Genomic DNA, 57,671 nt, shown 5'->3' with positions numbered 1-57,671 from the left:
GCTTCGTAAAAATGGCTGAGAACACCTGGTGTTAGAATTTGATCTTTTGGTCCTTGCTCAACCACTTGGCCATGTTTGAGTAAGAGGACATGGGTCATGTCTTTTGTAATTTCCTCGGCATGGTGGGTGACGTAGATCATGGTTGGCGCGTGATCCAGTTGTTTGATGTGATGGATCTGACGGAGGAGCTTTTCTCTGGCAAAGAGATCCAATCCACTTGAAGCTTCGTCAAAGATGATCAGATCTGGCTGGTCCATGAGGCTTCGTGCAATGAGGACCGTCTGCTTTTCTCCCTGGGAGAGCTCCCGGTATTTGCGACCAATCAAAGAGCTAGCCCCAATCGAAGTCAGCATATCCCGTGCCCAGTTTAGTTCTTCCTCCCCGTATGCAGCATATAAAATACTACTCTTGTATTGACCGGTTAGGACAATTTGTTCTGTCAAAAGGTGCTCTGGCAGTCTTTCTGAAATAAAGGAGCTAACGATCCCAATGCGCTTTCGTAATTCAGGAATTCCCCCTTCTCCAAAACGAGTTCCAAGGACGGTTATCTGACCGGAACTAGCCCAGTATTCAGACATCAACAGTTTGAGGAGGGTCGATTTTCCTGCTCCATTGAGGCCTAAAATCGCCCAGCATTCATTTTCTTTTACTTGCCAGTTAACGTCTTTTAAAAGGGCTTTTCCATTGCGGATCAAATTGACGTCTTGTAGTTCAATCAAATTATTCATAACTTCATCCTTTTGATTAAAATCTCCTTTATTCTAACATAAAATATGGTAGAATAGAAAACAGGAGGTAAGGAATGTTTCGAAATAGTAAATTGTTATTCTGGACATGTGAAATTTTATTATTGACGGTGATTTTCTATATTTGGAAATCAATGGGGACTTTAATTTCTCCATTTGTATCTGTTCTGAATACCATCCTCTTACCATTTTTAATTGCAGGTTTTTTATACTATATCACCAACCCGATTGTTGAATTGTTAGAAAAACACTTAAAAATCAAGCGTGTGTTTGGGATTTTGATCACCTTAGTACTGTTGTTTGGGATCATTGGTCTAGGGATCTTTTATCTGCTCCCCATCTTAATCAATCAGTTAACTAGCTTGATTAATTCAACTCAAGGACTATACTGGGAAGTCCAAAGTTTGGTTCGAAAACTTTCGACCAATCCTTTGTTCCAGAATGTAAATATCCAATCGACGATTCAACAGTTGAATCTCTCTTATATGGATATCCTACAAAATCTCTTAAATAGTGTGACCAACAGTTTGGGAAGTGTGGTCAATACCATCGTCAATACGGTCTTTATTTTGATCATGACCCCTGTCTTCTTGGTTTATTTCTTGATTGATGGCAAGAAATTGTTGCCTATGTTAGAGCGGACCGTTTTACGCAATGACAAACTCCACATTTCAAGCCTCTTGGTTAGTTTGAATGAAACAGTCTCTCGCTATATTAGTGGTATTTCGATTGATGCTTTGATCATTGGAACACTAGCCTATATTGGCTATAGTTTTATTGGATTGAAGTATGCTTTGGTCTTTGCCATCTTTTCTGGGCTGGCCAACTTGATTCCCTATGTAGGACCAACCATCGGTTTGATTCCGATGATCATCACTTATGCTTTTACCGATATGGATATGATGATCAAAGCAGTCATTTACATGTTGATTATCCAGCAGATCGATGGCAATATTCTTTATCCACGTATCGTTGGAGGCGTGATGAAGGTTCACCCGATTACCATTATGGTTCTCTTATTGCTCTCAAGTAATATCTACGGAATTATCGGAATGGTCGTCGCGATTCCAGTCTATTCGATTGGGAAAGAAATTGTAAAATTCTTGGCCAATCTATATGATAACCACCGTGCTGCGAAGGAGCAGAAGAAAAAAGAAGAATTTGGAATCATTAATAAATCTTAGACTCTAGCGCCTATATGGGCCTTGGAGTCTTTTTTGTACATTTTTTTGAAAAAATACCGTAAAAAAGTCAACAAGTGCTATGAAATGTGTTAAAATATAAGTGATTTTGAAAGAAAATAGGAAAAGGTAGGGAAAGATGAGACTCCTCTTATCCAAAAAACAGAGACGCCAATTGCAATTGTTGGAAATCTTGATTAAGGAAAAAAGATGGTTCCACTTGAAAGAGTTGGCCAAGCGTTTGGATTGTACAGAACGTTCGTTAAAAGAGGATTTGTCTAATCTTCGTAGTACATTTGATGACTTTTTAATTGAATCCTCTACCAATGGGATCAAAATCAGTTATGAGGATTCGGTTGGGCTTGAGGTGATTTATCATCACTTTTTTAAAGAATCACAAGCCTTCGAATTGATTGAATATCTCTTCTTCAACAAGGATGTTTCTAATGAATATATTTGCAGAAAGTTTGATCTGAGTTACCAATCTTTCTACCGCTTGATTCGGACGATCAATCAGAAACTTCAAACCAAATACAATGTAAAGATTGATTTGAAACCCTTGAATCTTGTCGGGGATGAAGTAGATGTTCGTTTCTTCTATGCCCAGTATTTTGCGGAACGTTATTACTATATGGAGTGGCCTTTCCCAGAATTTAAGGAAGAGGCGGTGACCGATTTGATCACCTTCTTCTTCAAACTCTATGGCTATCCATTGACCTTCTCTTTACTCAGGTCTTATAAAGTTCTCTTGACAGTCTACTTATCACGTATTAAGCAGGGCTATTTTATTGACATGCCAACGAACTATGATGTGTATAAAGACCAGTATCAAGGGGTGACCAATGTCGAGGGGATGTTGCGCTACTTTAGTTTGCAGTTGGGTGTCGAGTTGAATGAAAGAGTGCTGGAGCAATTCTTCATCATCTTCATTCAAGAGAATTTCTATTTCAGCCCAGAAAGCTTGGTCGAAGCTGCAGAAACTGATCCGTATGCCAAAGAATCGACCAGACTCATCAAAGATATGTTCAAGGATCTATGCTATACCTATGATTTAGACATTGAAAATCTTGATGAGATGTTGATGCACGTTCACAATACGGCTCACTTAGGTCGGAAGGAATTATTCTCCGAGTTCCTCTTAATTGATACGAAGACCAATACCAACGAAGATTTCATGAGCATCTTCCCAGCCTTCTATGATGATTTGAAGGAGCATATCATCACTTATATGAAGACCATGAAGCATGATCTGAACGAAGAGATCATCAAGCACATGATCTACACGGTCTATACTCACTGGGAACGTCTCTTACCGCAGTTGTTGCGCCGACGGAAGTCTATTAAGGTCTTGATTATCAGTCGTTTTGACGATCACCATGCCAAATCCATGATTGATTTCCTTGATTTCTACTGTACGGATAACTTTGAATTTACACAGATGATCAAGTACAATCTGACAGTGGATGATATCGAAGCTTCGGATGCAGATGTGGTGGTAGCCAACTTTATGATGCCCGAATTAAAGAAAAAACCTTTTATCTGTACAAGTAGTCTCTCATCGCTTGAGCTGGTTGAAAAACTCAATGCCTTCTTTTATGATTTTACCAGTGCAGAACACTAAAATCAGGACCTGGTCCTGATTTTTTGATGGTAAAAAAAGAAAATTTTATAGAAGAATGCAGGCTCTCCTATTTTGTGGTATAATATACAATATTATATACTGGAGGAAACTATCCATGGAAGACCCTGGCAGTCAGGAAATTTTACTGGAATTTATTTTATTGATTGTTTTGACATTATTGAACGCCTTTTTTTCGGCGACTGAAATGTCAATGGTATCGTTAAATCGCTCTCGTGTAGAGCAAAAGGCTGAAGAAGGAGATAAAAGATACATCCGTCTTCTTAGCGTTTTGGAACAGCCCAACCATTTCTTATCCACTATTCAGGTGGGGATCACCTTGATTACCATCTTATCTGGGGCGAGTCTTGCAGAAAGTCTCGGTCATGTCATTGCTGGATGGATGGGCAATACTAAAACGGCTCTTGCAGCTGGAAGCTTTTTATCTCTAGCATTTTTGACTTATATTTCGATCGTGTTTGGCGAACTCTATCCGAAACGAATCGCTATGAACCTAAAAGATGAGTTGGCTGTTCGAACAGCTCCGATTGTGATTCTATTAGGAAAAATTGTCAGCCCCTTTGTTTGGTTGCTTTCAGCATCGACCAACCTTTTGAGCCGTATCACGCCAATGGAATTCGATGATCCGGATGAAAAGATGACGCGGGATGAAATCGAGTATATGCTGACCAATAGTGAAGCAACACTAGATGCGGACGAGATTGAGATGCTCCAAGGGATCTTTTCATTAGATGAAATGGTAGCGCGTGAAGTCATGGTCCCACGGACAGATGCCTTCATGGTCGATATCAATGATGATACCAAAGAAATTATTGAAAGTATCCTTAAGCAAAACTTTTCACGGATTCCTGTCTATGATGATGACAAGGACAATGTCATCGGTCTCATCCATACCAAACGTCTCTTGAACGAAGGATTTATCAATGGCTTTGATAATATTGTCTTAAGAAAGATTTTGCAAGAACCTTTGTTTGTTCCAGAAACCATTTTTGTGGATGATCTTTTGAAGGAATTGCGCAATACGCAAAATCAAATGGCCATTCTACTCGATGAATATGGTGGGATGTCTGGTTTGGTTACTCTTGAAGACCTCTTGGAAGAAATCGTTGGTGAAATTGACGATGAGACTGACAAAGCGGAAATTGATGTCTTTGAAATTGCGGACAATACCTATGTCGTACAAGGAGCCATGTCTCTAAATGACTTTAACGAATATTTTGATGTTGAGTTGGAAAGCGATGATGTGGATACCATTGCAGGCTATTACCTGACAGAGGTTGGGCGAATTCCGACCTTGAAAGAGCGACTCAGCTGTGAAGTCGATAGTCAAAAGAAACACTTGATTCTGACAAATGACAAGGTGAAAAATGGTCGTGTGACCAAGGTAAAAGTTGAAATTTCTGAAATCGTCGAAGATGATGAAGAAACCAAATCAAAAGAAGATTAGAAAATAGAGGCCTGGACGTGTTCCAGCCTCTATTTTTTTCTTGACAGGGCTAGTTGAATTTTCAAAAAATTTTAAAAATTTCTGAAATAGTCTTGACAGCTAAAAAAAATTAAGGTAAGATATTACCCATAAATAAAGAAAGCAGAAAATAAACATGAAGCAACAAGCCATTTCAACTCAAAAATTTTACTTTAGCTACTTTAGATAGTGTTTGTAGACATGATCTCATGGATGCAAACAACCCAAGCAATTTGTTTGTATCTATGTGGCTAAGATTTTTGATGATGGTCCATAGAGCTAGTATCTAAATGGACCGAGGTTTTGTAACTTGTTGGAGAATTTCAAGCATCCGTTTAGAGAATGATCTAAGCGGATTTTTTGTTTATTTGCAGAAAAGGAGTCAAAAAATGAAAGTAGTGAAGAAATTACTAGCACCTGTCCTGGTTGTAGGACTGCTGTTAACCTCATTGGTGACCTTACACCATCTGAAGGATGCTAAAAAAGACAATGTATTTCGGATTGGGATTTCCCAGTACATCACCCATAAGTCGCTCGACGCGACACGAAAAGGCTTTATCGATGAGTTGAAGAAAGAGGGCTATGTGGATGGGAAAAATATCCAGATTGATTTCCAAAATGCTCAAGGGGAGCAACGAAATCTGAAAAACATTTCCAAACAATTGGCGGAAGAAAGTGATCTAGTCTTTGCGATTGCAACCCCTTCTGCACAAAGTTTGGCTAATACGACGAAAACAACGCCGGTTGTCTTCTCAGCTGTGACCGATCCATTGGCAGCGAAATTGGTGAAAAACTTGAAAGAGCCTGGCGGCAATATCACGGGGACAAGTGACCAGTCAGAAGATGCGATCTCTACACAGGTAGATATGATTAAGCAAGTCCTTCCAACGGCGAAAACAGTTGGGATCCTCTATACGCAAAGTGAGCCTAACTCCGTCGTCCAAAAAGACAATGCGAAGAAGATCCTTGAAGCTAAAGGTTATCAAGTGGTTGAAAAAACCATCCTCGATAGTAACAATGTGAAGGCTGCAGCAGACAGTATCATGTCAGAAGCAGATATCGTCTTTGTTCCGACGGATAACATCATTTCTTCTACAATGGACACTGTGAAACAGGTCTCTATCAGCCATAAGGTGCCAGTTTTTGGTGGATCTGCTGAAATGGTAGCTACTGGTGGCTTGTACAACTTTGGTACTGATTATGAGGAATTGGGAAGACAAGCTGCTCGGATGGCCATTCGCATTATGAAGGGTGAGAAACCTGTCAAAATCGCAGTTGAAACACCTGAAAAATTAGAATTGCATACCAATAAAGAGATGGCGAAAGAGCTTGGAATTGATATTAGCTCGTTGAAGGTAGAAAAATAGGAGGTTTGAGATGAATTTCGTTTTATCAAGTTTATCAGAAGGTTTATTGTGGTCGATCATGGCGATTGGTGTTTACTTAACATTTCGAATTTTAGATATTGCCGATATGACGGCAGAAGGAGCCTTTCCACTTGGGGCAGCAGTTGTAGCCTCCCAAATTCAAGCAGGAAGAAACCCTTGGCTTGCAACCTTGTTAGGCTTCCTGGCGGGGATGATCGCAGGATTGGTTTCTGGAATTCTCCATACAAAAATGAAAATTCCAGCCCTCTTGACAGGGATTGTCACTTTGACGGGTCTCTACTCTATCAATATTAAAATCATGGGGGGAGTTCCCAACCTCTCTATTGGCGATGCCAGTACCATTTTCAAAAGTGTCATGAAATTGGGCTTGTCCAATGAAGAAGCTGTCTTTTTGATTAGTATTTCTTGCTTGATCATCGTCTGTATCTTGTTAACTCTCTTAATGAAGACGCAGCTTGGCTTGGTTTTGCGCTCGACAGGTGATAACATTCCAATGAGTGAGGCCAATGGGGTCAATGTAGATAACATGAAGATGTTGGGCTATATGATTTCCAATGGTTTAATTGCCCTTTGTGGAGCCATGTTTGCACAAAATGATGGTTTCTCAGATGTGACTTCTGGTACAGGGACGATCGTAGTCGGCTTGAGTGCTGTGATTATCGCTGAAGTTTTGATCCACGAATTGACCATTGGTTGGCGCTTGCTTTCCATCGGGGTTGGAGCTATTGTGTACCGTTTGATTATCTTAAATATTTACGAGATCCCAAATCTCGATCAAAATATGGTTCGTCTCTTCAATGCGATCTTGCTCGCGATTGTCTTGTTCGCTCCTGAGGCGCAAAAACGTCTTCGTGTTCGTGGACTGAAGTTAGGAAATAAATAGGAGAAAAGTATGGCAACATTATTATCAATTGAAGGTATTCATAAGACATTTGAAGCAGGAACAGTCAATGAAAACCATGTCTTAAAAGGCTTGGATCTCCAAGTAGAAGAAGGAGACTTCATTTCGGTTATCGGTGGAAATGGAGCTGGGAAATCAACCTTGATGAACATCTTGGCAGGAAACCTAGTCGTGGATGAAGGGGATATCTTGCTAGAAGGTAACTCCATCAAAAATACGAGTGTTCGTAAGCGTGCGAAAGATATTGCGCGTGTCTTCCAAGATCCTAAAATGGGGACAGCTTCCCGTTTGACCATTGAAGAAAATATGGCCATTGCCCAACGACGGGGGAAATCTCGTGGTTTGAGCTGGGGAGTTCGCGAGAAAGATCGCGAATTATTCCGTGAAGCCTTGAAGGAACTGAATATCGGTTTAGAGAACCGTCTCAAAGTCGATACCCAATATTTGTCTGGTGGGCAACGTCAAGCGTTGACCTTGGTCATGGCAGCCTTGGTCAAACCCAAACTCTTGCTTCTGGATGAACATACCGCAGCGCTCGATCCCAAGACTAGTGAAATGGTCATGGAATTGACACAAAAGATCGTGGAAAGCCATGATTTGACAACCTTGATGATTACGCATGATATGAACCATGCGATTGAATACGGCAACCGCTTGATCATGCTCTACCAAGGCAAGATCGTTGTCGACGTCAAAGGAGAAGAAAAGAAAAACCTAACGGTTGAAGATTTGATGCGCCTCTTCCACCAAAACAGTGGTGAAACCCTGGTTAGTGATGAATTGGTATTAGGATAAAATGAGAGTGGGACAGAAATCGGTAATTCGTTAGAATTCGATTTCGTCGTCCCACCTCCGCACAGTTGAGTAGGGCTGTAAAAGCTGATGAAATCAGCGTAGTGAGCCCACTCAACCACTGCGTCTTGCTCGACAATCCAAAAATAATTGAGAGGCTAGGACTTTTGTCCCAGCCTCCTTTATTTCCTCCGCTCTGCATAGTCGACAAAATGAAACTTGTCTAATTTGTGCCGGCTTTCGGTGAACTGGAATTGCCGTCCGTCTGCTAAGTGAACTTGGGAGCGGACCGTTACTACGTGTTTGTCTTTTCCAAGATCCAGTAAGATTTTGTCACGATTATCGATTGGTGAAATCAAGATTTCTTTCTTAGCATAGCCAATCTGCAATTTCAAGTCTTCTTCTATATATTGGTAGATAGAGTGCTGGGCAATTTCCTTAGTAAGGCCTGGGATCAGCTCTCTGTCTAAGTAATCAATATCTAAGACAGAAGCGACACCATCCACCATCCGTTGCCGGGTTACTTTCCAAACCAATCGGTGAAGGGGGAAGCCTGTCTTTTTAGCGCCTTTTTCATCGATACTGATCTTTTCTAAACGAATGACATTGGTTTCTGAAAGCTTTGACGATTTCTTGATAACTGGTTAATTGGGAAACAGGGAAGTCAAAGTGAGCTTGTCTAGAAACTTGCGAACCCATCCCTTGAACAGTCTCGATAAAGCCTTCCTCCTGCAAGAGCTTGAGCGTCTCTATCATACTTGGGGCAAGGAAATGAGTGAACGAGATGGTTGGAGTGCCCTCTTCTGGAATAACCATGACCAACCTCGTGCCTTGAATCGCTTTGTAGATATCAAGAACTTCCGCAATGAAGGAGCGACCATGCTCGCAGCTAGCCTTCACTTGTCACGTGGTACCCCTTATATCTACATGGGAGAAGAAATCGGCATGATAGATCCAGACTATGATTCGATGGCAGATTACGTGGATGTGGAGTCCATCAATGCTTACCAAATGCTCTTGGACCAAGGCAAGTCACCTGAGCAAGCCTTCAAGATTATCCAAGCTAAGTCACGTGATAATTCACGTACGCCCATGCAATGGGATGCTTCTCTAAATGCCGGTTTTTCAACAGGGACGCCATGGTTGAAAGTTGGGAAGTCCTATAAAGACTTCAACGTTGAAAAGGAAATGGATGGCCCAATTTTTACCTTCTATAAAGAATTGATTCGCTTGCGAAAAGAAATGCCCATCATTTCAGAAGGCAGCTACCTGCCAGCACTGGAAGATAGTCAAGAAGTCTACGCTTTTGAACGCCACTTAGACGGTCAAAAACTCTTGGTACTCAATCATTTCTATGGAAGTGAAGTCGAAGTAGCGATTCCAAAAGACTACCAAGCAGGGCGCGTGCTCTTGTCCAACTATGAGAAGGTAGAGCTTTCTGAAAAAGTAATTCTGAAACCATATCAGACACTGGCGATTTTAGTTTAAGTATTTCACACTTCGATCTTTTTGGGTCGAAGTGTTTTTCTTTTTGAAAAATATTTTTGAAAGCGCTTGAAAATGCAAAGTTCTTCCCTTATAATAAAAGAGGAAATCTTTTTAGGGATGGAGAAACGCATGAGAAAAAACGGTAAAAAGATTCGCCTACTGGGAGTAGCCACCTTATTGGCTAGTCAGTTGGGGGTCTTTAGCAGTACCCTCACGGTAGTTGCAGACGAGACCACAGCTTCGACTTCAGAGCCAGCGCTTGTGACGAACACTAGCAGCGAAGAAAACTCGACAAATAGTTCGACTTCTGCTACAACAACAACTACAGAAGCTACGACGAGAGCTTCGAGTGATAGAGGAGAGATATCTAGCAGTTCCTCGGAGGATACCGAAGAGAAGACGGTTAAGATTGGGGAGATTCAAGGGGAAGCGCAACGCTCTCCACTTGAAGGCCAAAAGGTAGCCATCAAAAATGCGGTCGTGACCAAAACAGACCGCTATGGTTTTTATGCTCAAGATATTGAATCGGATGGTAATAGTCGGACTTCAGATGGGATTTATGTAGTTTCTAAATACAAGGTCAAGGTCGGTGACAAGGTAAAAATCACTGGTACTATCAAGGAAGGCTATATGGAAGAGGTTACCTTGGGAGCTGGGAAGACCTTTAAGGAACCGACGAATAGTTTAACGGTGACCATGCTAGTCGATGCTTGGATCACAAAAGATGGGACAGCCCCTCTTCCAGAAGCTGTGAATATCACTGCGGGCATGCCAGCGGAGGTGAAGCCTAATCCGACGGCTTATGCTCCAGAAACCGATGCTCTCGATTATTGGGAAAGCCTGGAAGGAATGCTCACGGTGGTGAAGAAACCGCATGTCCTTGGTCCCCAGTACAAAGGAGATATCTATGTATTGGGAGAAGATTTTACAGGCCTTCCTTTAAACAATATTGGAGGTCTGAATCTACGGCCACATGCGCAAAATACAGCGACGATCCCGATTTATGTTGGGAATCAGTTTGTCGCAAAAGCCAAGGATTACCTTACAGAAGACGTAACAGGAGTGGTAACGTATCGAAATAGCTTTTATAAGTTAGAACCTACTCAACAGTTGACGGTCCAAGACGGTGGCTTGCAGCGTCAAGCAGCTCAAACCCAACCAAGTGAGGACAAGCTGACCATTGCTTCCTACAATATTGAAAATTTCTCGGCCAACAATGCCAAAAATGAAACCCCAGAGGATAAGGTGACGCTGATTGCCAATTCCTTTATCCATGAAATTCACAATCCTGACATCATCACTTTGATCGAAGTGCAGGACAATAATGGTAGTGTGGATGACGGGACGACAAGTGGTGTTGAAAGTGGACGTAAACTAGCCAATCGGATCAAGGAATTGGGTGGCAAGAGCTATGAATATACGGAGGTTGCTCCAGTAGATGGCGCTGACGGAGGAAAGCCTGGTTCCAATATTCGTTTGGGAATCCTCTACAATCCAGAACGCGTAACCTTAGCCAAAAAAGAGGCAGCAACTAGCAAGGAAGCGGCGCAATTTGACAAGGGACACCTGGTTAAAAACCCAGCTCGGATTGCCCCTAATGACCCATCGTTTGATCATACTCGCAAGTCTTTGGCTGTTGAATTTGAATTCAAAGGTCAACCAGTTGTGGTGATTGCCAATCACTTGAAATCAAAAATTGGAGATGATGCTATTTATGGGGCAAGCCAACCAGCAGTGGAACATACATTGCCAACGCGTGAAGCACAAGCCAGTGTCATCCATCAATTCGTTCAAGAAGGCTTGAAGCAAAATCCGAAGACCACCTTTGTTTTGACGGGTGATTTTAATGACTACGATTTCTCAACCACAGCACAGATCCTTGCGGGCAACGAACTAACCAACTTAATGGCCCAACATGATGCAGGGGATCGCTATTCTTATTTCTACCGTGGAAGCAATCAAGTTTTGGATAACATTTTTATCTCAAACAACATGGCAGCAAAAGCAAGGTTTGAACCAGTCCATATCAATGCTTCCTTTATGAAGGAACACGGTCGTGCATCAGACCATGATCCTGTCTTGGTCCAAATCGACTTTAGTGGAGCACAAACTCCAGGAACGCCGACGGATGATCAACAAGGAAATACAGGACAACCAACGGATCAAACCAGCCCTTCTTCATCGAATACAGGATCTCAACTAGTCCCTCATCAGACTCAAGCCAATGAACAAAAGAGTTCAACAGCTGAAAGCAAAGAGAAGGGCAAGAACGAAGATGAGAAGCAAGACGACAAGGAAGAGGCTACAACAGAAACCAAGACACCAGGTAAACGGAAAATCCTTCCATCTACTGGACAAGAAACAAGCTATCTAGCCCTTTTTGGAGTGGCAGTAGCTACGATGAGTCTTGTCTTCTACAAGAAGAAAAAGACTTACTAACGTTTTCAAAAGAAAGATCTAAAAAAGGAGTCGCTGGCTCCTTTTTTTCTCCTAAAATACAGGACAGATAGTTCCATATTGGAAACTGTACTAGGACAATGAAAACTACTGAAAAGAACAGTTTCTTTTCAAAAAGAAGCTTAAACTCTTTAAAATAGATGGAATCGTGTTATAATAAAACCATAAAACGTTTTCAAGAGAAGAGGTTCCTCAATGGAAAATGAAACAGTTGACTATGGAAAAGTAACAGGAATGGTACACTCAACAGAAAGTTTTGGGGCAGTAGACGGGCCTGGGATCCGCTTTATTGTCTTTCTTCAAGGGTGTCAAATGCGGTGCCAATACTGCCACAATCCAGATACTTGGGCAATGGAAACCAACAAGTCCCGTGAACGGACCGTGGATGATGTCCTAGAAGAAGCCCTCCGTTATCGTGGATTTTGGGGCGAAAAAGGGGGAATCACGGTCAGTGGTGGAGAAGCCCTCTTGCAGATTGACTTTTTGATTGCACTTTTTACCAAGGCTCAAGAGTTGGGCATTCATTGTACTTTGGATACCTGTGCTCTTCCTTTCCGGAATACGCCTCGTTATTTGGAAAAATTTGACCGCTTGATGGCAGTGACAGACTTGGTGCTTCTTGATATCAAGGAAATCAATGATGAACGTCACAAAATTGTGACCAGCCATACCAATAAAACGATTCTAGCTTGTGCCAAGTACCTATCTGATATTGGAAAACCAGTCTGGATTCGTCACGTTTTGGTGCCAGGTTTGACAGACCGAGATGATGACTTGATCGAACTTGGAAAATTTGTTAAAACCCTTAAAAATGTCGATAAATTTGAGATCCTTCCTTACCATACTATGGGGGAATTCAAATGGCGTGAATTGGGAATTCCGTACAAATTGGAGGGTGTGAAACCACCGACAAAAGAACGGGTCCAAAATGCAAAAGATTTGATGGAAACAGAAAGTTACCAAGATTACCTGAAACGGGTCAAAGGATAAAAAGTATAGACAGTTGGGCCTTCCAGCTGTCTTTTCTATTGAAATGCACAACTATTCCCTTTCTTTAAATGGCAAAACGTGCTAAAATAGAGTGAATCTATAAATGAAATAAAGAGGTAGAAACATGTCAAAAATTCTCGTTTTTGGTCACCAAAATCCTGACTCAGATGCTATCGGCTCATCTGTAGCTTTTGCTTATCTTGCAAAAGAAGCTTATGGTTTGGATACAGAAGCAGTGGCTCTTGGAACTCCAAATGAAGAAACAGCTTTCGTATTGGACTATTTTGGTGTGGAAGCACCACGCGTCGTCACATCAGCTAAAGCAGAAGGTGCAGAGCAAGTCATCTTGACGGACCACAATGAATTCCAACAATCTGTTTCAGATATCGCTGAAGTAGAAGTTTACGGTGTAGTGGATCACCACCGTGTGGCAAACTTTGAAACTGCTAGCCCACTATACATGCGTCTGGAACCAGTTGGATCAGCATCTTCTATCGTATACCGCATGTTCAAAGAACACGGTGTAGCAGTGCCAAAAGAATTGGCAGGTTTGATGCTTTCAGGTTTGATTTCAGATACCCTTCTTTTGAAATCTCCAACAACACACCCATCTGATAAGGTGATTGCGCCAGAATTGGCTGAATTGGCTGGTGTCAACTTGGAAGAATACGGTCTTGCCATGCTCAAGGCTGGTACCAACTTGGCAAGCAAATCAGCAGAAGAATTGATCGATATCGATGCTAAGACTTTTGAATTGAACGGAAATAACGTTCGTGTGGCTCAAGTGAACACAGTTGATATTGCTGAAGTTTTGGAACGCCAAGCTGAAATCGAAGCAGCCATCCAAGCTGCCAATGCAGCTAACGGGTACTCTGACTTTGTCTTGATGATTACAGACATCGTCAACTCAAACTCAGAAATTCTTGCCCTTGGTGCTAATATGGACAAGGTAGAAGCAGCTTTCAACTTCAAACTTGAAAACAACCACGCTTTCCTTCCAGGCGCTGTTTCACGTAAGAAACAAGTGGTACCTCAATTGACTGAAAGCTTTAATGGCTAATGATAAATGGGGAAACCCATCGTTAAAAAGGAGTTTCGGCTCCTTTTTTGCTAGGAGAAGACCATGTTGGAGACGGGCGATTTGATTTTTGTCAGTGAAAATACAGAAATGGGGCAGGCCATCCAGGCATCAACTGGCAACTATAGCCATGTGGCCATCTTTTTGGACGGATTCATTTATCATGCCACGGTAGAAGGTGGCGTCCTTGCCCAATCCCCTGAAGATTTCTTTGAAGCTGAGAAAGTCTATGACCTTTATCGCTATTCGGGAATCGATCTCAAAGAAGTCAAAAAGCGGGCAGAGAGTCTTTTAGGTGCTCCCTACAATGCTTCCTTTTACCCGGATGGAGATGGTTATTACTGTTCCCAGTTCATTGCCGAACTACTTCCTATTTTTGAGACCATTCCCATGAGGTTTGGGGAAGGAGAACAAGAGATTAGTCCGTTTTGGGAAGATTACTACAGAGAGCTTGGTCTAGCGGTTCCTTTGGATCAGCCCGGGACCAATCCTAGTCAGTTAGCCCAATCACTACAGCTACAGTTTAAAGAAAGGTATTTGGATGATTACAATCATTAATCCCACACGTTTGACACGTCAGCCATTTTTCAAGGACTTGATCAACTTTTTGGATCAGCACGACGATGTGATCCTGCGGCAAATCAAGGCCCAATTTCCAGATCAACCAGTGGATAAGCTGATGGAGGAATATATCAAAGCGGGCTTTATCCTTCGAGAAAATAAACGCTACACCCTCAACCTGCCTTTCTTGGAGTCAGCTGATCTTGTCGATTTGGATCAGGAGGTCTTTGTCCGAGAGGACAGTGCAGTTTATCAAGAATTAAAAGCCAAGGTCTTCCAAACGGAACTCCGCAATACTACCAATGAAGCGATTCTCATAGAGGAGACGGACTTTGCGCGACATGCACAGACCCTTTCCAATTACTTCTACAAGGTTGCTCACCAATATCCATTGACAGAGGAGCAAGAAAAGCTCTATGCTATTTTGGGAGATGTCAATCCTGAGTATGCTCTCAAGTATATGACTAGCTTTTTGCTCAAGTTCCTCAAAAAAGAAGTAGTCCAGCAAAAGCGCAAGGACATCTTTGTCGACAGTTTAGTTTTATTGGGCTACATCATTCAAAATGAAGATGGAAAGTATGAGTTAGCTGTCGAATTTGATAAAGAACGATTCATTTTTATAAAAAAATAAAGGCTAGGAATTTTCCTAGCCTTGTTTTTTTTGATTATAGATAACGTTCAGCGATGGCGGCGTCACCTGGATACTCTTCTTTAACGCCATTTACGATTTGGTAGCAGTCTGCTCCTTTTCCAGCGATAATAACAGCATCTTCAGGCTTGCTGGTTGTCGCCATAGCCAGCTGAATGGCTTGTTCGCGATCTGCGATTTTCTCGACAGGGCGCGTGATAAAACTACTAATCTCTTCAGCGATAGCCAAAGGATCTTCATAGTTGGGATCATCCGCTGTGAGGAAGACTTGGATTTCAGGATGGTCTTCTAAGAGTGAGCCAAAGTCCTTGCGGCGGCTCTCTCCTTTATTCCCAGTTGATCCAAGGACCAGTGAAATGGTCCCGGTTTGATGGGTTTCAACAACTGAGAGCAGTTTTTTCAAGCTATCTCCATTATGGGCGTAGTCGATGAAGACCTTAGCGCCGTTTTTCTGAGTCAAGACTTCCATTCGGCCTGGAACGCGCGTCTTAGCAATCCCTTTTTGGATATCCTCGAGGCTCGCACCTAGGCGAAGGCAGGCAAGTCCGGCAGCCACAGCATTTTCTTGGTTGAAATGTCCAATCAGTTGGATTTCATAGTTTCCAGCTAATTTACCAGTGGCTGAGAAGCTGAAGGCCTTAGAGTTTTCAATTTGATTCTCAGACTGGCTTCCATAAAAATCGTGGTCTTGCTTCGCGACTTGGTCCGCTAAAACTTGGAAATGATCCATATCACTATTGATGACAACGGCTTGGCTGTTCTTCATGAGGAGACGTTTGTGGTAGAAATAATCCTCAAAAGTTGGGTGTTCAATCGGTCCAATATGGTCAGGACTGATGTTGAGAAAAACACCAACGTCAAAGGTCAGACCGTAAACCCGTTTCACTAGATAAGCTTGACTGGAAACTTCCATAATGAGGTGGGTCCGATCATTGGCTACTGCCTCAGCCATCATGGCAAAAAGATCTAAGCTCTCTGGAGTTGTCAGGGTCGATTTAAAGAAGTTTTTACCATCCAGTGTTGTATTCATGGTCGACAGCATAGCTGGTCGGTGACTTTGTTCCAAAATATGGTAAGCAAAATAGGCCGCGGTTGTCTTTCCCTTAGTCCCTGTGAAGGCCAATAGTTTTAATTGTTTCTCAGGGTGTCCATAAAACTCCATGGCGATTAAGCTCATGGCCTGTTTGATATTATTGACGAGGATGGCAGGAATACCAACTTCATAATCTTTTTCAGAGACATAAAAGCCGAGTCCATTAGAAATAGCCTGTTCCAGGTATTCTTTTTTGAAGTTGGCCCCTTTAACAAAAAAGAGGGTACTAGCAGAAACCTTACGGCTATCATAGCTAATAGCATCAAAACTTGTTCCTTCTAGATGGTAGTAGTATTCACCATTTACTAGAACTTCTCGGAAATTTTGGTCTTGTTTTAAAATGTTGAGGGTTTGTTCAATTGTAATCATAAAACTATTGTAAACCGAAAGTCTGAATTTTACAAGTAACATGGAAAAGTTTATAATGAAGAGAAGAAGAAACGAAAGAGGACGTTTATGAGTCACGAACAAAATGACCAGCAAGCCCAGATGCTACGCGGGACTGCCTGGATGACAGCCAGCAACTTTATCAGCCGTTTGCTAGGAGCTGCTTATATTATTCCTTGGTATATTTGGATGGGAAAATATGGGCCACAAGCCAATGGTCTTTTTACAATGGGCTACAATATCTATGCTTGGTTTCTCTTGATTTCGACAGCCGGAGTACCCGTAGCTGTTGCCAAGCAAGTAGCCAAGTACAATACCCGGGACCAAGCCGATCATAGCTTTGCTTTGATTCGGGGCTTCTTGAAATTCATGGGAATTCTAGGCCTTGGATTTGCCATTCTCATGTATCTCTTGTCTCCTGTCTTTGCGAGTCTTTCAGGTGGGGGAAAAGAGTTGATTCCGATCATGCAGAGCCTTTCTTGGGCTGTCCTGATCTTTCCTTCGATGAGTGTCATTCGGGGATTTTTCCAAGGTTTTAACAACATGAAGCCTTACGCCATTAGCCAGATTGCAGAACAAGTCATTCGGGTCATCTGGATGTTGCTCACGACCTTCTTCATTATGAAGATTGGCTCAGGTGATTATGTGCAAGCTGTGACGCAATCGACCTTTGCTGCTTTTATTGGGATGGGAGCGAGCCTTCTGGTGCTCTTTTATTACCTTGCAAAGACAGGCTTGCTCTCTTCTATTTTTAGAAAGCAAGAGGGAAGTGATGGGATTGATACTCGGGCTCTCTTGATCGATACGATTCGTGAGGCTATTCCTTTTATCATCACAGGTTCCGCGATTCAGCTCTTCCAAATTGTTGACCAGATGACCTTTATCAATGTCATGTCTTGGTTCACAGACTATAGTCAAAAGCAGCTCTTGGTCATGTTTAGTTATTTCTCTGCTAATCCAAACAAAATTACCATGATCTTGATTGCGGTAGCGACTTCGATTGGGGGAGTTGGGATTCCTCTGTTGACAGAGAATTATGTGAAGGGGGACCTAAAAGCGGCTGGAAAGCTTGTACAGGATAACTTGACCATGTTGCTAGCTTTCTTGCTTCCAGCCACCTTTGGTGCAGTAGCAGTCGCAAAACCACTTTATACGGTATTTTATGGGCAACCAGATGGCTTGGCCTTAGGACTCTTCATCGTAGCGATGTTGCAGACCGTAATTCTCGGTCTTTACACGGTCTTATCGCCAATGATTCAAGCCCTCTTTCAAAATCGTAAGGCCATTCGCTACTTCCTTTATGGTGTAGTGGTGAAATTGGTCCTACAAATTCCATTTATTTTGGTCTTTCGTTCTTATGGTCCGCTTTTGTCAACGACCATTGCCTTAATGGTCCCAATCGTTCTCATGTATCGGGAGATCCAAACCATTACTCAGTTTAATCGCACCATCGTCTTCAAGCGGACCTTGCTTGGTTCCATTCTGACCGTGGTGATGCTACTTGGAGTCTTGATCGCTGGTTTGATTTTGGGCTGGATTTTCCCACCAAATGGCCGTGTATCGAGCATGATTTATATTATCGTCATTGGCGGATTAGGAGTTGTTATCTATGGAGCCTTAGGATTATGGCTACGGTATTTTGACCGCTTTATCGGAGGTCAAGCTGCACGTCTCAGACAAAAATTCCGGATTAAATAAATCAAAGGCTGGACATAAATGACCAGCCTTTTCTTATAGTTTGAAACTATAGCTAGGTCTTGAAAATGGGAAAACCGCTCTCCTCATAATAGTGATAAAATAGTAATCAGTTAGATTGAATGTTTATCGGAGGGCAATATGAGTAAAAAACGCAATATCAATACGATTTTGGCACAGGCAGGAATCAAGTCGGATAAAGCAACGGGAGCTTTGACGACTCCTTTGCATTTCTCTACGACTTACCAACACCCAGAATTTGGTCAGTCTACAGGTTTTGACTATACCCGTACGAAAAATCCAACACGCGCAACAGCTGAGAAGACTTTGGCGGCTATCGAAAGTGCAGACTATGCTTTGGCGACAAGCTCTGGAATGTCAGCCATTGTGCTTGCTTTTAGCATTTTCCCAGTTGGTTCAAAAGTCTTGGCCGTTCGTGACCTTTATGGAGGTTCTTTCCGCTGGTTTAACCAACAAGAGCAAGAGGGTCGTTTCTCTTTCACCTATGCCAATACAGAAGAAGAATTGATCCACCATCTAGATCATGATCCAGTGGATGTCCTCTATATTGAAACACCAACCAATCCATTGATGTTGGAATTTGATATTGCTCATTTAGCCAAATTGGCCCATGCTAAAGGTGCCAAAGTTGTGGTGGACAATACCTTCTATAGCCCGATCTATCAACGCCCAATTGAAGAGGGAGCAGATATTGTTCTTCATTCAGCAACCAAGTATCTGGCTGGTCACAACGATGTCTTGGCTGGTGTTGTCGTGACAAATGATGCAGACTTGTATGACAAACTCTTTTACAATTTGAACACGACAGGTGCTGTTCTTTCCCCATTTGACAGCTATCTCTTGATCCGTGGTCTCAAGACGCTCTCTATCCGGATGGAGCGCTCCACTGAGAATGCCCGCAAGGTGGTCGAGTTTTTGAAAACCTCCCCTCAGGTCAAAGAAGTCCTCTACACTGGAAAAGGTGGAATGGTCTCCTTTAAAATTCAAGATGAGAAAAAAATTCCTAACTTGTTGAATTCCCTTCAAGTATTTACCTTTGCAGAAAGCCTTGGCGGAGTTGAAAGTTTGATCACTTATCCTACCACTCAAACCCATGCGGACATTCCTGCAGAAGTTCGCCATTCATATGGTTTGACAGATGATCTTCTTCGGTTGTCCATCGGAATCGAAGATGCGGATGATTTGATTGAAGATTTGAAACAAGCATTGGAGGCTTAAGATGACCAAATATGATTTCACGACTTTACCGAATCGCTTGACCCACCATACTTACAAGTGGAAAGAAACAGAGACAGATCCAGAAATCATTCCGGCTTGGATCGCGGATATGGATTTTAATGTCATTCCAGAAGTACGAGAAGCTGTTATCGGCTATGCTGACCAAATGGTCTATGGTTACACCTATGCATCGGATAGCCTCTACCAGTCTATCCTTGATTGGGAAAAAGAAGAGCATGGCTATTCTTTTGACAAGGAAGCTGTCGTCTTTATCGAAGGTGTTGTTCCAGCCATTTCAACAGCTATTCAAGCCTTCACCAAGGAAGGGGATGCTGTCTTAATCAATACGCCGGTCTATCCTCCATTTGCCAGAAGCGTCAAGCTCAATCGTCGAAAATTGATCGAAAATTCATTAGTTGAAAAGGACGGTCTTTTCCAAATTGATTTTGATCAGCTCGAAAAAGACATTGTGGAGCAAGAGGTTAAACTCTATGTTTTGTGTAATCCGCACAATCCTGGAGGCCGTGTATGGGATCGTGAAGTCTTGGAAAAAATCGGCCACCTCTGTCAAAAACATGGTGTCCTTCTCGTTTCAGATGAGATCCACCAAGATTTGGCCTTGTTTGGCCACCGTCATACCAGCTTTAACACAGTTGATCCAAGCTTTAAAGATTTCAGCTTGATCTTAACCAGTGCAACCAAGACGTTCAATATTGCAGGAACAAAAAATTCCTATGTGGTCATTGAAAATCCAAAGCTTCGTACGGCTTTTAAACAACGGCAATTGGCTAATAATCAACATGAAATTTCAGGCTTGGGCTATATTGCAACAGAAGCGGCTTATCGCCATGGTAAACCTTGGTTGACAGAGCTCAAGCAAGTCTTTGAAAAACACATCGACTATGTTGTAGATGAATTGCATGAAAAGACCAAAATCCGTGTCATGAAGCCCCAAGGAACCTATCTTCTTTGGTTGGACTTTTCAGCCTATCCTTATACCGATGATGAGCTGCATGCTAAAATTCATGACCAAGCCAAATTGATTTTGAACCGTGGAACAGATTTTGGAAAAGAAGGAAACTTGCATGCCCGCCTCAATGTGGCAGCTCCCTTCACCCTCATTGAAGAAATTACCAAACGCTTGGTGGAAACTTTTCACAAATAAGTGTTGACTTTCTGTAAGTGAAGGAGTACAATAAACTCGAAATACGGTAGGTGAGGCTACCACAAGGATACGGATGACTACCGCAAAGCAGTGGAGACACTACTCGTTGGTAAACAGTCCTGATCGCAAAGGTCAAGACTAAGCTCATTTCATTGCCTTGTGGAGCTAAAGCTTGGACGGTCAGTTTTTTGAGAGTTTTGATTGAAAAATAAATGACGAGTTTCATGAGTCCTACCGATCGAGGGTAGGACTCTTTTTTATGCCTTACCTAGAAAAGAGAAAGGAGAGAGCTATGATACAAATCGACGATCATCCCGAACCGCACCGAACCAGCCAATCGCTGATTTGTGTCGTAGGGACTCCAAAAGTGATTGGCTCCTGATTGAAAAAGGAGATACCAATGCAAACAAATAAAGAAAGACTTATTAACGCTCTTCAAGAACCACTTGAAAGCACCTTTGCCAACTACCAAACCAGTGCCCTTGGTCTAGTTGACGATCAAGTAGAAGAAAACCGCGATGCTTATGGCGAAAATGTCATCACAAAAGGTCAAGAAGATTCCATGATCAAAAAGATCTATGAATCGATTATTAATCCTTTTACGGTGATTTTGTTGGTCATTGCGCTGGTTTCCTTCATCACCAATGTCTGGCTAGCAAAACCAGGTGAACAGGATCCAACGACCTCCATCATCATTGTGACCTTGGTCTTGATCTCTGGTGGTATCCGCTTCATTCAAGAATTGCGGAGCGACAAAGCAGCTAGCAACTTATCACGTATGATTGTCAATACAGCGACCGTTCTGCGTGATGGATCAGAACAAGAAATTCCGATCGATGAAATCGTCGTAGGAGATGTGATCAAACTGAGTGCCGGCGATATGATTCCAGCAGATGTGGTCTTGATTGATTCCCGTGACTTCTTTGTCCAACAATCTGGCCTCACAGGGGAAAGTGATGCTGTTGAAAAGGTTTGTCTCAGAAAAGCCGACAGTCAAAATCTAGATAGTCTTTTGGAAAGTGAAAGTTTGGCCTTTATGGGGACCAATGTCATCTCCGGACGGGCGACAGCCTTGGTCTTGGTCGTGGGGGATGAAACCATGATGGGCGCCATTGAGCAAACCATCAACACCTATGACGAACCAACCTCATTTGAGAGAGAAATGAATACCATCTCTTGGCTCTTGATTCGGCTCATGTTAGTGATGGTGCCCGTTGTCTTTGTGATCAATGGCCTCACAGATGGTGACTGGTTAGAAGCGGGTGTCTTTGCCCTCAGCGTTGGGGTTGGTTTGACTCCGGAAATGTTGCCGATGATTATTACAGCGAGTCTTGCTAAGGGCTCCATCATCATGGCCAAGGAAAAAGTCGTTATCAAAAAACTCAATGCCATCCAAGACCTTGGGGCTATTGATATTTTGTGTACTGATAAGACAGGTACCTTGACCCAAGATGAAATCGTTTTGGAGTATCCGCTTGATATCCATGGCGATTTGGATCTATCAGTCCTTCGCCGGGCTTACTTGAATTCCTATTTCCAAACCGGGCTAAAAAATTTGATGGACCGAGCGATTATCAATCGAACCCAGAAAGAAGCCAAGAAACATGAGATTGTTCGCGATCTGGATCAAACCTTCCATAAGATTGATGAATTGCCCTTTGATTTTGAACGTCGTCGCATGAGTGTCATTGTCAAAGACGAAGACGGTGTGGTCAGCATGGTGACCAAGGGTGCCTTGGAAGAAATGCTTTCTGTATCGACTTATGTTGAGTACAAAGGGGAGATTAAACGCCTGACAGATGAAGTCCGTCAAGAGGTCCTCGCTGAAGTTGCTCAATTAAATGAACAAGGTCTTCGTGTTTTGGGCGTCAGCTACAAAACCGACTTGGACGAAAATGACATCTTTAGTGTTGAAGATGAACGAGACATGATCCTAACTGGTTACCTTGCCTTTCTTGATCCACCAAAACCTTCTGCAGCTCCAGCAATCAAAGCTCTTGCAGAATATGGGGTAACCACCAAGATCTTAACTGGGGACAATGAAAAGGTCACCCAAGCTGTCTGTGAAAAAGTAGGACTAGATGTAGAGCGGATTCTTTTGGGAAGCGAAATCGATACGATGACTGACCAAGAGTTAGCACAAGTTGTGGAAACAACAACGGTCTTTGCCAAATTATCACCAGATCAAAAAGCGCGGATCATCCTCTGCCTCAAGAACAATGGCCACAAGGTGGGGTACATGGGAGATGGGATCAACGATGCTCCATCCATGAAGGTCTCAGACGTTGGGATCTCCGTGGATACCGCTGTGGATATCGCCAAGGAAACGGCAGATGTCATCCTTCTGGATAAGGACTTGATGGTCCTTGAAAAAGGCTTGGTCGAAGGCCGCAAGGTCTATGCCAATATGACCAAGTACATCAAGATGACGGTCTCTTCTAACTTCGGGAACATCTTTTCTCTGCTCTTCGCCAGCATCTTTTTGCCTTTCCTTCCAATGGCTCCCGTTCATTTGATTGTGCTCAATCTTATCTATGATCTTTCTTGTATCGCCCTTCCTTTTGACAATGTCGACAAGGAATTCCTCAAGAAACCTCGTATCTGGGAAGCAAACTCTATCATGCGTTTTATGGCCTGGATTGGTCCCATTTCATCTGTATTTGATATTATTACCTACATGCTTCTTTACTTCCTTGTTGTTCCTATGATTTTAGGCCATGGCTACAACCATGGAGCAGCAGATGCAGCAGCCTTTATCATGGTGTTCCAAACCGGATGGTTTATCGAATCCATGTGGTCTCAAACCATGGTTATTCATATGTTGCGTTCACCAAAACTGCCATTTATCCAAAGTCGTCCAGCCTTCTCAGTCGTGGTGACGACTCTAGCAGCAGCCTTCTTTGTAACCTCCCTTCCATATAGTCCTTTGGCTTCTATCTTGAAGTTGAGCCAACTAAATGGATTGTACTTTGTTCTATTGTTTGCGATTATCGTCCTCTATATGCTGAGTGTGACGGTTGTCAAACGTATCTATATTAAGAAATACAAAGAATGGTTGTAATTGATTGATAGAAAGAGTGAGTCCGAACTTAAAAAATTAAGTGTAAGGGCTCTCTTTTTTTTGTAAAATTTGGTATAATAAGAAGAATGTAAAGTTGGAAATGAAGATTTCCATGTGCTGTGAGTATCAAAGAGGGACTGAAAGAAAGAGTAGAGATTGACTCCACTTTTATCATAGCTCTTTTTTGAATAATAACAGCTTAGAAAGAAGGATCTCAAAATGGGAAAATTAGAAGTTATTACACATCCACTGATTCAACACAAATTGTCTATTCTCCGCCGCACGGATACCTCTACGAAGGCCTTTCGTGAATTGGTAGATGAAATTGCTATGTTGATGGGCTATGAAGTGTTGCGTGAATTGCCTCTTGAAGATGTTGAGATTGAAACTCCTATTACTAAAACCGTTCAAAAGCAAATCGCAGGGAAGAAATTGGCTATTGTCCCCATTCTTCGTGCAGGGATTGGGATGGTCGATGGTCTCTTGAGTTTGGTACCAGCTGCTAAGGTTGGCCATATCGGGATGTACCGTGATGAAGAAACCTTGAAACCAGTTGAATACTTGGTGAAATTGCCAGAAGATATTGATCAACGTCGTATCTTTGTAGTAGACCCGATGCTTGCTACGGGTGGATCCGCTATTCTAGCGATTGATTCCTTGAAAAAACGTGGCGCTAGCCATATCAAATTTGTCTGCCTAGTATCAGCGCCAGAAGGGGTGAAAGCTCTTCAAGAAGCTCACCCAGATGTTGATATCTTTACAGCAGCTCTCGATGATCATTTGAATGAACATGGCTACATTGTTCCTGGTCTTGGAGATGCAGGTGACCGTTTATTCGGTACCAAATAAGAAACCATTCATGATTCGTCCGAAAGGTGCTTAAGATTTGACCTTTTTTGACCATTGGTTTATAATAGCACATATACTTTGAACCTCACGAATTGTGAGAATGAATGGATACTAAAGGAGAAGAATAGATGATTCCAGTAGTTATTGAACAAACCAGTCGTGGAGAACGTTCTTACGATATTTATTCCCGTCTGTTGAAAGATCGAATTATCATGGTAACAGGACCAGTTGAGGACCAAATGGCTAACTCCATTATCGCTCAATTGCTCTTCTTGGATGCCCAAGATAATACAAAAGATATCTATATGTATATCAATACCCCAGGTGGCTCTGTCTCAGCAGGTCTTGCCATTGTAGATACGATGAACTTTATCAAGTCAGATGTCCAAACCATTGTCATGGGGATGGCAGCTTCTATGGGAACAATTATCGCTTCAAGCGGTGCGAAGGGCAAACGCTTCATGTTGCCAAACGCCGAGTATATGATTCACCAACCAATGGGTGGTACTGGTGGTGGTACCCAACAAACCGATATGGCGATTGCAGCAGAACACTTGCTCAAAACACGGAATAACTTGGAAAAAATCCTTGCGGAAAATTCAGGTCAATCCATTGAAAAAGTGCATGCTGATGCGGAACGTGATAATTGGATGAGCGCACAAGAAACGCTTGAATATGGCTTTATTGATGAAATCATGGCCAATAATAAATTGGGTTAAACCATCCTGTGGGAAGGTCCGTCAAGAGGCTGGGACAAAAGTCCTAGCCTCTCAATTATTTTTGGATTGTCGAGCAAAACGCAGTGGTTGAGTGGGCTCTACTACGCTGATTTCATCAGCTTTTACAGCCCTACTCAACTGTGCGGAGGTGGGACGACGAAATCGAATTCTAACGAATTACCGATTTCTGTCCCACTCTCTTTTTTGCTCTCATAAAAGAGTAGTTCTTTTTCTTGAAATTTGATATACTAGTAACAGAACGAGAAAGGGATTGACCATGTTTGAGAAACAAGAAAGAACAGGCTTGATTGTTAAATTGTATTACAATCGAGACGGGAAAAAATTACAATCTGTCGGAGATGTCTTGTACCATTCTAAGAAATGCCGCTATGTCCAATTGTATGTGGACAGTGACAAGGCCGATCAAGTCATGGAAGACTTAAAGAAAGAACGTTATGTCAAAAAGGTCTTGCCTTGCCATCTCAAAGATTTAGATACAGATTTTGTGGGGAGTTTGCAACGATTGGAGACCCCATCTGTGGTCACAGAAGTTTAGAAAACGCAATCATTTGATGGATTGTGCTTTTTTTATTGACAATTGTCAGATAATTCGGTATATTCTTAATGTATTTATTTTAAGATTCATTTAAGGAGATCATTACAAATGAAGAAAAAATTTGCTCTTTCATTTTTAACCATTGCAAGTGTCGCTCTTCTTGCTGCTTGTGGTGAAGTTTCTACTTCAGGTTCAAACACAACTGGTAACGAAATCGGCAAAGAACTAAAAGTCGGTTTTAACTTTGAAAAAACTGGTGAAGTAGCAGCCTACGGTAGCGCTGAACAAAAAGGTGCTCAATTGGCCGTTGATGAAATCAACGCTAAGGGTGGAGCTGACGGTAAGAAGATCGTTGTCACAGATAAAGATAACAAATCTGAAACAGCTGAAGCAGCTACAGTCACAACAAACCTTGTAACCCAATCAAAAGTGAACGCTCTTGTAGGACCTGCAACTTCAGGTGCTACTGCAGCAGCGGTTGCCAACGCTGGTAAAGCAGGTGTTCCATTGGTCACACCATCAGCAACTCAAGATGATTTGACAAAAGGTCAAGATTACCTCTTCCGTGCTACCTTCATCGATAGCTTCCAAGGAAAAATCATTGCTAAATACACAACTGATAACTTGAAAGCGAAGAAAGTCGTTCTTTACTACGATAACTCATCTGACTATGCGAAAGGGATTGCTGAAGCCTTCAAGAAATCTTATAAAGGTGAAATCGTAGCAACTGAAACCTTCCAATCTAAGGATACAGACTTCCAAGCTGCTCTTACAAAAATCAAAGATAAAGACTTCGATGCGATTGTTCTTCCAGGTTACTACACAGAAACTGGTAAGATCGTAAACCAAGCGCGTGGTATGGGAATCAAACAACCAATCATTGGTGGTGATGGATTTAGCGATGCTAAGTTCGTTGAACAAGCAACACCTGCTGCAGCTACAGATATCTACTACGTAGCTGGATTCTCTACTGAAGGTGAAATGACTGATAAAGCCAAGAAATTCGTAGAAGCCTACAAAGCGAAATACAATGAAGAACCTTCAATGTTCGCAGCTTTGGCTTATGATTCAGTTTACATGGTTGCAGAAGCATCTAAAGGTGCTAAGAACTCTGTCGAATTGAAAGATAACCTTGCGAAGTTGAAAGACTTGGAAGGTGTGACTGGTACAATGTCAATTGACAAGAACCACAACCCGGTTAAATCAGCTCTTATGATTGGCTTGAAAGATGGTAAAGTCAAATCAGTTGAGTCTGTTAAACCATAATTATCATTTGTTGTTTGTACAAGAGGCTGGGAGAATGAAAATTCCTGGCCTCGCTCTTTATTGTTAGAAAGGATGGTTCAAATGCTCCAGCAATTAGTGAACGGTCTAATCTTGGGAAGTGTCTATGCACTCTTGGCCCTTGGTTATACTATGGTGTATGGAATTATCAAATTGATCAACTTTGCCCATGGGGATATCTACATGGTAGGTGCCTTTATGGGATATTTCTTATTGAACTCATTGAAAGTTAACTTCTTTGTAGCCTTGCTTCTAGCTATGGTTGGGACAGCTATTTTAGGGGTTGTGATTGAATACCTGGCTTATCGTCCGCTTCGTCATTCAACTCGGATTGCAGCCTTGATCACAGCCATCGGGGTTTCCTTCTTGCTCGAATATGGGATGGTCTTCTTTGTAGGGGCTAATACCCGTTCCTTCCCGCAAGTCATTGAAACTGTTCGTTACAATTTTGGTCCTATTTCGATCTCCAACATTCAGTTGATGATCTTAGGAGTGTCTATTTTCTTGATGGTCGCTCTTCAATTTATTATCCAAAAGACAAAGATGGGGAAAGCCATGCGTGCCGTTTCTGTTGATAGTGATGCCGCTCAATTGATGGGGATTAACGTCAACCGGACCATCAGCTTTACCTTTGCATTGGGATCAGCCTTAGCGGGTGCTGGTGGTGTCTTGATCGGTTTGTATTACAACTCGATCGAGCCTTTGATGGGGATGACACCAGGGATCAAAGCCTTTGTCGCAGCCGTTCTTGGAGGAATCGGAATCATTCCAGGTGCGGCTCTTGGTGGATTTGTCATCGGTTTGTTGGAAACCTTCGCTACAGCGATCGGTCTCTCAGATTTCCGTGATGCAATTGTGTATGCCATCTTGATTGTGATCTTGCTCATCCGTCCTGCAGGTATCCTCGGTAAAAATGTGAAAGAGAAGGTGTAAGCCATGAAACAAAATTTAAAAGTGAATTTAGTCTGGCTTGGTCTTTTGGTCGCAGGTTTTGCCTTGATCCAAGTCTTGGTTGCAGCGGGTGTGCTCAACCTCTTCTATATCCAAATTTTAGAACAAATTGGAATTAATATTATCCTTGCAGTTGGCTTGAACCTCATTGTTGGTTTCTCAGGTCAATTCTCACTCGGGCATGCCGGATTTATGGCGATTGGTGCCTATTCTGCAGCCATTCTTGGTTCCAAATCACCAACCTATGGTGCTTTCTTTGGTGCGATGGTTTTAGGTGCTTTGATTGCTGGTATCGTTGCCTTGATCGTTGGGGTTCCAACCCTTCGTTTGAAAGGGGACTACCTCGCGATTGCGACACTTGGGGTTTCTGAAATCATCCGGATCTTGATCGTCAATGGTGGTACTCTAACAAATGGGGCTGCTGGGATCCTTGGTTTGCCAGCCTTTACAACTTGGCAATTGGTTTACCTCTTTGTTGTAATTACAACGATTTTTACCATTAACTTCTTACGCAGTCCAATTGGACGCTCTACACTTTCTGTTCGTGAAGATGAAATCGCAGCAGAATCTGTTGGGATCAATACGACTAAAGTCAAAGTCATCGCCTTTATATTTGGTGCGATCACAGCGGCGATTGCTGGATCTCTCCAAGCTGGCTTTATCGGCTCTGTTGTTCCTAAAGATTACTCTTTCACCAATACTATTAATGTCTTGATCATTGTCGTGTTTGGTGGTTTGGGATCAATGTCAGGAACAGTTGTGGCAGCCATTGTCTTGGGTATCTTGAACATGGTGCTTCAAGACTTCTCAAGTGTCCGTATGATCATTTACTCATTGGCTTTGATTCTCGTGATGATCTTCCGTCCAGGTGGTCTTCTTGGAACATGGGAATTCAGCTTGAAAAAACTACTCTCAAAAAAGGAGGCTAACTAATGGCACTTCTTGAAGTAAAAAATTTAACAAAAAACTTTGGTGGTTTGACAGCCGTTGGAGATGTGACCATGGAACTCAATGAAGGGGAATTGGTTGGTTTGATCGGACCCAACGGTGCCGGTAAAACAACCCTCTTCAACCTCCTAACAGGGGTATATGAACCAAGTGAAGGGACCATTACCTTAGATGGTCAGCTACTTAATGGTAAAGCACCTTATAAAATCGCTGCAGGTGGTCTGGGACGGACTTTCCAAAATATTCGTCTCTTTAAAGATTTGAGCGTTTTGGACAATGTCTTGATTGCCTTTGCTAATCACCACAAACCACATGTCTTTGCGAGTCTTTTCCGCTTGCCAAGCTATTACAAGAATGAAGAAGCTTTGAAAGCGAAAGCCCTTGAATTGTTAGCGATTTTTGGTTTGGAAAAAGAAGCAGATACCTTGGCCAAAAACTTAGCTTACGGACAACAACGTCACTTGGAGATCGTTCGTGCCCTTGCTACAGAGCCAAAAATCCTCTTCTTGGATGAACCTGCTGCAGGGATGAACCCTCAAGAAACAGCAGAATTGACCCAATTGATTCGTCGCATTCAAAAAGAATTTAATATTACGATCATGCTGATTGAGCACGATATGAGCTTGGTTATGGAAGTAACGGAACGGATTTATGTATTGGAATACGGTCGCTTGATTGCCCATGGTACGCCAGATGAAATCAAGACCAACAAACGCGTAATCGAAGCCTATCTAGGAGGTGAAGCCTAATGTCTATGTTAAAAGTTGAAAATCTTTCTGTACACTATGGCATGATCCAGGCTGTCCGTGATGTCAGTTTCGAGGTAAACGAAGGGGAAGTTGTCTCTCTTATCGGTGCTAACGGTGCTGGGAAAACATCTATTCTTCGTACCATTTCCGGTTTGGTGCGTCCAAGTGCTGGGAAAATCGAATTTTTGGGTCAGGAGATTCAAAAGGTTCCGGCTCAAAAGATTGTAGCAGCAGGACTTTCTCAAGTTCCAGAAGGCCGCCACGTCTTTCCGGGCTTAACTGTTATGGAAAACTTGGAGATGGGAGCTTTCTTGAAGAAAGATCGAGAAGAAAATCAAGCTAACTTGAAGAAAGTCTTCTCCCGTTTCCCACGTTTGGAAGAACGGAAGAACCAAGATGCAGCAACCCTATCTGGTGGGGAACAACAAATGCTTGCAATGGGTCGTGCACTTATGTCAACGCCAAAACTCTTGCTTCTGGATGAACCTTCTATGGGATTGGCTCCAATCTTTATCCAAGAAATTTTTGATATCATCCAAGATATCCAAAAACAAGGAACAACGGTTCTCTTGATCGAGCAAAATGCCAACAAGGCCCTTTCCATCGCAGACCGCGGTTATGTTCTCGAAACAGGGAAAGTCGTTCTTACCGGAACAGGAAAAGAACTCTTAGCCTCAGAAGAAGTCCGCAAGGCCTACCTTGGTGGATAAGATTTCTAAAGTTTTTTGAAAGGAAAAGTTAGCTAAACCTTTCTTCGGATTGATGACAAAGATAATTTAGAAACTTTCCTTAGGTGAGTGCGGACGTCAGCGAACTTCTACGAAGTTCCATGACTTAGTTTTGAAACTAAGGTTTCAAAACTCCCGAGTGCTAGAAACAATAATGTTTCTAGCACTTTTCTCACGGCGGAAAGTTTCAATATACTCCCAAATGATTCAAAAAAAGCATAATTTCTATTATGAAGAAACATTAATCTCATTTTATAGGAAAAACAGTTTGAATATGTTCGAAAGAAAGGTCCTGAAGACCTTTCTTTTTTCATCTCTCTTGTTTGATTTTTCTAAATTTTGAAAACAAGAGAAAACTGCTGAAAGCGTTTGAAATCATTCTTAAAATCAAGTATAATAAAACTAATAAAAGCATAGGAGAACTTGTTATGGCTGTTAAAGATTTTATGACACGTAAAGTGGTTTACATTAGTCCAGATACTACAATTGCCCACGCGGCAGATTTGATGCGCGAACAAGGTTTGCACCGTTTGCCAGTCATTGAAAACGATAAATTGGTTGGTTTGGTGACAGAAGGTACGATTGCAGAAGCAAGTCCATCTAAAGCAACAAGCTTGTCTATTTTCGAGATGAACTATCTGTTGAACAAGACCAAGGTCAAAGATGTCATGCTTCGCAATGTCATTACCGTCTCTAAATTTGCTAGCTTAGAAGATGCGACCTATCTCATGTATAAGAACAAGGTGGGAATTCTTCCAGTCGTGGATAATGACCAAGTATCTGGTGTCATCACAGACCGTGATATTTTCCGTGCCTTCCTTGAAGTATCCGGTTATGGAGAAGAAGGAGTTCGTGTTCGCTTTGTGACTGAAGATAAGGTTGGCGTTCTAGAACAAATCATTCACTTGATTGTAGAAGAGGGGTATAACATCGCCAATACAGTCAATATCCCAACCAAAGACGACCGTGTGGTTATCGAAGTTCAAATTGATGGGGTGACAGATCTAGAAGGAATCCGTACTAAATTTGAAGCCAACGGTTTGAAAGTCGATGAAATCACTCGAACAACCGCAAAAGTAATTTAATAGAAAAATCAGGCTGGATGATCATCCAGCCTGATTTTTCTATTAACGGTTAATGGGTTGTTTTTCTTTATCTAAAGTAAAACCTTCGCCGAGAATTTCATGGGCTTCAGAAATGGTGATAAAGGCAAATGGATCAATACGATTGATGATGTCTTTCATTTGTTTCATCTCATTCCGCGAAACAACACAGTAGACGATATCCAGATCTTTACGGCTGTAATAGCCCATCCCGCGGATAAAGGTAATCCCGCGACCCAGATCATCAGATACCTTTTTGGCAATTTCTTCTGGTTTAGAGGTTACGATAAGGAAGCCTTTTCCAGCAAAACCACCTTCCCCAATCAAGTCAATTACAAGCGTATCGATCAGGATAAAGAAGAGAGTGTACATGGCTGTACGGACATCTTGGAAGACAATGACCACAGTTGTCAGAACAATGGCATCGACAATCAACATGAGCTTTCCCATACTGAGGGAAGTGTATTTGTTAAAGATGCGAGCGAGGATATCGGTTCCTCCAGTGGTTCCTCCAGCATTGAAGATGATCCCTAGCCCCAAACCAAGCACAACCCCTGAGGCGATACAGGCAAGCAGAATATCTCCTTTAAAGGCTGTAAAGATAAAGTGATGGTAGTGGTGGCTGAGGGGCATAGCTTCAAAAATTGCCATCCATGCCGAAACTGAAAAGGTCCCCAGTAAGCTCAGATAAAGAGATTTCTTGCCCAGAAGTTTCCAAGCTAGAATGAAGAGAGGGATATTGATCAGCAAGTTCATCAGGGATACGGGGACTTTTAAGAGGTAATAGGTGATCAAGGTAATCCCTGTTGCTCCTCCTTCATAGAAGTGAAAGGGAATGACCAAAAAATAGATCCCAAATGAAAAAATGCCGGCCCCCAAGATGATAGCCAGAATATCTTTAAATTTAAACATGATAGGTTGTCTCCTAAAACTTTATAAGATCATTGTAACAAAAAAGTGAAAAAATGAAAATGACTTTGAAAAATTTTCTCTCCTAAAATACAAGATTTTTACCCTTATTTTTGGTAAAATAAAAAGAAGAAAAACAGAAAGAGGATACTATGGTAAACGGTACATTAATTTCATTTGAAGGTCCAGAAGGAGCAGGGAAATCATCGGTCCTAGAAGCCGTTTTGCCTCTACTTGAAGAAAAAGGAATTCCTTTTATTACAACCCGTGAACCAGGCGGTGTAGACATTGCAGAAAAGATCCGCCAAGTCATTTTAGATCCAGACCATACTAGTATGGATGCTAAGACCGAGTTGCTGCTCTATATTGCTAGTCGCCGGCAGCATTTGGTGGAACGTGTCTTGCCAGCCCTTGCAGCTGGGAAGATTGTCTTGATGGACCGCTTTATTGATAGCTCGGTCGCTTATCAAGGGTATGGTCGCGGTCTGAGTGTGGAAGATATCGAGTGGCTCAATCAATTCGCGACAGATGGTCTTAAACCAGATCTCACCCTTTACTTTGATCTGGATGTCGAAGAAGGGCTCGCCCGAATTGCGAAAAACCAAGAGCGGGAAGTCAATCGTTTGGATTTGGAAGGATTGGAGCTTCACCAAAAAGTCAGACAGGGTTATTTGGCCTTGTATGAAAAGGAACCAGAGCGCATTGTGAAAATCGATGCCAGTCAATCCTTTGAAGCAGTCTTTGCGGATGTTTTGGCTGTTTTAGAAAATCGCTTGGGGATATTGAAATGAAGCTAGAAGAGATCCAACAGCTCCAGCCAGAATTGGTGGAGCGCTTCACCCAGATCTTAGAACACAAACAGCTCAGTCATGCTTATCTCTTTACAGGTTCTTTTGCTAGTTTTGAGATGGCCCTCTTGCTAGCTCAAAGTCAATTTTGCGAAAATTTGCAGGGAGTCTGGCCTTGTGGCAAATGCCGTTCCTGCCGCTTGATTGAAGAAGAAGAATTCTCAGACGTGAAAATCGTGCGTCCAGTCAACCAGATCATTAAGACAGACCGCATTCGTTCGCTGGTTCAAGACTTTTCTCAATCAGGATTTGAAGGCAGTCGGCAGGTCTTTATCGTCCAAGATGCGGATAAGATGCATACCAATGCGGCCAACTCTCTCTTAAAAGTCATGGAAGAACCCCAGAGTGAGATCTATCTCTTCTTGTTGACATCCGATGAAAACTTGATCTTACCGACTATCAAGAGTCGGGCCCAGCAGGTCCATTTTCCTAAAAAGCAAGCCTACCTAACCGAACTGCTAGAAAAAGAAGGCTTGATCAAATCACAGGCAAATTTAGTAGCTCGTTTTAGTTTTAGTCTCGAAGAAGCAGAGCAACAAAAAAAGAATGCTACGTTTTTTGAACTAGCAAAAGTTTGTGATCAGTTCATCGAACGTTGTCAATCCAATTTGAATCGCGCCTATTTGGAAGTGACTCGATTGGTAAGCTTAGCAGATGATAAGGAAAAACAAAGCCAGGCCTTTCGTTTGATGGAGTTGGCTTTAGAAGAGCAGTTGCGCTTGAGTCGATCCCAGCAGTTGCTTGAGAAATTGAGTCTTGTTCGCAGGATGTGGAAGGCCAATGTTTCTTTTCAAAATGCTCTAGAATATATGGTTTTGAGCTTAGAAAGTTAAGGAGTCAGAATGAATAAAAAAGAATTATTTGATGCTTTAGACGGCTTTTCTCAGAATTTGTTGGTCACCTTGGCTGAAGTCGAAGCCATCAAGAAAAATTTGAAACAAGTCATCGAAGAAAATACAGCTCTTCGCTTAGAAAATGATAAATTGAGAGAGCGTTTGGGGGAAGTTGAGAAGACTTCATCCGCAAAGTCACAACACCATGGTCGTGAAAATTTGCAACGTATTTACAATGACGGTTTTCATATCTGCACTTATTCCTACGGTCAACGCCGTGAGAACGATGAAGAGTGTATGTTTTGTGACGAGTTGTTATTTAGGGAGTAAACATGCAGATCCAACGAAGTTTTAAAGGGGAAAAGAAAACTGGGGTGCTTTACCTGGTTCCAACACCGATCGGTAACCGGGAGGATATGAGTTACCGCATGGTCCAGACCCTAAAGGATGTGGACTTGATCGCAGCTGAGGATACTAGAAATACAGGCCTCTTACTCAAGCATTTTGAGATTACGACACCCCAGACCAGCTTTCATGAGCACAATGCCATGGAGAAAATTCCAGATCTGATCGCCCATTTAGAATCTGGAAAAGACTTAGCGCAAGTCTCAGATGCAGGACTCCCTAGTATTTCTGACCCTGGCCATGATTTGGTCAAGGCAGCGATTGAACGCGAGATTCCTGTCGTAGCTGTGCCTGGTCCTAGTGCAGGTATAACGGGTTTGATTGCCAGTGGCCTAGCCCCTCAACCTCATATTTTTTATGGATTTCTGCCTCGCAAAGAGGGGCAACAGAAGGCATTTTTCCAAGAAAAAGTGGCCTATCCGGAGACCCAGATCTTTTATGAATCGCCCCATCGAGTGAAGGCAACCTTAGAGAATATGTTGGCTGTCTATGGGGATCGTCCTGTTGTCCTGGTTCGTGAATTAACCAAGATCTACGAGGAATATACTCGCGGCAGTATTTCTGAGTTAGTCGCATTTCTTGAAGAAAATCCTCTCAAAGGGGAGTGTCTCTTGATCGTCGAAGGAGCCAAGGAAGAAGAGCTAGACCTAGAAGAGGTCGACTTGATCCAAGAGATCGATACCTTGGTCCAAGAGGGGATGAAGAAGAATCAAGCAATTAAACAGGTCGCCAAACAATACGGCCTGCAAAAGAGTGAGCTCTATGCTCGTTACCATCAAGACTAGGAAAGGTTGGAAGCAGGATGGAAATTAGAATGGCTTATCCCAACGAGATCAAGCGAATTATGGAAATCATCCAAGATGCCAAGGAAAGCCTGGCTCAAAGACAGGTCGACCAGTGGCAGGATGGCTATCCAGATGAAGAGATCATTTTTGAGGATATTCTAGAAAGTCGTGGCTATGTGGCCGTTGAAGATCAGGAAGTTGTCGCCTATGCAGCTGTCTACAAGGGCAACGAAGCGGCCTATAATGAGATTTACGATGGCAAGTGGGAGCATGACAACTATATGTATGTCACTTTTCACCGCGTGGCTGTAGCCAAAGAAGCTGCTGGCAAAGGGGTGGCTCAGACCTTCCTTCAAGGTTTAATCGAAGGAGAAAAAGGGCCAGATTTCCGTTGCGATACCCACCCGGATAATCTGGTCATGCAACATTTGCTTGAAAAATTGGGTTACCATTATTGTGGAAAGGTTCCCATTGATGGCGTCCGTCTGGCTTATCAAAAGATCAAACGAAAAGCAGAAACGAGTCTATTCCAAGTGGTCTCAGAAGAAGATCGCTGGGACCAAAGAGCAGAAGCGGCCTACAATGACTCTCTATCTTAAACAATTTTATGAAAGCCCTATGGGGCTTCTTTCGATCATTGTCAGTGAAGAAGGCCTTGTAGAGCTTGATTTTTATGATCCAAAAGAGGAGGCGCCTGATCCCTATGGGGCGCTGGAACAGATCCATCCCCACCATGAGAAGGTGAAGGAGTGGTTGGACCACTATTTTGCGGGAGATCCAATCGCTATCAGCTTTCCACTAGCGCCGCAAGGAACAGCCTTTCAAGAGCGGGTGTGGCAGTTATTGCGAGAGATCCCATATGGTGAGACCAAGACCTATGGCCGGCTGGCCCAGGATCTTTCTTGTGGTTCAGCCCAGGCCGTGGGACAGGCTGTCGGACGTAATCCCTTGACGATCTTAGTCCCTTGTCACCGTGTGATGGGAAAAGATGGACAACTGACGGGCTACGCGTCTGGACTCGATCGCAAACGCTGGCTCTTACACCATGAAGGAATTACCTGGAAGGAGAAGTGAAATCAATGTATACCTTTATTGAATACCCAAAATGTTCGACTTGTCGAAAGGCTAAATCAGAATTGGATGGTCTCCAATGTGAGTTTCAAAGCCAAAATATTGTCACAGAAACACCGACTAGCCAAGAATTGCAAGACTGGATGGCAGCTTCTGGCCTACCGATCAAGTCTTTCTTCAATACTAGCGGAATGAAATACCGAGAACTTGGTTTGAAAGATAAGGTGGATCAACTGACAGTGAAAGAAGCGGCGGATCTCCTTGCTTCAGACGGTATGCTGATCAAGCGGCCTCTGCTTGTCAAAGACGGAAAAGTTGTTCAAGTGGGCTACCGAAAACCTTACGCAGACTTAGGCTTGTAATTGAAAAGGGAGTTGGAGGCATTGCACCCCAATAATGGGACAAGAGACCCCCTCTTATGCGACCAGTTTTCTGTAATTTACAGGAGACTGGTCATTTAATTTTTGTTGAATTCTAGTTTCATTATAAAATATGATGTAATTTTTGACAATATCTATTATACTATCTTTAGTTAGGTTTCTCCACTTATGGAGATAGAAGGTTTCAGACTTGAGAACAGAATGGAACTATTCGATACGTGCATTATCTGCTGGTGTTCCTTTTCGGGACATAGAGCGGGTGATGCCTTTTTCTGTACAAGCTTGATAGTAGGCTTTTGAGGTGTAGACAGATCCCTGGTCGCTGTGTAAAAGTGCTCCTTGAGGTAGCTCAAGTTGATGAAGTGTGTCGAGCACAAAGTCCGTATCTTGACACTCGGAGATGCTATAAGCTACTATTTCACGATTATAGAGATCCATGATTGAAGATAGATAAAGTTTACAGTTTCCAAAGTAGAGGTAGGTGATATCTGTGACAAGCTTCTCCATCGGCTTGTCTGCCTGAAAATCACGATCCAGCTTATTGTCTGTTACATGGTAAGGCTTCCCTAATTTAGGTCCCTTCTTGGGACGGACACGGCAAAGGTAGCCCTTTTCCCTCATGATATGATAGACCTTCTTGCGATTAACGGCGAGGTTATAAACTTTCTTTAGTAAGCGAGTGATGGTTCGATAGCCGTAAATAAAGCGATTTGCCATACAGAGTTGTTCGATTTTATCTGCTATTTCGTCTCTTTTCTGAGAATTCTTACACTCCTGTTTCCAGCGATAAAAGGTGGAGCGTTTGACGCCGAAACACTCTAAAATAATAGATACAGGGCACGTTTTCTTATACTCTTCCACTAGCTTGATAAGACTTACTTTGTCGATTTTCTTACCAAGCTCTGATACTTTTTTAGTAATTCTATCTGCAAACGTAACTGTTCGACTTCAGATAATTGTTTCATTCCTTTACCATAAGTATATTGTTTCCCCACAGGTTGGTGGAAACAGTACAATTCATCATTCTGATACCAACGCCACCAGGTTTTCACCTGAGTAGCATTTTTGATACCGAGGGTATCCATGATAACCTTATTTGATTTACCTGCCTTCTTCATTTCGATACAGGCTAGCTTAGTTTCTACCGAATATGCTTCTTTGACCATAACAAAACACTCCTGTTTCTAGTTTACCAGATTTCAACAGGAGTGTTTTCTTGTGTCTCATTTTATGGGTACAGTGCCAAAGTAAGATTTTTTCTATCTAACTTTTGGGGTGCAGTTCAATCCGTTGCTTTTTTTGGGGCCAAGAGATTATTGCCCCAGACTCTTTTATAAAACTATTTACTTAGTTCTCTGATTTTTTATTCTTTTTGAAAAGTGAAATACCAAAGATTCCAGCTAAAATAGCAAGAAGATTCATAGCTAATGGCGAATCAGAAGTTCCTGTATTTGGTAACTGAGCTTTTTCCGGAGCTGATTTTTTCTCAGAAGAATGAACTTTTTCTGGTTGAACAGGCTTTGGAGCTACCTCTGGATCTGGAGTAGGTTTAGGATCTGGAGTAGGTTTAGGATCCGGAGTTGGTTTAGGATCTGGAGTTGGTTTAGGATCTGGAGTTGGTTTAGGATCTGGAGTTGGTTTAGGATCCGGAGCTGGTTTAGGATCTGGAGTAGGTTTAGGATCTGGAGTAGGTTTAGGATCTGGAGTTGGTTTAGGATCCGGAGTTGGTTTAGGATCTGGTGTTGGTTTAGGATCTGGTTCTTTCTCATACTCATAGATAACATGAGTTGTACCTTCTTTTAACTGACCTGTTTCAGGTGCAGATGTTGAAGAAACACCAACTAGATTGTATTTTTTACCATCTACAGTGATAGAAGACGGACGCTCATCTGCGTTTTCAGCAGCATTATAGGTCACAAGATTTCCATCAGATCCATAAATAGAAGTTAATGGTGTGTCTTTATATGTTTCCTTGATAGACTGATTTGTTCCTTTGATCACATAATCTACCACTACATCTCCATAGTGAAGCGTAGAAACATCCTGGTCAGCCATATCTTCAAATTCTGAAGCATAGTATTTAACAGCACGATTGTATTTCAAAGAAAAAGTTTTAACATAACTAAAGAAGGTCTCAGGATTAATATTAACATCATGAGGAATAGTTTTCCAGTCACCGTTATTTGGTGTGATATGAGTAGCTGGGTTTGAAACTGACCTAATTAGATGGTCATTCTGAACATAAGTATCATCTACTAAACTTGGATTACCTAGAGCACCATAAGTTGCTTCCCCATTGTTGTCTGGATAATATGGTTGAATTCGATGATATTCTTCTAGGCTTTGGCAACCTTCTTCATATGAACCAACCCCACCACCATCTTGAGAACATTTCCAAGCAAATCTCGCGTCGATTGGTAAGTACTTGATTTTCTTAGCTTCCTCCAAGGGTACGGTCACAGAAACTCGAAAAGCTGTTGATCTAAATGTATTTGAAACAACAGCATATAAATTAACTGCATCATCAGTAGAGGTTGGATCAGTGAGATTACCGTCAACATCCTTCATATTAATAACGGAAGGTTTCTTACCAGCTGCTAGTTCCTCAGCAGTTGGAACATTCCCCCTTTCTTCATCAACAGGTTCATTATACGAAACCTCTTTCATTGGAACATTAACATCTACAGGATTTCCATTGGCATCATGTGTTCCGATCAAAGTGAAATTAGCTTTTGCACCTGAAATATTAGGAATACGGATACGAACACCGCGAACAGCTTGACCTTGATCACTTGAGTGCAATTCTTTGAAGGCTACAGTGTAATTGTAGACTACACTTTTACCATCCTCACTTAAATGTGCTGGAAGTCCTTCAACATTGACGTAACCACCTTCATCAATGATATTGCTACCAGTTGAATCTTCTTTCCCGCCAGTTGTAGCTTCGCTATTAGTTGAGATTTCTTCAGTTTTTGGTGAGGAAGCATTGGCACCCTCTTCGTCTGATTTTAGTGAGGTGTCACTAGTAGGGTCTGGTGCAACCTTATTGTCTACTGAAGAAGTGTTCTCAGCATCAGTTGAATTAGTAATACCTGATGTCACTGAAACATTTGCTGGTTCGCTATTAGTTTCATCAGCTTGAACTACTGACTGTGAAACCAAATTTAGAACAAAGACAGACATTGTAATGATGCCAAATTTAGTGAGTTTTTTCATACACTTTTTCTCCTTAATATGAAAGGGCTCATGCATAAGCAAAATCCTAGTCATTGATATTATTTTCACACACATTGTACTATATAAGCGCTTAGTTTGCAAGCGATTTCCTAATAAATTAAGAAATTATTCGTTTTTTATTTAAAAACGCGTAAAATCCACAAATAATCTATCATAAAATATAGAAAAAACGAATTAAGGCTCTTTTATTCAATATTTTCTTTTAATTTCTCAACAAAGAGATAGGCTGCTGGACAGGTTAAAGTGTTTTTGATCATTAGATTATTAATTTGATAGATTTTTTAACGATCTGTATGTGAGAACTCATGACAGGATTTGGAACGGATATCATAGATAGATCAGAGATTGTCACCTCCTAAAAATGGACAGGGCATAGATTTGAAGATCTTAACCCCATCCTCGTCTACCCGCAAAAACTCTGATTTTTTTCACGGCGGAAAATTTCGGTATATTCTTAATCAAATTTAAAAGTTAGATCTTATGTTGATTTCTTTACAAAATCGCTTAACATATTTTACTTAAAAAATATTTTTTTAAATTTCTAAAGGAAGTTGAAGTCCCTTTAATTTTTGCTGTGAAGATGATATAATCATACGAGTGAAATCAATGAAAGAGAGTCAATCATGAGTATTTTAGAGGTGAAAAATTTAAGCCACGGCTTTGGAGACCGGGCTATTTTTGAGGATGTGTCTTTCCGCTTGTTAAAGGGAGAGCATATCGGTTTGGTTGGAGCCAATGGTGAAGGGAAATCCACCTTCATGAGCATCGTGACCGGCAAGATGCAACCCGACGAAGGGAAGGTTGAGTGGTCTAAGTATGTGACGGCAGGTTACCTGGATCAGCATTCGGTCTTAGAAGAGGGACAAACAGTTCGCGATGTCTTACGGACCGCTTTTGATGAGTTGTTCACAGCTGAAGCTCGCATCAATGACCTCTATATGGCCATGGCGGAAGAGGGAGCCGATGTCGATGCTCTGATGGAAGAAGTTGGAGAACTCCAAGAGCGTTTAGAAAGTCGTGATTTTTATACCTTGGATGCCAAGATCGATGAAGTGGCGCGTGCTCTTGGGGTCATGGACTTTGGGATGGACACGGATGTAACCTCCTTGTCAGGTGGGCAACGGACCAAAGTCCTCTTGGCCAAACTCTTACTTGAGAAACCAGATATCCTTCTCTTGGACGAGCCAACCAACTACTTGGATGCAGAGCACATCGATTGGCTTAAACGCTATTTGCAGAATTATGAAAATGCCTTTGTCCTCATTTCCCACGATATTCCATTCTTGAATGATGTGATCAACATCGTCTACCATGTGGAAAATCAGCAGTTAACCCGCTATTCAGGAGACTACTACCAATTCCTTGAAGTCTATGAAATGAAGAAATCGCAATTGGAAGCGGCTTATGAGCGTCAGCAAAAGGAGATTGCTGATTTGAAAGATTTCGTAGCCCGCAATAAGGCGCGTGTGGCTACACGGAATATGGCCATGTCTCGTCAGAAGAAGCTGGACAAGATGGAACTCATTGAGTTACAAAGTGAGAAACCAAAGCCATCCTTTGAATTTAAAAATGCCCGGACTCCTGGTCGCTTTATCTTCCAGGCCAAGGATCTCCAGATTGGGTATGACCGTCCTTTGACCAAGCCTTTGAACCTAACGTTTGAACGCAATCAAAAGGTTGCCATCATCGGGGCCAACGGGATCGGAAAAACCACTCTCTTGAAGAGCTTGCTGGGAATCATCCCACCAATCGCTGGTGAAGTCGAGCGGGGAGATTACCTAGAGCTTGGCTATTTCGAGCAAGAGGTCGAAGGGGGCAATCGCCAGACACCGCTTGAAGCAGTCTGGAATGCCTTTCCATCTCTCAACCAAGCAGAAGTTCGTGCCGCCCTTGCCCGCTGTGGCTTGACCACCAAACATATCGAGAGCCAAATCCAGGTGTTATCCGGTGGGGAGCAAGCCAAGGTACGCTTCTGTCTCTTGATGAATCGTGAAAACAATGTCTTGGTACTGGACGAACCAACCAACCACTTGGATGTGGATGCCAAAGATGAATTGAAACGGGCTCTGAAAGAGTACAAGGGATCGATTCTCATGGTTTGCCACGAGCCAGACTTCTATGAAGGCTGGATGGACCAAATCTGGGACTTTAATGAATTGACGTAAAGACAAAAAGAGAACCGCATGGTTCTCTTTTCAGATTCTTCTTAGAAACTTTCCTTAGGTGAGTACGGACGTTAGGTGAAATTATCCAGTGGATGATTTCAGCAATCCAGGAAGTTCCATGACTAATTATTGAGCCTAAGGTCTCAATAATTCCGTGTGCCTGAAACAAATCTGTTTCGGGCACTTTTCTCACGGCGGAAAGTTTCAGTAGATGAATGTCTTAAATAATTAGAATTCATTTTTTTTACCAATGAATCTATTAGCTCATTTTATGTAAATTGTTTATCAATATCTTAAAAAGAGAACCTCTCGGTTCTCTTTTCATTATTTCTTGAAATCATAGTCTTTTAAGATTTCAATTTTTTCAATTTTGATATCTGTTTTTGGTTTGTCCTTATCATCGGTTTCGGTAGATGCAATTTTATCGACCACATCCATACCATCGACGACTTGGCCAAAGACAGTGTAGTTACCACCATCGAGGGTTGGATTTCCACCATTTTTATAAGCATCGATGATCCTAGCTGGGAAGCGGTCAGTTGGGAGTTTACTTGAAATATCATCCTTATTTTGGTTGATATAGAATTGACTACCATTGGTATTTGGACCAGAATTGGCCATTGCAAGGGCTCCACGAAGGTTGTAAAGGTATGGAGAATACTCATTCTCAAAACCAGTACCTGAATCTTTGGATTTGTCTTTGCCCTTCCAGATAGATTCGCCACCCGTACCGTCTCCTTTAGGATCCCCAGTTTGGATCATAAAGTTGTTAATAACACGGTGGAAAAGCAAGCCATTGTAGTAGCCTTCTTTTGCATGGGTCAAGAAGTTTTCAACTGCAAGGGGCGCATATTTAGGGAAGAGCTTGACAGTGATATCGCCTTCAGTTGTTGTGATTTTAACCTCTGCTTCGTCTTCAGCCACATCAGTTGAGAGTTGTGGGAAGACGGCATTTTCATTGGTCATGGCATCGTTAAAATCTTTGCGCAGTTGTTCTAATTTCTTTTGTTCTTGTTCAATTTTCTTTTGATCTTTTTCACTAGAGCTAGAAGTTGCTGTCTGCTCTGTCTTTTCTTTGCTTGAACTTGAAGAGTTAGCATCAGTCTTATTAGACGAACAAGCTGTCAAAGCCAAGCCGGAAAATAATAGTAGTGCGATTAATTTTTTCATATTCTTCCTTTCCAACATAGTTGTCTTTCTCTATTGTACCTTAATTTTGCGATACTTTCAAATCTGGATAAAATTTAAGGTGAAAACACTATTCTGAAAATTTGCAGAAAATAGATGAAAGTAATTCTGAATTCCTGTATAATAGGATGACTACAGGAGAACGATCATCAAAAAATGAAATCATCACATTTTGCGAGAGCCCTTTGGTTTGGTATCCTAGGTGCTCTCTTTTTTGCATTTACCTTTATTTTTAATCGAAGTATGAACCTGGCAGGTGGTTCCTGGATGTGGAGTGCTAGTTTGCGCTACCTTTTTAGTTTGCCCATGATGGCTGTTTTAGTCTGGCAGAAAGGCGAATTAAAGGGTGTCTTGTCAGCGATTGCACGAGCCCCGTGGACTTGGCTGCTATGGAGTACGGTTGGCTTTGGTCTCTTTTATGCTCCTTTATCGATGGCTTCTATCTATGGAGAATCATGGTTTGTGGCTGCGACCTGGCAGATTACGATTTTAGCGGGTCTCCTTCTGACCCCACTTTTTGGCCAAAAGATTCCAGGAAAACAGTTAGGAATGACTTTACTGATTTTGTTAGGAATCGTATTGATTCAAATTCCATATTTTGGACGAGGTCTCGGAGAAGGTGTTGTGCGAGCTAGTATCTTAATTTTGATCGCGGCTTTTTCCTATCCATTGGGAAATCGCAAGATGCTGGCTCATTGTAAAGAAGAACAATTATCAACGACCCAACGGGTCTTTGGGATGACCTTAATGAGTGTTCCCTTTTGGTTGCTCTTAGCCGTCTTTGCAGGAATAGATGCAGGCTTGCCATCAGGTGGGCAAATGCTCCAATCCTTGATCGTAGCTGTATTTTCAGGAGTTATCGCAACCATGCTCTTTTTCGAAGCAACCAACTTGGTGAAACATAATCATCAGCAGTTAGCTGTTGTTGAAGCTACCCAGGCCGGCGAGGTCCTCTTCACCCTATTTGGAGGCTGTCTCTTTCTGGGAGATCAGATCCCAACCCCACTAGGATTTTTAGGGGTCTTCATTGTGATCATCGGTATAGTAGGAAATAGTCTGATGACTTCTTCAGAATAGATAGTGGTAGAAAAGTAGAACTAAAAAGATGATATTGCGGTTCAGTCTATCAATGCTAACACCCACGAGGGTGTTTTCTTTTTGGACTAAATCACTAATTAAGAAGGAAGTTGCGTATAGATGGAAAATTCGGTATGATGGGAGATAAGTTGTTTTGTTGGAAAATGAACGTATTCCCTCAAAAAATGTATCATGAATAGGAGGCTACAAATTGGATTATAAAACTCTACGCAAAAACTATAGGCTCTATATTAGATCTGCTGGCTTGTTGGCAATGCTTCTCATTATTTGTATTGGGTTCGTGGTTAGAGATACTCTTCTTCAGACTGCTGCGCTCTTATTGGTCCTTGCAGGCTTGTTTTTATTCATCCAATTGCTCAAGAAGAGCTATACCAACAAGTGCAACACCTTGCTCCATGTAGACTTAGATTTAGCTTTTTGGCAGCAATACCTTCAGTTGAACAAGAATGTGAAAAAGCCCATTTTACAGATAGATATTAAGCTGACATCGGTTGCCTATTCGTTTATGATGGGAGATTTTGATACTGTTATAAAGGAAGCTAGAGAAGCAATAAGTCAGACGGATTGTCCGCAGAAATATAAGAACTTTTTTGAGAGTTATCTCATGCGATCTACTGTTCTCACAGATCCTGATTTGACTAGAGAAGAGCTAGAGGCTCGATTAAATAAATTGACTATCACAGACCCGACACTGGCTGAGAAAACAAAAATGGTCTGTCTCGCTCTTTATGATTTAACCATTGCGCACCAAAGCAATGATTATTTCGAAGATTTAAGCAATGACTTCAAGTACCAGCAGTTGGAAATTATCTACTACCAAGCCTTGAATGCTACTCTTAAAGGCGATCAGCACAGAGCCAATGATCTCTTTCGCAAGTTAGCCTCAGAAGATGAGTCGCTCTATATCGTTCGAAAGGCTAAAAAATACTTGAAGGATGAAGGCAGTCATCTGTAAATCCTCCAATCAAAATAGAGATTAATTGAAAGAGCCTGAAAAAATATAAGGAGTTATTAAAAAATGGATAAGAATTTTAACGAGATGTCGTTTGATGAATTGAAATGCTACCGTAGGGAAGGTCTATGGAGATCTTTGGGACTATTGCTGGTCATTATTTTAGTGATTGTGGGAATGGTCTTGATGGAAGTGAATCATGTTTCTCCATCCAATCAGAATCGTTTTCGGGTGATTGGCTTGACAACGGTCATTGCGCTCTTTGCATACCTGATGCCTCTGATGGCAGCAAATCGTGTCATGCGAGACCACCCGGATTGGGTCAAGAAATCAGGGATTCGAGCGAAAATTCCCTTGCCTGTGGCTTGGCATGTCAAAAGACTTTGCGTCCTTGGAGCGAGTCTATTGGTGATTGGAGTATGCTTTTTCTCACTATACAAACCACAAATCTCGCAGACAAATCTGAAGTATCAACAAGATAATATCCAAGTCAATAATGTAATCGATGTGCCTGATATTGAAGTGCCTACGAGTGATAGTCAGGACTAGTGAGTGACAGATTGAATCTAAAAGGGAGAAATATGAAACTTTTTACTTACTCATTTGAAGAAAGTCAATCCTTCGTAAATGAGACCATTATTAGCCGCTTTAACGATAAGGGAAATTGGAAAAGATTTATTGGTATGCCTTTATTTTCTGCAATAGTCTATCTACTTTATATTCTTCTTCCAGCAGTCTTTAAGGGAATAAGACTAGATGGAGATGGGGATGTTGCCTATCAATGGTTAAATTTACCTCTTTTGTTTGTTCTACTTTTATTTTATTTGGTCTACATTTTTTATTCGTTTAAATATCGAAAGAAAAAAATGATCTTGAAATATCTCACTTATTGTTATATGTACCTTCTATTACTATTTATGGAATTAGGATTTGTATTAATTGGGATTTTTTGCAGAAAACTTCTCGGTTTTTTATCAGCAGGATTAACGATAGTTGTTGTGATATATCTCTTTAGGACGGTCCCTAAAAAGATAAAGACTGCAGTTGAAGAAAGAAAACCCTATGCTTCCTTGGCTGCCCTAGCAACAGAAAAAATAACAGATCAATTATTGATCTGGGGAGGAAGTGGAGTTACAGCGGGTTTTGTATTGTTTGATCGTTCAAATCATACAAATGTAAGAGGAAGCATTGATGCTATCTTAACGCCATTCTGCCCCGCTATTATGGCTGTCGCTCTTTATGTATTCTTTTTAGAAATAGTAGGGGGTTACTACCTATTTTTGTACTACGAACAATACAAAGAAAAATATGACAGTTTAAAATCTATTTAACAAAATAGGAAAAAGTGTAAGTAAGATCTATTTCACAATAGAAACCTCGACATTAGGAAGCTTTCTTGATCGACAGGTTCTTTTTATTTTGTTATGATACAATCAATGATAGATAGGAGAGACTTATGACGACTATTTTAGATGTAATGGAAAAATTCTACGCCGATCACGAGGTGAAACCCTATATTTCGCCTGAGAGGGATTTGGAAACCTGGTTGTTGGATCCAAAGCCCGTTTCTAAACGAAATATGGAGCTCCTTCGAGATGGCTTGCTTGCAGGGGATATTATTCTCTTGTGGCGAATCCATTTTGGAACCTTTACGACAGAGACTTGGTTTCCTAAGTACTTCGAATATACTTATGGGATTCATGCTTCGGAACACGTGAAGGTTTTGGTGGATAAGGGCTATGCTTTTATTGAATCAGCCTTTGATTCATTGGACCATATCAATGCGACTATGAAAAAAGCCATTCTCAAAAAGAAGGGAGTTGCGGGGTTGTCCAAGATGAAAGCGGCCGATTTGAACCAAGCTTTGGCTGAACATTTTACGGAGGAAGAACTGGCGGAGCAGTTCACAATTCGGGGTTATCAGTTGACGGACAAAGGAAAGCAAGCGCTGCAAGACTATCAAGCCATCATTGACCGCCACCCTAAGAAAAACATCTAAAACAGTGCCCAATCGGTGCTGTTTTTTTACTTTATTCTGAAAAATTGAGGAAATGATTTTACTAGAGAACTGGCATAGAAATGTGATATAATAAAGGTTATGGCAAACAATAATCAATCGAAAAAAACACGGTCGACGAGACGACTGTCCAAAGCAGAATTAGAAAGAAAAAAAGCAATTCACCGCATGATTGTGACCATTCTGATTAGTCTGGTTTTAGTCTTTGCGGCCTTGAAATTGGGAGCGGTAGGGGTCTTGGCCTACAACTTAATCCGACTGTTTGTTGGGAGTTTGGCTTACTTGGCTATTTTAGCGACCTTTTTCTACCTCTATGCCTTTAAATGGCTGGACAAACACGAAGGGGTTATTTCAGGATTCCTAAGCTTCTTTGCTGGACTTCTCTTGATGTTTCAGGCCTTCTTTGTATCCTCCCTTCATTTAGACAATAATGGGATCAAGGTCACCTTTTCAAGAATCATGGCAGACTTGATTCATCTGCGGGTGGAGAGTTTTGCTGGTGGTGGTATGATCGGTGCCCTTCTTTATGCTCCGATTTCCTTCCTCTTTTCAAATATTGGCTCTTATTTTATTGGCCTTCTCTTTATTGGATTGGGGATTCTCTTGATGAGTCCTTACTCCATCTATGATTTGTTTGAAAAGGGATCGGAAGCCTTCCACGCTTCTATGGAAAAACGCAAGGAACGTCGCGAGCAGAAATTCCTTGAAAAGGAAGCGAGAATTGCCGAGGAAGCTGCTGCAGCTGAAAGAGAGCAAGAAGAAGCAAGTGCAGTTCTTCCAACTCCCCTTTCAATGGAAGGGCATCCTGTAGACCCTGAAACGGGAGAGGTGTTGGCGGAAGAGCCGTTCACAGAGTCCTTCCCAGAAGCCGAAATTGTCGCACCAGCAACACCAGAGATCTACCTGCCAGATGAAGAATGGCCTGAAGAGCCTGAAGCATACGAAGAGTTTCCGGAAGCCGAAGAATTCGAGGACGATGGGGAAGAAGTTCAAGTGGATTTCACACCTAAGGAACTCCTCCAGTACAAGCTTCCAACCATTGATCTCTTCGCACCTGACAAGCCCAAAAATCAATCCAAAGAGAAAAACATCGTTCGCCAGAACATCCGCATTTTGGAAGAAACCTTTGCAAGCTTCAATATCAAGGCGACAGTGGAGCGGGCGGAAATCGGCCCTTCTGTTACCAAGTATGAAGTCAAGCCAGCGGTCGGTGTGCGGGTCAACCGTATCTCCAATCTAGCAGATGATTTGGCCTTGGCCCTAGCAGCCAAGGATGTGCGGATTGAAGCACCGATTCCAGGGAAGTCTCTGGTCGGGATTGAAGTGCCCAACTCAGAGATTGCGACCGTTTCCTTCCGTGAATTGTGGGAGCAGTCCAAAACAGATCCAGCTAAACTCCTTGAGATTCCTCTTGGGAAGGCTGTAGATGGCTCGGCTCGGACCTTTGATTTGGCTCGGATGCCCCACCTTTTGGTAGCGGGGTCTACCGGATCTGGTAAGTCAGTAGCGGTTAATGGGATTATTTCGAGTATCTTGATGAAGGCCCGTCCGGACGAAGTCAAGTTTATGATGGTCGATCCAAAGATGGTGGAGCTTTCTGTCTACAATGATATTCCTCACCTCTTGATTCCAGTGGTGACCAACCCACGTAAGGCCAGTCGGGCCCTGCAGAAGGTCGTTGATGAGATGGAAAATCGCTATGAGCTCTTCTCGAAAGTAGGGGCTCGCAATATTGCTGGCTTTAATGCCAAGGTGGCTGAGTACAATGCCCAGTCTGAGATGAAGCAAGTGCCACTTCCTTTGATCGTGGTCATTGTCGACGAGTTGGCAGACTTGATGATAGTCGCAAGTAAAGAAGTGGAAGATGCTATTATTCGCCTTGGACAAAAGGCGCGTGCAGCGGGGATCCACATGATCCTTGCGACTCAGCGGCCATCGGTTGATGTTATCTCAGGTTTGATCAAGGCCAATGTGCCTTCCCGTGTCGCTTTTGCGGTATCATCTGGGACTGACTCACGGACCATCTTGGATGAAAATGGGGCAGAGAAATTGCTCGGTCGGGGAGACATGCTCTTTAAACCGATCGATGAAAATCATCCAATCCGTCTACAAGGATCCTTTATCTCAGATGACGATGTGGAGCGGATTGTCAACTTTGTCAAAGAGCAGGCAGAAGCCGATTATGATGATGCCTTTGATCCAGGAGAAGTATCCGAGTCAGACTTTGATGGAGGCATGGGTTGCTCAGACGAAGGCGATCCTCTCTTTGAAGAGGCCAAAGCGCTCGTCATCGAGACCCAAAAAGCCAGTGCTTCGATGATCCAGCGCCGCTTATCGGTTGGTTTTAATCGGGCGACTCGCCTCATGGAAGAGTTGGAAGCAGCGGGTGTGATTGGACCAGCTGAAGGGACCAAGCCTCGAAAAGTATTGCAACAATCATAAGGATAGGGAAAAAGGGCATATGCCCCACTCCCTTTTCTTTTTATAGAAAATAGAAAGTAGGACCAGATGAAGTTAGACACGATTCATCATATTGCCATCATTGGACGGGATCGCGATGCCATGTTGCACTTTTATGTGGACCAGTTGGGCTTTGCGATTGTCAGTGAGTATGACCGTCCCGAACGCGGAGATATCTTGATCAATCTCCGCCAGGGGGAGCTGACTTTAGAACTCTTTATCAAACTGACAGCCCCAGAACGGCCGAAGCTCCCCTTGCCCGAGCATGCGGGACTGCGTCACCTGGCCTTTAAAGTGGACGATGTAGAGGCGTATCTAGCTAGATTGGATCAGCTAGGTATTGAGAATACAGGCCTTCGCTATGATGATTTTGATGGCAAGAAGATGGCATTTTTCTTTGATCCAGAAGGATTGCCCTTGGAAATACATGAGTGAGGAAAGCAATGGTTAGATTAGAAGGACTCAGTCAGGAAGAAGTAGCGAAAAAGATCCAAGAGGGCAAGCAAAATAAGGTCACGATTAAGACAGAAAAAAGTATTGGGCAGATCATTCGAGATAATGTCTTTACCTACTTTAATCTGATTTTCCTGGTCTTGGCGGTCTTGCTGGTAGCAGTGAAGTCTTGGAACAATCTCTTGTTTGTCCCGGTCGTCGTGGTCAACTCCTTGGTAGGAATTGTGCAGGAGGTCCGCTCGAGACGGATCTTGCGTCAGATGCAATTTCTGCATATGAGTGAGGCGATCGTTCTTCGAGAAGGAAAAGAAGTCGCTCTACCGATCGATCAGCTGGTGGAGGGCGATCTAGTTCGCTTTCAAGCTGGAGACCAGATCTATGCGGATGGGGTCTTGCTGGAGGGCGAGCTAAAAGTCGATGAGTCGCAATTGACAGGTGAAGCCGATGAGGTCAAAAAAGGAGCGCAAGATGCGCTCATGTCAGGTAGTTTTGTGATCGCTGGTCAAGGTTTAGCGCGACTAGAAAAAGTTGGGAACGACTCCTACATCAACCAATTGAGCCTGGAAGCCAAGCAGGTTAAGTCTCATGAGGAGTCCGATATGGTTCATGCGGTCAATCGCATTGTGGGGATCATCGGCCTTCTCATCATTCCGCTAGGTTCGCTCCTTTTTCTTCGCAGCTATATCAGCCTAGGCGATAGCCTCAAGCTCAGTGTGACTTCAACAGTCGGTGCCTTGATCGGTATGATTCCGGAAGGCTTGTATCTCTTGATGACCTTGGCACTGGCTCTGGGTGCTGTCAGATTAGCCAAGGAAAAGGTCCTGCTCAATAGCATGAAGGGGATTGAGACCTTATCGCGCGTGGATGTCCTTTGTGTCGATAAGACAGGGACCATTACAGAGCCAGGTATGGAAGTAACAGAGATTCGTCCAGTTAAAGACGCTCAAGACTTGGAAGCTCTAGCTCAGTATGTAGGAGCTAGTATGGATCAAAACGATACCATGGATGCCATCCGAAAATTTCACAAGACTCCAGTCAGCCAGCCTTGGAAGGCTCTCGACATTCAGCCCTTTACGTCTAAGAAAAAGTATGGGGCGATTGCCTTTGAATCGGGGATCTATGTATTAGGTGCACCAGAGTTTGTTTTACGAGAGGGCTTCTCTGAGGTTGAACAAGAGATAGCTCCTGCTACTCAGGCAGGCAATCGGGTCTTGGCCTTTGGGAAATATAAGGGAGATCACCTGGGAGAGACTTTAGAGGCTCCTGTAGACTTGGTAGCCTGGATTATTCTCTCCAATCCTTTGAGAAAAAATGCCAAAGAAACCTTCGCCTACTTTAAACAACAAGGAGTGACCATTAAGGTTATCTCAGGGGACAACCCTGCTACAGTTTCAGCTATTGCACAAAAAGCAGGCATTGAAGGAGCAGAGGATCTAATCGATACCAGAACCTTACTGACGGAAGAAGAATTGCACCAAGCGGCGAGCCAATATACGGTCTTTGGACGAGTGACACCAGAGCAAAAGAAAAGCCTTGTTGAAGGCTTGCAGGCAAAGGGGCATAAAGTCGCCATGACCGGAGATGGCGTCAACGATATTCTGGCCCTCAAAACAGCGGATTGTAGTATTGCGATGGAATCTGGAAATGATGCGACCAAAAAGATGGCGCAAGTGGTTTTACTGGATTCTGACTTTGGGAAGATGCCGTCTATCGTGGCAGAAGGTCGGCGAGTGGTCAATAATATTCAACGATCAGCCAGTCTCTTTTTGATCAAGAATATCTTTTCCATTTTGTTGGCTATCTCAGTGACGCTCTTAGCCTTTACCTATCCCATTATGCCATCGCAGATGTCTTTGATCAGTGGTTTTACGATTGGGATTCCAGGATTCTTTCTAGCACTTGAGCCCAATAGCGAGCGCATCAAAGGGCGCTTTATCGAAACGGTCTTTAAAAATGCGCTACCTGCTGCCTTGACGGATTTTATACTGATCTTCAGTCTGGTGTTGCTCTCTTCAACATTTGGCATGAGGTCGGAAGAGCTCTCGAGTGCAGCCATCTGCTTGATGGCCTTCGTTGGTTTTACCATCATCTACCAAGAATCTCAGCCTCTCAATCACTACAAGAGACTGGTTCTTCTAGGAAATATCCTAGCCTTCCTGGTTTCAAGTAGTATCCTAGGGAAATTCTTTAACATGAGCCCCTTGAGGATCCAAACGCTGGTTATCTGTGCTATCATGGCCGTTCTTGCTCTCGTCTTGATTCAAGTCTTCAAGAAACTAGTGGGCTGGTTCTTTCATCGGAAAAAATAAAAAAAAGAGAGTGGGACAGAAATCGGTAATTCGTTAGAATTCGATTTCGTCGTCCCACCTCCGCACAGTTGAGTAGGGCTGTAAAAGCTGATGAAATCAGCGTAGTAGAGCCCACTCAACCACTGCGTCTTGCTCGACAATCCAAAAATAATTGAGAGGCTAGGACTTTTGTCCCAGCCTCTTTTCAGTATTAGATAAACAAACTAGCGGTTAAGATCAGATAGAGCAAGAAGGTGACCAGAAATCCAGCGCGCCAGAAGTATTTGATAAATTTCGGATAATAAAAACTCTTTTTCTTTTTTAAGAAATAAATCGTTAGCCCCAAGGCCAAAAGCGAAAGACTCAAGGCTAGCAGCGGTAAGAGGCTGTGGTAAAAGGCGCTGTCTGAAATCAGGTAGTACTCCAAGGCAAATAAAGGAAAGGCAATATCGGTAGATCGCCATCCTCTTTTTTGGAGTTTAAAGAGGTGAACAATGATGCCGCTCAGAATCAGCGTTAAAAAAATAAATAATACAGAAGCAACTTTGATTAACATAGCTTCATTCTATCATAAAACGAAAAAAAAGTTTACTATATTTTAATTTTTTCTTGCAAAAAAAGAGAAATTGTGTATAATAGAAAGGTATGCACAAAGCATACTTGTGGGAGGTAAAAATCTGTAATTACCGCCAAAACCACAAAGGAGGATTTAAGAAATGGCTAAAAAAGTCGAAAAACTTGTAAAATTGCAAATCCCTGCTGGTAAAGCTACTCCAGCTCCACCGGTTGGTCCAGCGCTTGGTCAAGCAGGTATCAACATCATGGGATTCACTAAAGAGTTTAACGCTCGTACAGCTGATCAAGCTGGTATGATCATCCCAGTTGTTATCACGGTTTATGAAGACAAATCATTCGATTTCGTTACAAAAACACCACCAGCTGCTGTTCTTTTGAAAAAAGCTGCAGGTGTTGAAAAAGGTTCAGGTACACCGAACAAAACGAAAGTTGCAACTGTAACTCGTGCACAAGTACAACAAATCGCTGAAACTAAGATGCCAGATTTGAACGCTGCAAACATTGAGTCTGCAATGCGTATGATCGAAGGTACTGCTCGTTCTATGGGATTCACTGTTACTGACTAATTGTAACAATCCTATTTGCCCGCAATACACTTGATCATGAGACGAGTGACGTGGGAGATGAAAATCGATATGACCACATTACAAGGAGAAAGATAAAATGGCTAAAAAAAGCAAACAACTTCGTGCTGCACTTGAAAAAATCGACAGCACAAAAGCATACAGCGTAGAAGAAGCTGTAGCTCTTGCAAAAGAAACTAATTTTGCAAAATTTGACGCAACTGTAGAAGTTGCTTACAACTTGAACATCGACGTGAAAAAAGCTGACCAACAAATCCGTGGTGCAATGGTATTGCCAAACGGAACTGGTAAAACAGCTCGCGTACTTGTATTTGCACGTGGTGCAAAAGCTGAAGAAGCAAAAGCTGCTGGTGCAGACTTCGTAGGTGAAGATGACCTTGTTGCGAAAATCAACGATGGTTGGTTGGACTTCGACGTTGTTATCGCTACACCTGACATGATGGCTCTTGTTGGACGTCTTGGACGTGTCCTTGGACCACGTAACTTGATGCCAAACCCTAAAACTGGTACAGTAACAATGGATGTTGCGAAAGCAGTTGAAGAGTCTAAAGGTGGTAAAATCACTTACCGTGCTGATAAAGCAGGTATCGTTCAAGCGATCATCGGTAAAGTTTCATTCGATGATACTAAATTGGTTGAAAACTTTAAAGCTTTCAACGACACAATCCAAAAAGCAAAACCAGCTACAGCTAAAGGTACTTACGTAACTAGCTTGACTTTGACTACTACTCAAGGTCCTGGTATCAAAGTGGATGTTAACTCACTTTAATTAGAAATCAAAGCTACCTTCGGGTAGCTTTTTTGTTCGTTTGAATGGTTTCAGAACGCTATTTCCTGATGATAAACTTGATAAACATTAAAACGCTTGCATAAGTACAGGAAAAAGGTATAATATAGGCGAAAATAAAAATTAAGGAGAATCAAATGATTTTTAAACGTTCAAACGGAGAATTCCGTGAAACTGATCGAGTGACTCGTTTCAAGTTGATCAAGTCAGGTAAGAACTGGTTGCGTGCAGCTACTTCAAACTTTGGTTTGCTCAAAGTGATCCGAGGTCAAGTCGAAGAGACGGTTGTTGCTGAGGTTCGTGAAGACGCTGTTTCTGCTAAGAGCCGTCACCTCTTAAAAGGGATCGTAGTAGCAACGGCTCTTTTAAGTGCTACTACAGTTGCAACTACTACGTTTGCGGATGAAGTAGGAAACGAAGTCGTTTCTTCCTCTGCAGCAGTGAGTGCTCCATCCCTTTCACCTGAAGCAGCTCCATTGACTGAAGAAGGTTCGAAAGAAGTCTCAGTCCCTCAAAATGAAACTGCTACAGAAACAAAAGCTCAAGCAGCAAGTTCATCCCAAGTGGTCGAAAGTACTGTAGCATCGGATGATAAAGCAATCTTGGAACAAAATGCTTCTGAAGCAGCTTTATTGAATCAAATAGCAGAAAAATATGCTTCCAACCATCAAAATGAAGAGCAGAAAGCTGCTATCAAAGAGGCTGTTGCAAAAGTTCAAGCTGAATTGCCAACAAAAGAAACTTCGAGCAATTCTGAAGTAAAACCACAATCATATGCTGAACAACGAGAACGCTTGAACAAGTCAGTAGATGATATGATGGTAACCTTGAAGGCTGCAGGCTTTAATGGAAATACAACTGTTAATGGTGCACCAGCAATTTCTGCTCAGTTAGATGCACTTTCAACTTCAACTACCTTGACAGCCCCATCAGTAACTCCAACAATGGAAGAGCCAAATGGTGCTTCTATTGATGACCCAACATGGAACAATGCAACTTATCAATTGGATCCAAATGCTGACCGCTATACCTATTCTATTTGGGATCTTCAAAACTGGCAAGGTCCGGCAAATCAAGGTGGTCTTACCTATAGCAATGGTGGCTATTATGTAACCTTCTCAGTAGATCGTTCTGCTGTTGGAACAACTCAGACACCAACTGTTCATGCTCGTTTGGTTGAAAAAGCTACTGGTAAAGAAGTCGAAACCTTGGATTTGACTGCCAAGTCAACTTTCCAATTTAAGACCTTGGTGAATGAAAATCCTACTTATGCCCCTCAATTTGATTATACTACTGGGGAATCTTCGCAAATCCTAGGAACTTGGACCAATAACCGTGAAGCTGGTCCAACTTCTGATGATAAATATAAACACCACATTCTTCAAATTCGTGATACGACTAAACCAGGAAATGTTGGGGAAACAAAACCGAATGTTCAAACAGTTATCCCAACTGAAAAAGTAACCCATACCACCTACTATAAAGTAGAGGGTACGAATGAAGAATTGGCTTCATACAGCCAAACTGGTATTGAAAGCCAAGACTACAAGGCATCGAATCCGCGTGAATTTGAAGGCTACGAGTTTGTACGTACGGATGCTGAAAAGGATATGACCGGTTCTCTAGGTGGTGTCGGAGCTAAATACTTGGAACTCCAAGGTGGACGTGCTCACTACTACGTCAAACGGATTGTAGAGCAAGTCGATAAAGACGGAACATCTGTTGTTAAATTATATGCTTTAGACCCATCAAAAGTGGCGTCGTATAATCCATCAACGGATGTAAATACGCTAGACTTAACCAACTATACTTTGTTGTATACTTCAGACCCGGTTAAGCCAGGAGGTAAGCCAACACCTGCTGGAACAGCAACTGAACCGAAAGAGGTCGGATATGTTGACAGTAAGGATGGGAAATACCATCTTAAAGTTGCAACTTATACGGATGGTGGAAACGGGAATGTGCGTTTGAGTGGTTGGTACAATAAGGCTACTGGGGATGCCTTTACAGATTCACCGCAATTCTCAGCAGATGTAGATCCTGTTCGAAACAATACTTCCAACATCATTGGTGGGAACACACCAGGGGATAAGGCTTCTGGCTACCCATCATTCTTTAATAACTATTCTCTTCCATCCATTAAAGAAATTTCTACAGATGTAACGCACTATTACCGCAAATCAGATGTTACTGGTAATGTTTACGTTCATTATAAGGATACTGAGGGTAATGAGCTGAAAACTTCCGTCACAGATGAAGCGGCGCAACCAATTAATAAGACCTACGATACAGTCGTGGACAACCGTCCGCAAACAATCGAAAAAGATAGCAAGACTTACGAATTGGTACCTGCGGGTAACTACACAGTCGGTGAAGTAGATGATGAGGGTCACCTCAAGTCTTCTGATCCTACAACTGGTCTAGTTGCTAAAGAAGATAAGAATGTTACCTACATCTATAAGCTCAAAGAAGAGCCTAAAGGTAATGTCTATGTACACTATGTGGATACAGAAGGCAAGACCATCAAGTCAGATGTGACCGACGAAGACGCTCAACCAGTGGATAAAGACTACGACACAGTGGTAGACAACCGTCCACAAGAGATTGCATTCGAAGGCAAGACTTATGAATTGGTTCCAGCCGGAACTTACACAGTCGGAGAAGTGGATGATGAGGGTCACCTCAAGTCAACCGACCCAACAACCGGTAAGGTCATCGAAGGCGATAAGAATGTCACCTACGTATACAAACTGAAAGAAGAACCTAAGGGTAA

49 protein-coding genes, 4 pseudogenes and 1 riboswitch (1 of these 54 running past the window's edge) are annotated in these 57,671 nt (G+C 42.3%); of the genes and pseudogenes, 44 read left to right on the top strand and 9 right to left on the bottom strand.

The window, feature by feature from the left end:
* Positions 1–728, bottom strand: partial view of an ABC transporter ATP-binding protein gene (locus O3605_RS02680; protein ID WP_371585203.1) — the 5' portion only. It extends 64 nt beyond the left edge of the window; 728 of the gene's 792 nt are visible here — the first part of the coding sequence; it begins with the start codon at positions 726–728; its stop codon lies beyond the left edge, outside the window.
* Positions 729–802: 74 nt separating this feature from the next.
* Here O3605_RS02680 and O3605_RS02675 point away from each other — a divergent pair, with 74 nt between their 5' ends.
* The 6 genes from O3605_RS02675 (at position 803) to O3605_RS02650 (ending at position 8,115) form a co-directional block, all read left to right on the top strand.
* A complete protein-coding gene (locus O3605_RS02675) occupies positions 803–1,930 on the top strand; it encodes an AI-2E family transporter (RefSeq protein ID WP_371585202.1) in 1,128 nt (375 codons plus the stop codon).
* Positions 1,931–2,066: 136 nt separating this feature from the next.
* Positions 2,067–3,548, top strand: coding sequence for an AcpB/EbpR/MafR family transcriptional regulator (locus O3605_RS02670; RefSeq protein ID WP_049497810.1), 1,482 nt, complete (start codon positions 2,067–2,069; stop codon positions 3,546–3,548).
* 115 nt (positions 3,549–3,663) lie between these two features.
* Entirely contained in the window at positions 3,664–5,013 is a 1,350-nt protein-coding gene (locus tag O3605_RS02665; RefSeq protein ID WP_049497811.1) for a hemolysin family protein, read from the top strand.
* A 407-nt stretch (positions 5,014–5,420) separates the two neighbouring features.
* Positions 5,421–6,398 carry an ABC transporter substrate-binding protein gene (locus tag O3605_RS02660; RefSeq protein WP_049497812.1) on the top strand — a complete coding sequence of 326 codons (978 nt, stop codon included), beginning with the start codon at positions 5,421–5,423 and terminating at the stop codon, positions 6,396–6,398.
* Positions 6,399–6,408: 10 nt separating this feature from the next.
* On the top strand, positions 6,409–7,302 hold the full coding sequence (locus O3605_RS02655; RefSeq protein WP_003005682.1) for an ABC transporter permease: 894 nt from the start codon (positions 6,409–6,411) through the stop codon (positions 7,300–7,302).
* A gap of 9 nt (positions 7,303–7,311) precedes the next feature.
* On the top strand, positions 7,312–8,115 hold the full coding sequence (locus O3605_RS02650) for an ABC transporter ATP-binding protein (protein ID WP_049497813.1): 804 nt from the start codon (positions 7,312–7,314) through the stop codon (positions 8,113–8,115).
* Positions 8,116–8,294: 179 nt separating this feature from the next.
* Here O3605_RS02650 and treR read toward each other — a convergent pair.
* Positions 8,295–8,928: pseudogene (gene treR / locus O3605_RS02645) on the bottom strand (trehalose operon repressor).
* On the opposite strand from treR, the pseudogene O3605_RS02640 reads away from it, so the two are divergent.
* The 6 genes and pseudogenes from O3605_RS02640 to O3605_RS02615 form a co-directional block, all read left to right on the top strand.
* A pseudogene (locus O3605_RS02640) lies at positions 8,848–9,600 on the top strand (alpha-amylase family glycosyl hydrolase); the annotation flags it as partial. The pseudogenes treR and O3605_RS02640 sit on opposite strands and share 81 nt — an antisense overlap.
* 129 nt (positions 9,601–9,729) lie before the next feature.
* On the top strand, positions 9,730–12,039 hold the full coding sequence (locus O3605_RS02635; protein WP_371585201.1) for a DUF8508 domain-containing protein: 2,310 nt from the start codon (positions 9,730–9,732) through the stop codon (positions 12,037–12,039).
* 213 nt (positions 12,040–12,252) lie between these two features.
* On the top strand, positions 12,253–13,047 hold the full coding sequence (pflA, locus tag O3605_RS02630) for a pyruvate formate-lyase-activating protein (RefSeq protein ID WP_003005017.1): 795 nt from the start codon (positions 12,253–12,255) through the stop codon (positions 13,045–13,047).
* Positions 13,048–13,171: 124 nt separating this feature from the next.
* Positions 13,172–14,107, top strand: a complete 936-nt coding sequence (locus O3605_RS02625) for a manganese-dependent inorganic pyrophosphatase (protein WP_371585200.1) — start codon at positions 13,172–13,174, stop codon at positions 14,105–14,107.
* 63 nt (positions 14,108–14,170) lie between these two features.
* Entirely contained in the window at positions 14,171–14,683 is a 513-nt protein-coding gene (locus O3605_RS02620; RefSeq protein ID WP_021153679.1) for a YiiX/YebB-like N1pC/P60 family cysteine hydrolase, read from the top strand.
* Positions 14,667–15,317: a DUF1803 domain-containing protein gene (locus O3605_RS02615; protein ID WP_195529716.1), complete on the top strand. Its 651-nt coding sequence runs from the start codon at positions 14,667–14,669 to the stop codon at positions 15,315–15,317. Before O3605_RS02620 ends, O3605_RS02615 begins: the two co-directional genes overlap by 17 nt.
* A 34-nt stretch (positions 15,318–15,351) precedes the next feature.
* Here O3605_RS02615 and O3605_RS02610 read toward each other — a convergent pair whose 3' ends face one another.
* Positions 15,352–16,797: a UDP-N-acetylmuramoyl-L-alanyl-D-glutamate--L-lysine ligase gene (locus tag O3605_RS02610; protein WP_021153677.1), complete on the bottom strand. Its 1,446-nt coding sequence runs from the start codon at positions 16,795–16,797 to the stop codon at positions 15,352–15,354.
* 87 nt (positions 16,798–16,884) lie between these two features.
* On the opposite strand from O3605_RS02610, the gene O3605_RS02605 reads away from it, so the two are divergent.
* The 13 genes from O3605_RS02605 (at position 16,885) to O3605_RS02545 (ending at position 31,844) form a co-directional block, all read left to right on the top strand.
* On the top strand, positions 16,885–18,513 hold the full coding sequence (locus tag O3605_RS02605; protein WP_003013325.1) for a putative polysaccharide biosynthesis protein: 1,629 nt from the start codon (positions 16,885–16,887) through the stop codon (positions 18,511–18,513).
* Between the two features lie 138 nt (positions 18,514–18,651).
* Positions 18,652–19,749: a cystathionine gamma-synthase gene (locus O3605_RS02600; protein WP_003005364.1), complete on the top strand. Its 1,098-nt coding sequence runs from the start codon at positions 18,652–18,654 to the stop codon at positions 19,747–19,749.
* 1 nt (position 19,750) lies between these two features.
* Positions 19,751–20,914 carry a MalY/PatB family protein gene (locus O3605_RS02595; protein WP_070587039.1) on the top strand — a complete coding sequence of 388 codons (1,164 nt, stop codon included), beginning with the start codon at positions 19,751–19,753 and terminating at the stop codon, positions 20,912–20,914.
* Between the two features lie 35 nt (positions 20,915–20,949).
* Positions 20,950–21,107: riboswitch (M-box (ykoK) riboswitch) on the top strand.
* A 207-nt stretch (positions 21,108–21,314) separates the two neighbouring features.
* On the top strand, positions 21,315–23,975 hold the full coding sequence (gene mgtA, locus O3605_RS02590) for a magnesium-translocating P-type ATPase (protein WP_201089552.1): 2,661 nt from the start codon (positions 21,315–21,317) through the stop codon (positions 23,973–23,975).
* 219 nt (positions 23,976–24,194) lie between these two features.
* Positions 24,195–24,824 (top strand): uracil phosphoribosyltransferase, encoded by a 630-nt coding sequence (gene upp, locus O3605_RS02585; RefSeq protein WP_003005574.1) that lies wholly within the window; start codon positions 24,195–24,197, stop codon positions 24,822–24,824.
* A 128-nt stretch (positions 24,825–24,952) separates the two neighbouring features.
* Entirely contained in the window at positions 24,953–25,543 is a 591-nt protein-coding gene (gene clpP / locus O3605_RS02580; protein ID WP_021153673.1) for an ATP-dependent Clp protease proteolytic subunit ClpP, read from the top strand.
* 277 nt (positions 25,544–25,820) lie between these two features.
* Positions 25,821–26,099, top strand: coding sequence for a DUF2129 domain-containing protein (locus tag O3605_RS02575; RefSeq protein WP_023918810.1), 279 nt, complete (start codon positions 25,821–25,823; stop codon positions 26,097–26,099).
* Positions 26,100–26,207: 108 nt separating this feature from the next.
* On the top strand, positions 26,208–27,365 hold the full coding sequence (locus tag O3605_RS02570; RefSeq protein ID WP_023918808.1) for an ABC transporter substrate-binding protein: 1,158 nt from the start codon (positions 26,208–26,210) through the stop codon (positions 27,363–27,365).
* 81 nt (positions 27,366–27,446) lie between these two features.
* Entirely contained in the window at positions 27,447–28,316 is an 870-nt protein-coding gene (locus O3605_RS02565) for a branched-chain amino acid ABC transporter permease (RefSeq protein WP_009731472.1), read from the top strand.
* Between the two features lie 3 nt (positions 28,317–28,319).
* Positions 28,320–29,267 (top strand): branched-chain amino acid ABC transporter permease, encoded by a 948-nt coding sequence (locus O3605_RS02560; protein ID WP_371585199.1) that lies wholly within the window; start codon positions 28,320–28,322, stop codon positions 29,265–29,267.
* A complete protein-coding gene (locus tag O3605_RS02555; protein ID WP_003005595.1) occupies positions 29,267–30,031 on the top strand; it encodes an ABC transporter ATP-binding protein in 765 nt (254 codons plus the stop codon). The genes O3605_RS02560 and O3605_RS02555 overlap by 1 nt, the downstream gene beginning before the upstream one ends.
* The gene (locus O3605_RS02550; protein WP_371585198.1) at positions 30,031–30,741 is read left to right on the top strand and encodes an ABC transporter ATP-binding protein; all 711 of its coding nucleotides are present in this window, start codon (positions 30,031–30,033) and stop codon (positions 30,739–30,741) included. The genes O3605_RS02555 and O3605_RS02550 overlap by 1 nt, the downstream gene beginning before the upstream one ends.
* A 446-nt stretch (positions 30,742–31,187) precedes the next feature.
* Complete coding sequence (locus O3605_RS02545) at positions 31,188–31,844, top strand: CBS domain-containing protein (RefSeq protein WP_155172315.1); 657 nt, start codon at positions 31,188–31,190, stop codon at positions 31,842–31,844.
* Positions 31,845–31,886: 42 nt separating this feature from the next.
* Here the strand turns inward: O3605_RS02545 and O3605_RS02540 are convergent, their stop codons facing one another.
* Positions 31,887–32,774 carry a YitT family protein gene (locus O3605_RS02540; RefSeq protein WP_371585197.1) on the bottom strand — a complete coding sequence of 296 codons (888 nt, stop codon included), beginning with the start codon at positions 32,772–32,774 and terminating at the stop codon, positions 31,887–31,889.
* Positions 32,775–32,923: 149 nt separating this feature from the next.
* Between O3605_RS02540 and tmk the strand changes: the two genes are divergently transcribed.
* From tmk to O3605_RS02505, 7 genes are read left to right on the top strand one after another with little or no spacing between them, the layout of a single operon-like run.
* Positions 32,924–33,562, top strand: a complete 639-nt coding sequence (gene tmk, locus O3605_RS02535) for a dTMP kinase (protein WP_049472085.1) — start codon at positions 32,924–32,926, stop codon at positions 33,560–33,562.
* On the top strand, positions 33,559–34,452 hold the full coding sequence (locus O3605_RS02530) for a DNA polymerase III subunit delta' (protein ID WP_371585196.1): 894 nt from the start codon (positions 33,559–33,561) through the stop codon (positions 34,450–34,452). The genes tmk and O3605_RS02530 overlap by 4 nt, the downstream gene beginning before the upstream one ends.
* Before the next feature lie 9 nt (positions 34,453–34,461).
* Positions 34,462–34,782 carry a DNA replication initiation control protein YabA gene (gene yabA, locus O3605_RS02525; RefSeq protein WP_003005416.1) on the top strand — a complete coding sequence of 107 codons (321 nt, stop codon included), beginning with the start codon at positions 34,462–34,464 and terminating at the stop codon, positions 34,780–34,782.
* Between the two features lie 2 nt (positions 34,783–34,784).
* A complete protein-coding gene (rsmI, locus tag O3605_RS02520) occupies positions 34,785–35,642 on the top strand; it encodes a 16S rRNA (cytidine(1402)-2'-O)-methyltransferase (RefSeq protein ID WP_214254701.1) in 858 nt (285 codons plus the stop codon).
* A gap of 17 nt (positions 35,643–35,659) precedes the next feature.
* The gene (locus O3605_RS02515) at positions 35,660–36,241 is read left to right on the top strand and encodes a GNAT family N-acetyltransferase (RefSeq protein WP_003008260.1); all 582 of its coding nucleotides are present in this window, start codon (positions 35,660–35,662) and stop codon (positions 36,239–36,241) included.
* On the top strand, positions 36,225–36,716 hold the full coding sequence (locus tag O3605_RS02510) for a methylated-DNA--[protein]-cysteine S-methyltransferase (RefSeq protein ID WP_371585195.1): 492 nt from the start codon (positions 36,225–36,227) through the stop codon (positions 36,714–36,716). Before O3605_RS02515 ends, O3605_RS02510 begins: the two co-directional genes overlap by 17 nt.
* Before the next feature lie 5 nt (positions 36,717–36,721).
* Complete coding sequence (locus O3605_RS02505) at positions 36,722–37,075, top strand: arsenate reductase family protein (RefSeq protein ID WP_003013024.1); 354 nt, start codon at positions 36,722–36,724, stop codon at positions 37,073–37,075.
* A 54-nt stretch (positions 37,076–37,129) separates the two neighbouring features.
* Here O3605_RS02505 and O3605_RS02500 read toward each other — a convergent pair.
* The 3 genes and pseudogenes from O3605_RS02500 to O3605_RS02490 form a co-directional block, all read right to left on the bottom strand.
* Positions 37,130–38,259 (bottom strand): annotated as a pseudogene (locus O3605_RS02500) (IS3 family transposase).
* Positions 38,260–38,440: 181 nt separating this feature from the next.
* Positions 38,441–40,309 (bottom strand): LPXTG cell wall anchor domain-containing protein, encoded by a 1,869-nt coding sequence (locus tag O3605_RS02495; protein WP_371585194.1) that lies wholly within the window; start codon positions 40,307–40,309, stop codon positions 38,441–38,443.
* Positions 40,310–40,515: 206 nt separating this feature from the next.
* Positions 40,516–40,746 (bottom strand): annotated as a pseudogene (locus O3605_RS02490) (YkgJ family cysteine cluster protein); the annotation flags it as partial.
* A gap of 207 nt (positions 40,747–40,953) precedes the next feature.
* Here O3605_RS02490 and O3605_RS02485 point away from each other — a divergent pair.
* Positions 40,954–42,495 (top strand): ABC-F family ATP-binding cassette domain-containing protein, encoded by a 1,542-nt coding sequence (locus tag O3605_RS02485; protein ID WP_371585193.1) that lies wholly within the window; start codon positions 40,954–40,956, stop codon positions 42,493–42,495.
* Positions 42,496–42,819: 324 nt separating this feature from the next.
* Here the strand turns inward: O3605_RS02485 and O3605_RS02480 are convergent, their stop codons facing one another.
* Positions 42,820–43,665, bottom strand: a complete 846-nt coding sequence (locus O3605_RS02480; protein ID WP_371585192.1) for a peptidylprolyl isomerase — start codon at positions 43,663–43,665, stop codon at positions 42,820–42,822.
* A 174-nt stretch (positions 43,666–43,839) separates the two neighbouring features.
* On the opposite strand from O3605_RS02480, the gene O3605_RS02475 reads away from it, so the two are divergent.
* The 8 genes from O3605_RS02475 (at position 43,840) to O3605_RS02440 (ending at position 52,972) form a co-directional block, all read left to right on the top strand.
* Positions 43,840–44,760, top strand: coding sequence for a DMT family transporter (locus tag O3605_RS02475; protein WP_371585191.1), 921 nt, complete (start codon positions 43,840–43,842; stop codon positions 44,758–44,760).
* A 211-nt stretch (positions 44,761–44,971) separates the two neighbouring features.
* Positions 44,972–45,736 (top strand): hypothetical protein, encoded by a 765-nt coding sequence (locus tag O3605_RS02470; protein WP_371585190.1) that lies wholly within the window; start codon positions 44,972–44,974, stop codon positions 45,734–45,736.
* A gap of 63 nt (positions 45,737–45,799) precedes the next feature.
* Entirely contained in the window at positions 45,800–46,282 is a 483-nt protein-coding gene (locus O3605_RS02465; protein WP_371585189.1) for a hypothetical protein, read from the top strand.
* 32 nt (positions 46,283–46,314) lie between these two features.
* Positions 46,315–47,064, top strand: coding sequence for a hypothetical protein (locus O3605_RS02460; RefSeq protein WP_371585188.1), 750 nt, complete (start codon positions 46,315–46,317; stop codon positions 47,062–47,064).
* A 125-nt stretch (positions 47,065–47,189) separates the two neighbouring features.
* Positions 47,190–47,732: a hypothetical protein gene (locus O3605_RS02455; protein WP_371585187.1), complete on the top strand. Its 543-nt coding sequence runs from the start codon at positions 47,190–47,192 to the stop codon at positions 47,730–47,732.
* A 99-nt stretch (positions 47,733–47,831) separates the two neighbouring features.
* On the top strand, positions 47,832–50,192 hold the full coding sequence (locus tag O3605_RS02450; protein ID WP_371585186.1) for a DNA translocase FtsK: 2,361 nt from the start codon (positions 47,832–47,834) through the stop codon (positions 50,190–50,192).
* Positions 50,193–50,258: 66 nt separating this feature from the next.
* Positions 50,259–50,645 carry an SMU1112c/YaeR family gloxylase I-like metalloprotein gene (gloA2, locus tag O3605_RS02445; RefSeq protein WP_371585185.1) on the top strand — a complete coding sequence of 129 codons (387 nt, stop codon included), beginning with the start codon at positions 50,259–50,261 and terminating at the stop codon, positions 50,643–50,645.
* An 8-nt stretch (positions 50,646–50,653) separates the two neighbouring features.
* Positions 50,654–52,972: an HAD-IC family P-type ATPase gene (locus tag O3605_RS02440; RefSeq protein ID WP_371585184.1), complete on the top strand. Its 2,319-nt coding sequence runs from the start codon at positions 50,654–50,656 to the stop codon at positions 52,970–52,972.
* A 190-nt stretch (positions 52,973–53,162) separates the two neighbouring features.
* Here the strand turns inward: O3605_RS02440 and O3605_RS02435 are convergent, their stop codons facing one another.
* Entirely contained in the window at positions 53,163–53,507 is a 345-nt protein-coding gene (locus O3605_RS02435; RefSeq protein WP_013903943.1) for a DUF3397 family protein, read from the bottom strand.
* Positions 53,508–53,667: 160 nt separating this feature from the next.
* On the opposite strand from O3605_RS02435, the gene rplK reads away from it, so the two are divergent.
* From rplK to O3605_RS02420, 3 genes are all read left to right on the top strand, one after another.
* Positions 53,668–54,093 (top strand): 50S ribosomal protein L11, encoded by a 426-nt coding sequence (gene rplK / locus O3605_RS02430; RefSeq protein WP_003005369.1) that lies wholly within the window; start codon positions 53,668–53,670, stop codon positions 54,091–54,093.
* Positions 54,094–54,190: 97 nt separating this feature from the next.
* Positions 54,191–54,880, top strand: a complete 690-nt coding sequence (gene rplA, locus O3605_RS02425) for a 50S ribosomal protein L1 (protein WP_013903942.1) — start codon at positions 54,191–54,193, stop codon at positions 54,878–54,880.
* A gap of 155 nt (positions 54,881–55,035) precedes the next feature.
* Positions 55,036–57,671, top strand: a 2,636-nt coding sequence (locus O3605_RS02420; RefSeq protein ID WP_371585183.1) for an accessory Sec-dependent serine-rich glycoprotein adhesin, incomplete at its 3' end; no start/stop codon positions are given.

It is taken from the genome of Streptococcus sp. 27098_8_99 (genome assembly GCF_041431935.1).
GTDB classification, from domain to species: domain Bacteria; phylum Bacillota; class Bacilli; order Lactobacillales; family Streptococcaceae; genus Streptococcus; species Streptococcus parasanguinis_D.
Note: the sequence above shows the minus strand (reverse complement) of the source record. Positions and strands in the feature narration are given on the sequence as shown.

Excerpts from the sequence above, each read along its gene's own strand:
- O3605_RS02675 (WP_371585202.1), top strand. The coding sequence starts at position 803 with ATGTTTCGAAATAGTAAATTGTTATTCTGGACATGTGAAATTTTATTA.
- O3605_RS02670 (WP_049497810.1), top strand. The coding sequence starts at position 2,067 with ATGAGACTCCTCTTATCCAAAAAACAGAGACGCCAATTGCAATTGTTG.
- O3605_RS02665 (WP_049497811.1), top strand. The coding sequence starts at position 3,664 with ATGGAAGACCCTGGCAGTCAGGAAATTTTACTGGAATTTATTTTATTG.
- O3605_RS02660 (WP_049497812.1), top strand. The coding sequence starts at position 5,421 with ATGAAAGTAGTGAAGAAATTACTAGCACCTGTCCTGGTTGTAGGACTG.
- O3605_RS02655 (WP_003005682.1), top strand. The coding sequence starts at position 6,409 with ATGAATTTCGTTTTATCAAGTTTATCAGAAGGTTTATTGTGGTCGATC.
- O3605_RS02650 (WP_049497813.1), top strand. The coding sequence starts at position 7,312 with ATGGCAACATTATTATCAATTGAAGGTATTCATAAGACATTTGAAGCA.
- O3605_RS02635 (WP_371585201.1), top strand. The coding sequence starts at position 9,730 with ATGAGAAAAAACGGTAAAAAGATTCGCCTACTGGGAGTAGCCACCTTA.
- pflA (WP_003005017.1), top strand. The coding sequence starts at position 12,253 with ATGGAAAATGAAACAGTTGACTATGGAAAAGTAACAGGAATGGTACAC.
- O3605_RS02625 (WP_371585200.1), top strand. The coding sequence starts at position 13,172 with ATGTCAAAAATTCTCGTTTTTGGTCACCAAAATCCTGACTCAGATGCT.
- O3605_RS02620 (WP_021153679.1), top strand. The coding sequence starts at position 14,171 with ATGTTGGAGACGGGCGATTTGATTTTTGTCAGTGAAAATACAGAAATG.
- O3605_RS02615 (WP_195529716.1), top strand. The coding sequence starts at position 14,667 with ATGATTACAATCATTAATCCCACACGTTTGACACGTCAGCCATTTTTC.
- O3605_RS02610 (WP_021153677.1), bottom strand. The coding sequence starts at position 16,797 with ATGATTACAATTGAACAAACCCTCAACATTTTAAAACAAGACCAAAAT.
- O3605_RS02605 (WP_003013325.1), top strand. The coding sequence starts at position 16,885 with ATGAGTCACGAACAAAATGACCAGCAAGCCCAGATGCTACGCGGGACT.
- O3605_RS02600 (WP_003005364.1), top strand. The coding sequence starts at position 18,652 with ATGAGTAAAAAACGCAATATCAATACGATTTTGGCACAGGCAGGAATC.
- O3605_RS02595 (WP_070587039.1), top strand. The coding sequence starts at position 19,751 with ATGACCAAATATGATTTCACGACTTTACCGAATCGCTTGACCCACCAT.
- mgtA (WP_201089552.1), top strand. The coding sequence starts at position 21,315 with ATGCAAACAAATAAAGAAAGACTTATTAACGCTCTTCAAGAACCACTT.
- upp (WP_003005574.1), top strand. The coding sequence starts at position 24,195 with ATGGGAAAATTAGAAGTTATTACACATCCACTGATTCAACACAAATTG.
- clpP (WP_021153673.1), top strand. The coding sequence starts at position 24,953 with ATGATTCCAGTAGTTATTGAACAAACCAGTCGTGGAGAACGTTCTTAC.
- O3605_RS02575 (WP_023918810.1), top strand. The coding sequence starts at position 25,821 with ATGTTTGAGAAACAAGAAAGAACAGGCTTGATTGTTAAATTGTATTAC.
- O3605_RS02570 (WP_023918808.1), top strand. The coding sequence starts at position 26,208 with ATGAAGAAAAAATTTGCTCTTTCATTTTTAACCATTGCAAGTGTCGCT.
- O3605_RS02565 (WP_009731472.1), top strand. The coding sequence starts at position 27,447 with ATGCTCCAGCAATTAGTGAACGGTCTAATCTTGGGAAGTGTCTATGCA.
- O3605_RS02560 (WP_371585199.1), top strand. The coding sequence starts at position 28,320 with ATGAAACAAAATTTAAAAGTGAATTTAGTCTGGCTTGGTCTTTTGGTC.
- O3605_RS02555 (WP_003005595.1), top strand. The coding sequence starts at position 29,267 with ATGGCACTTCTTGAAGTAAAAAATTTAACAAAAAACTTTGGTGGTTTG.
- O3605_RS02550 (WP_371585198.1), top strand. The coding sequence starts at position 30,031 with ATGTCTATGTTAAAAGTTGAAAATCTTTCTGTACACTATGGCATGATC.
- O3605_RS02545 (WP_155172315.1), top strand. The coding sequence starts at position 31,188 with ATGGCTGTTAAAGATTTTATGACACGTAAAGTGGTTTACATTAGTCCA.
- O3605_RS02540 (WP_371585197.1), bottom strand. The coding sequence starts at position 32,774 with ATGTTTAAATTTAAAGATATTCTGGCTATCATCTTGGGGGCCGGCATT.
- tmk (WP_049472085.1), top strand. The coding sequence starts at position 32,924 with ATGGTAAACGGTACATTAATTTCATTTGAAGGTCCAGAAGGAGCAGGG.
- O3605_RS02530 (WP_371585196.1), top strand. The coding sequence starts at position 33,559 with ATGAAGCTAGAAGAGATCCAACAGCTCCAGCCAGAATTGGTGGAGCGC.
- yabA (WP_003005416.1), top strand. The coding sequence starts at position 34,462 with ATGAATAAAAAAGAATTATTTGATGCTTTAGACGGCTTTTCTCAGAAT.
- rsmI (WP_214254701.1), top strand. The coding sequence starts at position 34,785 with ATGCAGATCCAACGAAGTTTTAAAGGGGAAAAGAAAACTGGGGTGCTT.
- O3605_RS02515 (WP_003008260.1), top strand. The coding sequence starts at position 35,660 with ATGGAAATTAGAATGGCTTATCCCAACGAGATCAAGCGAATTATGGAA.
- O3605_RS02510 (WP_371585195.1), top strand. The coding sequence starts at position 36,225 with ATGACTCTCTATCTTAAACAATTTTATGAAAGCCCTATGGGGCTTCTT.
- O3605_RS02505 (WP_003013024.1), top strand. The coding sequence starts at position 36,722 with ATGTATACCTTTATTGAATACCCAAAATGTTCGACTTGTCGAAAGGCT.
- O3605_RS02495 (WP_371585194.1), bottom strand. The coding sequence starts at position 40,309 with ATGAAAAAACTCACTAAATTTGGCATCATTACAATGTCTGTCTTTGTT.
- O3605_RS02485 (WP_371585193.1), top strand. The coding sequence starts at position 40,954 with ATGAGTATTTTAGAGGTGAAAAATTTAAGCCACGGCTTTGGAGACCGG.
- O3605_RS02480 (WP_371585192.1), bottom strand. The coding sequence starts at position 43,665 with ATGAAAAAATTAATCGCACTACTATTATTTTCCGGCTTGGCTTTGACA.
- O3605_RS02475 (WP_371585191.1), top strand. The coding sequence starts at position 43,840 with ATGAAATCATCACATTTTGCGAGAGCCCTTTGGTTTGGTATCCTAGGT.
- O3605_RS02465 (WP_371585189.1), top strand. The coding sequence starts at position 45,800 with ATGGATAAGAATTTTAACGAGATGTCGTTTGATGAATTGAAATGCTAC.
- O3605_RS02460 (WP_371585188.1), top strand. The coding sequence starts at position 46,315 with ATGAAACTTTTTACTTACTCATTTGAAGAAAGTCAATCCTTCGTAAAT.
- O3605_RS02455 (WP_371585187.1), top strand. The coding sequence starts at position 47,190 with ATGACGACTATTTTAGATGTAATGGAAAAATTCTACGCCGATCACGAG.
- O3605_RS02450 (WP_371585186.1), top strand. The coding sequence starts at position 47,832 with ATGGCAAACAATAATCAATCGAAAAAAACACGGTCGACGAGACGACTG.
- gloA2 (WP_371585185.1), top strand. The coding sequence starts at position 50,259 with ATGAAGTTAGACACGATTCATCATATTGCCATCATTGGACGGGATCGC.
- O3605_RS02440 (WP_371585184.1), top strand. The coding sequence starts at position 50,654 with ATGGTTAGATTAGAAGGACTCAGTCAGGAAGAAGTAGCGAAAAAGATC.
- O3605_RS02435 (WP_013903943.1), bottom strand. The coding sequence starts at position 53,507 with ATGTTAATCAAAGTTGCTTCTGTATTATTTATTTTTTTAACGCTGATT.
- rplK (WP_003005369.1), top strand. The coding sequence starts at position 53,668 with ATGGCTAAAAAAGTCGAAAAACTTGTAAAATTGCAAATCCCTGCTGGT.
- rplA (WP_013903942.1), top strand. The coding sequence starts at position 54,191 with ATGGCTAAAAAAAGCAAACAACTTCGTGCTGCACTTGAAAAAATCGAC.